This window comes from Thomasclavelia cocleata, from assembly GCF_900102365.1.
In the GTDB taxonomy this organism is placed as follows: domain Bacteria; phylum Bacillota_I; class Bacilli_A; order Erysipelotrichales; family Coprobacillaceae; genus Thomasclavelia; species Thomasclavelia cocleata.
Map to the genome: position 1 here is coordinate 1 of NZ_FOIN01000019.1, position 47,407 is coordinate 47,407.

Sequence of the window (47,407 nt, forward strand, 5' to 3'; positions counted from 1 at the left end):
ATAGAGGCTTCTAATTTTCTAACCATATGATCAGCTGGAACAAGCTCATCAATAGTACATAAAATAATGTGATCATGTTTAGTTTTATTTACTGTCATTGTCATATTAATTTCCTCCAAATGTGCACTTATATTATACCATATCATGACTTCTTTATCTTAAACAAAAAAGTCGTGGAGCCTCAAAGTTTGCACACTTGGAACGAAGTCATCCACGACCACTGATATATTATCACATAAACAACAAAATAAAAAGACTGCTGACAATTTTTTATTTGTCAACAGCCTGAGACGCATAGCGTCTTTTTTGTGCATGAGGATCATTCATTCTTGAATTGTTGATCATCTTATTTTGTTTTCTAAAATCGCGAGGTGAAAGACTGTGAGTATTTGAAAAAGCTTTAGAAAAAGATAACTGGTTAGCATAGCCACAAGAAAAAGCAATTTGATTAATAGTAAGATCACTATTAATCAATAGTTCTTCAGCCTGAATCATTCGATAACGTAATAAGAATTCTTGTGGTGAAAGATGTAAGTATTTTTTGAAGAGAGTTGATAAATAACTACGATTAATTGATAAATAATCAGCAATTTCATTTACTGTTACCATATATTGATAATTATTTTGAATATACTCAATTGCTTTATCAACATAAGGGTTATAGTTAATTTTATTTACTTTATAATTTACATTTGCACTTTTTGCTAAATAAGAAAAGAAAGTAAATAATTGTCCTTGAATAAATAATTCATTACTATAGCTGAGTTTATGATGAGCTAACATAGAAATAGTTAGTTCTCTTAATTCATCAAGATATTCACAATGAATAACTAAATTATTATCATTTAAATTACAACGATTTAGATATAAACGACTTTTATTGCCATCAAATCCAACCCATAAATATGTCCATGGATCATCATGGTCAGCTTGATAATATGTAACAACATTAGGCATAATCAAAAAAGCATCACCAGTTTTAATTGGATATACTTTATTATTAACGTGATACTCACCTTTGCCTTTAAGACAATAATGAATTAAATAATTTTGTCTTATTGCAGGGCCATATGAGTAATTAGGACTACATTCTTGCATACCACAGAATTTTAAATATAAATCTTCGAATGATTGATTTTCTATTTCTAATGAAGAATACATAGATTACCTCCTCTTTATAACTTATTATAACAAAATTATATTTAGATGTGTTCTAAAAATAGGCAGATTTCATATAAATAAGACGAAGAGAGGAGTTTACAATGGAAACGAAAAATATCTTACATGATATCGCTAAAAGATGTGATGGAGACATATATTTGGGGGTAGTAGGCCCAGTAAGAAGTGGAAAGTCTTCATTTATAAAACGTTTTATGGAAATGGCAGTTATTCCCTATATCGAAGATAAAGATGCACGATTAAGAGCGATTGATGAATTACCACAGTCAGGCAAGGGTAAAATGATAATGACAGTTGAACCTAAGTTTATACCTAATCAGGCTGTTGAAATGGTAATGGATGAAAGTTTTAAGGTTAATGTACGGTTGGTTGATTGTGTTGGTTATGTTATTGAAGGTGCAAAAGGATATAAAGATGATCAAGGAATTCGTTATGTTAAGACACCATGGTATTTAGAATCTATTCCTTTTGATCAAGCAGCTAAAGTAGGAACAAAGAAAGTTATTCAAGATCATTCAACGATTGGTATTGTAATTACTAGTGATGGTAGTATCTGTGATATTCCAGGTGATAATTATATTGAAGCTACAGATAGTATTATTGATGAATTACAAGAAATAGACAAACCTTTTATTGTGATTATTAATACAAAGGATGTTAATAGTAGTGAATGTAAAAGGGAGTATGAACGTTTAACTGAAAAATATGATGTACCAGTATTATCAATGGATGTTACAAATATGGAAGAACCAGAAATTGTTTCTTTATTAAAAGATGCATTATATGAATTTAAAATTAGTGAAGTACGTATTGAAGTGCCTAAATGGTTAGCAATGATGTCAAGTAATCATTGGTTAAAACAAACTTTAGATACATCATTAAAAGAATCATTGCAGTCGATAAAGAAATTTAAAGATGTTGAAAGAATCGGTGATGCAATTAGTGAGTATGACTTTGTTGATAAAGCTTATTTAACTGGAATTGATACAAGTACATCTAGTGCTACTTTGAAAATAGAAGAAAGAGATGGCTTGTATAATGAGATACTTGAAGAGATAATTGGAGATAAAGGATTTGATCAAGCAACATTCTTAACTTTTATTCAAGAGTTAGTTGATATAAAGAAAGAATATGAAGGTTTTTCTAATGCTATTAGAATGGTTAAACAAACAGGATATGGTTATGCTATTCCAAAACTAGATGAAATTGAGTTAAGTGAACCAGTGATTATTAAACAAGGACCTCGTTATGGAATGAAACTGGTATCAAAGGCTGGAACTACTTATATGATCAAGGTAGATATTGAAAGTACATTTGAGCCTATAATTGGTTCTAAAGAACAAGCAGAGGCATTTATTGAGTATTTAAATTCTAATGGTAATGATAAACAGGCTATTTTTGATTGTGATGTTTTTGGTCGTAAATTAGGTGATTTAATTGAAGAAGGAATGTATATTAAGTTAAATGCAATTCCAGAAAATGCTAGTTTAAGACTTCATGATATTTTATCAAAAATCGTAAATAAAGGGAAAAGTAATGTTATTGCAATTGTCCTTTAAAAAAGGCTAAGACATTAATTGTCTTAACCCTTTTTATTTAATATTTATACAATGAATATATAAATTTTAGTCAGTTGAGCATACGAAGTATGCGAAATAAAAAAACACACTATGCAGGTGGAGCGATAAAGGTGATTAAGTATAGCTCAAAAATCAAATTCATTGGCACATACGAAGTGGATGTGCAAATATCACATCGTCTTCACACCAAAGTATAGACTATAATTCAAGATCAATATTTCTTTTTTGTATGCAATATTACACTATAAATTAAATTCATAAGAATCATCAAGTAAAAAAATATAGATGATATATCTTTAAAAACTGTAAACATAACAATATCCTATTTTATAATAATTTAAGATATTTTATTCAGTTATATATTTTATAGATAAGAGTTTGTAATTGTAAAAACTTTAATAATTTACTCCTAAAAAACTCTAAGAAATAAATAAAGTTGTTATTTTTTGTAACTATTTTGTATATGTTTTATATCAAAATAATGACTTTTAAATATCCTATAAAAGTGCTTGAAATCAGTAATTTTTAATGTTATACTTTCGTGGTATTAGAATTATGGAGGTAGTTATGAATAAGAAAGAATTAGTTGAATCAGTATCTAAAGAAAGAAACTTGACTAAAAAAGATGCCGAAATTTTAGTAGATACAGTTTTTAATACAATTACACGTAGTGTTATTGAAGGAGATAAAGTATTAATCTCTGGATTTGGGACTTTCAAAGTAAACGATCGTAAAGCTCGTAAAGGAATTTCACCTAAAACACAAAAAGAAATGATTATTCCTGCTAGTAAGACAGTTACTTTTAAACCAAGTAATCGCTTAAAAGATGCAATGAATTAATATTGCATCTTTTATATTTTTAATTAAAAAATTTTTACGTCAATAAATAAGGTAATTATTATTTTTTTAATATTATTATTAAAAAGTTAATAATATAGTGTATAATAAATATAAAGGAGTTGAGAATATGCCGTTTTTTTATTATCCAATGTCGTCAACTTATATGATTGGTTATCTTTTGGTTGCCATTGGAACAATAATTATGATTTATGCTCAGATAAAAGTGAATAGTGCTTATAGTAAATTTGAGAAAATACCTAACAGTCGAGGGATGACTGGAGCAATGGTAGCTAGAGAAATTCTTGATCGAAATGGTCTACATGATGTTACAATAAATCAAGTGGGAGGAAAATTATCTGATCATTATAACCCTAGAAATCGCACAATTAATTTATCAAATGGAATTTATGATGGTACTTCAATTGCTGCTTTAGCAGTAGCAAGTCACGAATGTGGACATGCCATTCAACATTTAGTTGGTTATCGACCTTTAGTGTTTAGAAATGCAATTTTGCCATTATGTAATGTTGGGCAATATTTAGGGTGGATTGCTGTATTTATTGGATTGTTAATGGGAAATACTAGTGTAGCTTGGATTGGTGTTATCTTAATGTCAGGAATTTTACTTTTCCAAATTGTTACATTGCCAGTAGAATTTGATGCTTCATCAAGGGCTTTACAAATTTTAAAAACAAATTATCTTACAAGTGATGAATATAGTGGTGCTAAATCAATGTTATCTGCAGCTGCATTTACATATGTTGCTGCAATGTTGTCAACTGTTTTATCACTACTTAGAATAGTTTTAATAGTATTAGGCAATGATCGTGATTAATTTTATTTTTAGATTCAAAGTTCTTAAGCTTTGGATCTTTTTTCTTTATAAAAATAACAATTTGTAAATAGACCATTAAAAAACATAAATATATCTTACAATAATGATGATATTATTAATAAAAGGGAAACTATTAAAAAGAGATTAAGAAAGGGTATAATTATGGAGAAATGGAAAAAAAGTTTAATTGTTATTTTAGTGTTACTGATGTTTTTTTCGACATCAAATTTAAATGTTTTTGCTCATGATAGAACAAAGACTTCATTATCGACAGAAAGTGAGTATAAAATATATCCAATTCCACAATCAGCTATATATGATGGAGAGGAATTTACGATGAGTGAGTATGTAAACATTGTTTACGAAACACAAATCGACCAATATACAAAAAGTTTTTTGGAAGAATTACTTAGTAAGTATAATAGAAATTATGTAGTCAGTAATGAAATAAAAGAAGGAATGACAAATATTTTATTAGGAGTAAAAGATTCTAATCAGATTGCAGATAATTATTTAGATAATAATATTATCATTCAAGATAAACAATTGTATTCAAGAATCGATCCTTATGTTTTAGTAACAGATAATGATGTCATTACAATAGTTGGTAAAGATACTGATTGTACATTTTATGGTATAGCAACATTACAAATGATGTTTTCTTCTTTTAATGGGGATAAATTTTTAAATGTCCAAATTGAAGATTATGCAATGATGGAATATCGAGGATTCATTGAAGGTTTTTATGGTGGTTGGAATTATCAAGAACGTGAAAGTTTGATGCGTTTTGCTCGTGATATAAAAATGAATAATTATGTATATGCTTCAAAAACAGATTTATATCATACTGATAAATGGAATGAAAAATATCCACCTGAAGAGATTGAAAAAATAAAACATTTAGTAGAAGTAGGAAAAGAGACCAAATGTTATTATGCCTGGTCAGTCCATATTTCAGGTTTTTTTAGGGGATTGGATACATCAAATAATCAAGCATATGAAATGAGATATAATCAATTAATAGAGAAATTTTCTCAACTTTATGATTTAGGAGTTAGAAAATTTGATATTTTAAATGATGATTTTGGTGCTGGTACAAATGAAGATGTAGTAACATTATTAAACCGCTTAACTACAGAATTTATCAAACCAAAAGATTGTGAACCATTGACATATTGTCCTCAAGGATATAATAAAGCCTGGTCAGGAAACGGAAACGAGTTAGAGGCATTAAAATCATTAGATCAATCAATTATTATTTATTGGACAGGTGATGATGTTAATTCACCGATTACCCAAGAAACAGTTAATTATGTAAAAGAAAAAACAGGACATGATGCTTGTTTTTGGCTTAATTATCCAGTTAATGAACATGCTAAGTCTGGTATTTTCTTAGGAGATATTAGTCATTATGCAAGAAGTGATGTGATAGGATTAAAGGGAGCAGTTTCTAATCCTTCACGTTTTGCTCAAAGTAATAAAGCTGGATTATTTCAATTAGCTTCATTATTTTGGAATAGTACAGATTACCAAGATAAAGTCCAGACTATATGGCAAGATAGTTTTAGATATTTACAGCCAGAGGTTCAGGATGAATATTATTTGATTGCTAGCAATATTGCTAATTGCCCTGGTTCTTCAAGAGTACCAAATGGCTTTTTAGAATCAGAGTATCTTAAAACAGCTTTGGATAGTATTTTAAAGAAAGTAAATGCTGGTAATCTTTTGAAAAATGATGAGGAAGTTTATTATTTGATTAATGAATTTGAAGCGATTATTGAAGCTGTTAAAGGATTTAAAGAAAAATGTGAAAATCAAGATTTAATTAGAGAGCTGAATCCATGGCTTAATTCATTAAATGATATTGCTATAAGTGGAAAAGCTGTTTTAAATAGCATTTTAGCTATTCAAGATAATCAAATTGATGAAGCTTGGCAACAATTTTCTGTTGCTGGAAAGAAGCTTCAAACATGGGATGGTTATTCTACTATTGAAGGCGAAGTAAATAAAGCTAAAGCAGGAAGTAAACGAATTCAACCATTTGTTTATAAACTTGTTACTTATGCTAAAAATAATTTAACACCATTATTTGATAGCAATAATATAGATTTTATACCTTCGTTTTATTCTGTGTTAGGGGGAATAAGACAAGTCGATAATGATCAATCAGAAAAGATTTTTGATGGTGATCAAAGTACTTTTGGTCAATGGAATATTGTTCAAAAGGTGAATGATTATTATGGTATTGATATGGGAAAAGTTATTCCAATTGAAAATATAACTATTATTCAAGGTAAAAATGATAATGATCATGATTATTTTCATAAAGCTGTTTTAGAGTATTCGATTAATGGAGTAGATTTTACTCAATTAGGAGAACAATATGATGATACCATTAAAATAGAAAAAGACAGTTTAGATATAAAAGCAAGATATATTAGATTACGTTTAGTAGAAACTGGAACAGCTAATAAACCAGATTATTGGACACATATTCGTGAGTTTAGTGTGAATCAAAAAGAAGTTGTTAAAGAACGTATTTATACAAATATAGAATCTTTAAAACAAACTCCTTTAACAGTATCCAAAAAAGAATTTAGTATCAGAAATATTCAAGATTTAATATTCAAACCAAATGAATATGTTGGAATCAAAATGATAGGATTGTCAATAGGTTCAGATATTGAATTTATAAATATAGGATTTGATAATCTAACTTTGCAAGTATCTCGCAATGGAATTGAGTGGGAAAATGTTAATGATTTTACCGATTCAAAAGTATTTAAATATTTACGAGTTATAAATTTAACCAATAAAGATATCAGTGGACAAATCAATAAATTAGCAGCTACAATATCTAATTTACAGATAAATCCAACTATAAGTGATACTAATTTAAAAAATGATTTAAAAGAAGGTAAGTGGGAAAATCTTTTTGATGGTAATTATAGTAGTTATATTTGGACAAATGAAGCACAGAAAGAAAATGATTATATAATGATAGATCTAGGTGTTACAACTGCTTTATATGATGTTAAAATAGTTACTGAAGATGGGAATCCAAGATTATATAATGCGAAAATAGAGATGTCTGTTGATAAGCAAAATTGGACTACAATTGCAACAGTAGAAAATGATAATTCTATTTTTGAGGTACCTTATCGTTATGTTGAAGGAAATGGTAATGGTGAGGATGCTAGATATATAAGAATCTTAATTACAGGAAATTCTGGCTATTATTTAAAATTATGTGAAGTTGAGATTAATAAAAATGTATCACAAAATAATGATACTACTAATATAGTCAGTTCATTAGATGGTAATGTAAATAATTGTATTGATAATGATATATCTACAGTTTTCACTGTTGATAAGCCAACAGTGAATAATGATTATGTTGAATATCAATTGATTGAAAATACTAAATTAAAAAACTTTACAATTCTACAGGATGGACAAAATATTGTTCTTGCAAAAGTAAAAGTAAGAACGATTGATGGTTATAAAGAAGTAGGAATTTTTGATAAAGCGGCTAAGAAATTTGATGTATCAGATTTAAAACAAAATATTTTAGCGATTCGAATTGAGTGGCAAGCGGGTCAATTACCTGCTATTTATGAAATATTTACGGAAACAGATGGTAAGGATACAGATGATATAGGGGAATATGTTGAACATATTATTTTAGAAGATGTTGATGAATTAACTAATATTGCATATTTAAAAGAAGTAGTAGTTTCAGGGACTAGTGATGGGCAAAAAGAGAATGTCACAGATGGAAGTGATGCCAAATGGGATAGTAATTTTATTAAAGGACCTAATGCTAGTGAAAATGCATGGGTATATGTAGATTTAGGTGATAATGTAAATATTATTAATGAAATAACTATGAAATACTTTAATAAGGTTTATCCTACTAAATATCATATTCAGATATCTAATGATCATGAAAACTGGATAACAGTGGAAAGTCTTGAAAAGCCACATAATGGACCAACTTATCCAATTGATAATGTCAAGTTTCAAACACCAGTTACAGCTCGTTATGTCAGATTGCTTTTTGAAGAGTTGAATAGTGTTGCAGCTGGAAATGGTGTGGGATTAAAAGAATTAGAAATAATAGGAAAACATAATAATAATTATCAGATACATTCTGTAAAACAACTTGATGATTTAAAAGTGGAAATAAATACACCTGGTAATCAATTAGATTTACCTAAATTAATAAATATTTCTGTTTTTGATGCGATGCAAAATGAACAGTTTATTCAGGTACCAGTTATTTGGGATCTAACACGTTATAAAGATGATGTTGATGGAATATGTAATCTAAATGGAATACTCGATATTAATTCAAATATCAATAATCCTAATAATTATGGTGCAAGTATAAACATAATTGTGGGAAAAGGCGAAGATGAAGTAGATAAATCAGTTTTAGAAACTATTTTAGCTGATGTTAAAAATATCGACCTATCTATATATACAAATGATTCAGTAAAAATTTTAAAACAAGTATATGATAATGCTGATAAGGTTTATCATAAAGAAGAAGTTAAACAAAATGAAATTGATGAACAAATAGAATTATTACATGTTGCAATAAATAATTTATTATTAAAGGTCACAGTAAAAGTTGAAAATTTAGCTTTAAATAAAAATGTAACAGTTTCAGGGACTAGTGATGGTAAAGCTGATAATTTAGTTGATGGTGATATGCAGACAAAATGGGATAGTAATTTTATTAAAGGACCAAATGCTAGTGAAAATGCCTGGGTTATTATTGATCTTGATCAAGGGACCAGCTTGATTGAGCAAATAAAGATTTCTTATCATAATTTAGTTTATCCAACTAAATATGATATATTAGTATCTAATGATAAAGAAAATTGGACTTGTATAAATACAATAGAAAAAGAGCATAATGGTCCAACTTATCCTGTTGATACAATTTCATTTGATCAGTTAGTAGCCTGCAGATATTTAAAACTGAATTTTAAAGAGTTAAATAATGTGGCTATTGGTAATGGTGTAGGTATTAAAGAAATTGAAGTAATGGGTAGAAAGATTAATGAAGAAGCGATTGTTTGGAATATTCCTGAGGTTTTTGAAATTGTTGTAGATAAGGGAATAAATATTGAGGATTTGAAGACAATGCTACCAAAAGTTATTCTAGTTGAAGTAGCAGTTAAGGGAAGTTTATCATATCAAAGTGATAATTTATTTATGGTTTTAATGCCAGTTGAATGGGGTTTAGATGAGTTTAGTGATAGTGAAAAGGTTATTTTGATAGATGGAAATATTGAAGGAATGGGGTTGATTAATAATTATAATAATCTTAAAGCTTGTTTAAAAATCATTATAAATGATGACCATATTAATATTACTAATAAAGAGCAATTAAAAGAATTATTAGATAAGGCTGATAGAATAAAAGATTTAGACCAATATACAATTGAAAGTAAAGAAAGATTTTTAGAGGCTTTGATGCAGGCAAAGATTATCTACAATGATGAATCAAGTAGTCAAATAATGATAGATAAAGCTAGGGCAGTTTTAAATGAAGCAATTAATTCTTTAGAAAAAAAAGTAATTATAAAAGATAATTTAGGAAGATTAATTTCTGAGGTAGAAGGTTTAAATGGATTAGATTATACTGATGTTAGCTGGGAGTTTTTATCAGAGGTTTTAAAAAAGGCAAAGATTATATTTAATCAAATTGATTGTTCACAAGAAGAGATAGATAATTGCTGTATTGAATTAGAGGATGCAATTAATAGATTAGTAAAAAAGAAAGTAGATATAATTGTTTCAAAGAATCCTAATAGTGTAAATACTGGGGATAGTAATATAGAAAAAGAGTATTTTGCTTTATTAGCTATTAGTTGTTTAGGTATAATAATTAAAAAAAGAAAAGATTAAAAAGCAAGATATATGGAGTCGAAAGACTCCATATATTATTTCGATTTTTCTTTTATAATCAAGGAATTGATAGTATAATAGGCATAGAAAGTTGGTGGAGTTTTGAAATTTTTACGTAAACATAGATTTGATTTTCTAATGGCTTTTTTAGTGTTAGTTTTTATTATAGTAAGTTTTTATATGCTTTGGGTCCATGTTCCTTATTCTAAACATAAAAATGATTTAGCTAAGGTTCAACAGAAAATTATTGCAGAAAATAAATATGATAGTGCTGATTATTTTAATCGTTATGATGGTGAAAAAAGTTATTATATTATCCACGCTAAAAAGGAAGATAAAGAACAATATGCTGTATTTAATGATAAACATAAGTTTATTAAATCGTATAGTGGAGATATTGTTGATCAACAGGTGTGTATAGATGCTTTTAAGGAAAAATATAAGAAAGACCCCGATGTGGTTGAAATAGGATATGAGAATGAAATATTTGTTTATAGTTTATTATATCGTGGTAATAATTCATTGATTTATGCTTTTTATGGAATTGATAATGGAGAATTTATAAAGGCATATCGGATAGACAATAGTAGGTAATAATTATGTATAAAGAATTGATAAGAAATAAATGTATTGATATTAGTCGTTTGCTATTATTAAGGGCAAAGGAGTTACAAATAAATGATAATGAGTGTCATATTTTAATGCTTGTGTATACATTAAAGGATATTGGAATACAAACAGTAACCCCTCAAATGATACAGAATTATTCAATGTTATCAAATCAGGAGCTTAATAAAGTACTAGCGTCACTATTAAATAAAAATCTAATATATAATCGCTTGGGTTCAATTAGTTTGAATAATCTTGAACAAAAATTATTACAAGAAAATAATAAAACAGAAGAAGTGGAAACAGAAGTTAATCTTATTAGTATTTTTGAAGAACAGTTTGCAAGAGCTTTATCACCAATTGAACTTAACATTATTAAAGATTGGAAAAATTGTGAATATAGTGATGAAATGATTATAAAAGCTTTAAAGGAAGCTGTTAAAAGCCAAGTACTTAATTTTAGATATATTGAAGGGATACTTTCTAATTGGGCTAAAAACGGTATTAAACAGCGTTATATAGAGCAAGAAGAGCCAAAACGAACTGTACCGATTAGTGAGTATAAATGGTGGGAAAATGAATAAAGAAAAAACAAGTCGAGTATTAGATTATTTTGAAGAATTATTTCCAAATGCTTATTGTGAATTAAATCATGAAACAGATTTTCAATTATTGGTTGCAGTAATGCTATCAGCACAAACAACAGATAAAAAGGTTAATCAATTAACTGAAACGTTATTTAAGAAATATCCAACAGTTGAAGCAGTAAGTCAGGCATCAATATCTGAATTAGAACAAGATATAAAAACTATTGGATTATATCGAAATAAAGCAAAAAATCTTTTAGCTATGTCCAAAGTGTTAATTGAAGAATTTAATGGCAAAGTACCAAGTGTTCAAAAAGAATTAGAAAGTTTACCTGGAGTTGGTCGTAAAACTGCAAATGTTGTTCGATCGGTAGCTTTTGATATTCCAGCTTTTGCTGTAGATACTCATGTAGAAAGAATTTCTAAACGATTGGGATTTGCAAAAAAAGAAGATAGTGTCTTAACAGTTGAAAAAAAACTATGTCGCTCTATTGACCGTTCACGATGGAATAAATCACATCATCAATTTATTTTTTTTGGTAGATATTTTTGTAAAGCAACTAATCCTAATTGTCAAGAATGTAAGTTATCTGATATGTGTAAGGATCCAATAAAAAAGAAATATTTAGAAAAAGTAAAATGTTAGAATATAATAAAAAAGTTAGGACTTAATATATTCTAACTTTTTTATTATGTGCATAAAGTATGATATGTATTTAGTTGGTGAAAGTCCACATAGGTCAAGTGTAGTTAAGAACGAAAGAAGGGCAGTTTTGAGGTCTGCAAACAGAAACTTGATATAAGGCTGTAAATAAAGGTGGAAGTCTAAAAGATAAACATAAAACCAATGATTCTTAGGATTTCTCTACAGAAATAGGGGGATAAAAGTAGAATGAAATTATCTGGTAAATGTCGAGAGGAACTAATTTGAAAAATATGTGTAGTATAGACAAATGCCAAGATATAAGAATAAACCAGATTGCAAAAGGATGGATAAACTATTATTGAAAAAAATTTATCAATCAATTTGGGCAATGGATAAGACATAAAATAATAGTCATAATAATCAAACAATGGAAGAAACTATTAAAGATATATAGAAGTTTACAAGAGCTTAATAAGAAACTATCATGTTATTTTAAAGATGAAAAAATTTGTGTAGTGGTAAACCTAGGCTTGGCTAGTATAAATAAGCCAATGGTAATGTAGTAAATTACAGATATTCTAGCTATAAGAAAAGGGAAAAGACTAAATGTTTTGGTCAATTCCCTTGGATAGTTGATAAATGTAGCACTATATGAGACTCACACATACAGTGGGTTGAAATAAATTAATTTCTCTCTATTCTATTACTCTGTTGAGGTATCTGAATTACCAATAGTAAATGTTATTGTATCAGTAATTGTTTTAACATCATCAGATTCGCTGATTTTAATACGATATTGGACTCCAGGAGTCAAATTAAATTCTTTTGTTCCACTACCAGTAAAAATAGTTTCATCTCCAGCAGGAGTACCATCCATTGTAAATACTTGAATAATAATTTTATTTGAACTATTTTGAGCATTTACTTTAATATTTATTACATTTGATGAAGTAGTACTTCCATTTGTAACAGTGGTTCCATCAGAAGTAATTGTATAATTTACTTTGTTATCTGCTTTATTTGATCCAACTGATTTAGTAATTTTATTGGAAGTTTTATTAGGTGCTTTGTGGAAGCGATAATATCCAGTAACATCAACTTTACCACTAGGAGTAAAATCAATAGTTCCAGAAGATTGATTTAATGTTGCTGTATGTAAGATATCGTGACTATTAGGATCACTAATTTCAACAACATATTCTATTACACCATACATTTTTGTAGCCTCAGTAGCATTTTCATCAGTTGCTGCATTTGCAGGTTCATATTCACTAAAATCTACTGTAATTTTTCCATTGCTAGAAAGTGAAGCACTAAATGATGATAAATGATTAATATTGTATTCTATTGCTGTTTCATTTGGTCCTGTCCCTTTTTTAGCCCAACCAGTATAGATTTTATCAGATGGAGTACTAGAATTTGGACTAACGTAAGGATAAACACCAGCAAGAATCTTAATTTCTTCTACTGTATCAGGTTTATCAGGATATGATTTTTTATCTGAAGTGTTTTTTTCAAGATATTTTAATAATTCACCAACGACTTTTGCTGGATATGCTTTATATTTTGAGGTGTTTTTTCCAGCAGCTAAAGCTTTTTCTTCAAATCCCATCCAGACAGAACATGTATAGTCAGGAGTATATCCAGTCATCCATAAATCTTTGCTAGCACCACTATTGGTATTTGAGGTACCAGTTTTAGCACCAATATTTTCAATACCTTTTAAATATTTATAATTTCCACTATTACTATTTGAATAACTTAACATAGTTTCACGAATCATAAATGAAACATCATCACCAATACTTTGTTTTGCTTTTGCTTGAATATTTTTATCAATATTATATGTTTTGTCACTATCAGTAACTTCTACATAATTGACAGTATGAGATTCAATGTAGACACCATTGTTAGCAATTGTAGCATATGCACCAGCAAGTTCAATTGGACTGACACCATTTGCCCATCCTCCAATTGCATAAGGCAAAGTTAAATTCTCATCTTCGGTTGACATATCAATACCTAATGATTCCATATCAGCAATTACCTCTTTAGAAGAAGCTGCTTCTAAAACTTCCTCAAAAGTTGATACAGCAGGAATATTCCAAGATTGAAGTAGTGCTTCTTTGATTGGCATAGAACCATGGAAACTATTATCCCAGTTTTTAGGAGTATAACTTCCAAATGATTTTTGTTCATCAACAACTGTGTGAACAGTTGACCAATCTAGATATTTATATGCTAGACCATAATCAATAATTGGTTTCATTGAAGATCCAGGTTGTCTTTTTAAGGTTGCTTTATTTTTATCTCCTGCCTTATAATTTCGACCACCAATTACAGCAATAATTCGTCCATCTTGAGTAGATTGAATACTTCCAGCCATTTGCATATCTTCATCAGTATAGTCATATGTTTCACCATTAGCAAATTCAGTTGCCTTTTTTTGTATTTCTTGATTACAATAAGTATAGATATTCATTTGTGTTTCTGCAGGATCTAGACCAGTTTTTTCTTTTACTTCAGCAGTTACTAAATCAACATATGATGCTAAAGCATTATCTGAAGCCATATTTGATTGAGATAGCATATTTTCAATTTTAACTTGTTTTGCTAGATCACATTCTTCTTGAGTAATATATCCATGATTAACCATTAAATCTAAAATTACATTACGGCGTTTATTAGCTAAGTCAAGATTGTAGTATGGATCATATGCACTAGGTGAATTTAAAGTACCTGCTAATAGGGCTGCTTCAGGTAAAGTGAGTTGTGATACTTCTTTATTGAAATAATATTTACTAGCTGCAGCGATTCCAATTGAACTAGTACTGCGTCCAAAATAGATTTTATTTAAATATAAAGTAAGAATTTCTTCTTTACTTACTTCTTTAGTTGCTTGAATTGCTAAAAAGATTTCACTGATTTTACGAGTATAAGTTTGTTCTTCTTTAGGGAAATATGATTTTTTAATTACCTGTTGAGTAATTGTTGATCCCCCTCCACGAATACTAAAATGTGCTAAATTAGTTATTAACGTTTTAGCAATACGTGGTAAATCAAAACCATCATGTTCAAAGAAGCGTGAATCTTCAGCTGCTATTACAGCATCAATCAATACTTGTGGTAAATCTTCATAAGTAATGTTTTCACGTTTACCATTAACATCACTACCATATGTGTACATTAATTCACCATTAACATCATAGATTTTGCTTGCTTCACCAGAAAGTAGACGCTGAGTTGAAAAATCTTCAGTTTCTTTGTATACAGACCATGCAAAAAAACATCCACCTGAAAGGCAAACGACAATAATTATAATGATAAAACTTGTAAAAACTTTTTTCCAATTCAATCTTTTTTTCTTATTTTCTCTTGTAGTAGGGTTATTTGTCATTTTCGTGACCTCCTAAATAATACTGATCAATAATTTTTAAATAATTTAAACGTGGATTAAATCCTTGTTCAATCAAATGTCCTTTTTCTTTAATACTTTGATAAGATATTGATTTTTGACCAGTTTGATTATATGCTTCAATTATATATGAAGCATCAATTAAGTATACCTCATTTAGATGGGTAAAAGCAATAATAACAAATGCAATTCCATGATGATTAATAATACTTTTTAAATGCTCAATTTGATGAACACTAATATTAGTAAAAGGAAAATTTAATTTTTTAGTTTCTTTAGCTTCAAAATCTAAATATTTTCCTTTATATATCCCATTATAATCAGTTGTTGAAGGTGTTTTAAAATATGCTTCAACAATTCTAGCAGCAGATCTTTTGGGATAGTCGACTTTTACGATTTGAATAGGTGTTGGCTTTTTATGAATATTAGCGATACCATTAGCTAAATAATATTTATTTGTTAAATTCAAATCTTCCTCTAGATTCATTCCACGATGTCGAGTATTTAATTTTCCATCAATCAGTTTAGTTTGACGAATAGTCGTCTTTTTCATGTTGGGATAATTAACCATAATTGCTCCTTTTATTACTTTATGTAGGTATTATACCATAACTATGATAAAATATCATAATATCTTGTTAGTTTCCTAAAACATTGTAAATTTAGTTAAATTTAATAACAAATATATTAATCACTTGCATTTAATAAAGATTTTTGTTTCAATATATTATATAGATAGGAGTTGATTAACTTGGAACCAAAAATTTTGTTAAGTCCAAAAAAAATAGTTGCTAAAGAATTTAAAGTTGATTTTAAAGGTTATAATGCTGAAGAAGTAGATCATTTTTTAGATATTATTGTTAAAGATTATGAATCTTTTGCAGCTATGTTAAATGCTTCATATGATAAGATTGATCAATTAGAAGCTCGATTAAGTGAACAAAAGATTAAAATTGCTAAACTAGAACGTGAAAAAGCACTTCAAGATGATAATATCCATGCAATGGAAGAAAATCTTTCAACAAATGTTGATATTTTAAAGAGATTGTCTTTATTAGAAAAAGTAGTATTTAATCAAAATAAATAGTAAGACATACCGATAAGGTGTGTTTTATTTTACAAAAATTCAATCAAGTTATATTTTAGACTTGTTTTCTTCTTGAAAATAAGTAAAATATAGAAGACTCGTAGAAAGCGATTGCTACAAAAGTAGAGGAAAGTCCAGGCTTCCACAAGCTGCGATGCTTGTAGTGTTTGTACATGGCGAATTAATAAGTCATGGTAGCGTGAGCTAACGACAGGCCTAAGACCTAAACATAAGTATGGTTGATAAGCTATAAAGTGCCACAGAAACTATTCTAATCGAAAGATTAGCTGAAAAGAGGTAAACTCTGCAAGGAAGAAACCCAAATTTGGTAGGGGAATCATCTTGAAGGAATTGAACTGAAAGATGGATGCATATGCATAGATAAATAATCGTTTGAAAAACAGAACTTGGCTTACAAAGCGAGTCTATTAGCTGATATTACTCAGCTTTTTTTATTTGGGTCTGCTATTTTATTTATAAAAGGGGCAGTTATGGATAAATATGATTTAGTAAATTGGTATTTTGAAAAATTAGTTTTGAAATCATTTCGTCAAATCGGAAATGATTGTTCATTATGTGAAGTGTTATATTTAAAGTTTAAATTTATTAAGAGTGAACATTCATTTTTTAAAGAAGCTTTTAAATCTAATGATTATTATTGTATTTATGAATTTTATACAGAAATTATTGAAAATAATTTGAATCATCAAATAGACAAGGAGCTTGATTTTTTACTGAAAATGTATTGTAAAGGTTCAATTGATATGACAGTTGATTGGGTATTAAATGATATGTCAATAAACATTGATGATGTAGTTGCTTTATTGAGAGAAGCATTGCCAAAAAGATTAGAACCATTTATATTAAGTATCTAAAATCAAGAATCATAAATGTGATATTTGCTAATATCTGTAACTTGAATTTTTAAATATTAGTATGTTAATACTTTATCAAGAAATAAAGAAGATGTTTTAATATGGCAAACAAATTTATTTTAAATGAATTTAGTTATCATGGAAGTGGAGTGATTAATGAAATTATAATAGGAGCAAAAGCATGTGATTAAAAAAGCATTAGTATGCTTTAATACTGATCTAATTAAATTTGGAGTAATAAAAAAAGTTGAATTTGAACTTCTCTTATTATAAAAGGGAAGTTTTTTTATTGTGAAATTCAAACGAAGTATGAATTTATGACTTTAGTCAGTTGAGTATACGAAAAGTAGGCGAAACAAAAAAACACGTGCTATGCACATGGAGCAGTTAAGAAGTTATACAAAGATTTGAAATAAATAATATGTTTTTATTTTTGATTGTAAATTATTTATTGGGTATAATTTTTCAAGAGATTGGCTCTTTTATAGAATACAAATTATTTGCAAAAAAGTTTATATTATATTTTTATTTTGTGTATATCAATTTTATGAACTTGTTTATTTTATGATAGGTTTCTTTGGATGAGATATGTTTTTATGATAAGAAATACTTGCTGTTTAATATTGATAAATAAACAATGAATAATTCCTTAATAAAAGTAATATTTATTAATTTTGTTCTAATTATGATAAAATATAGTGTGTAAGGAGGGATGACAATGGAAATTCGTCCAGTATCAGATTTAAGAAATAAATTCTCTGAAATTGAGAAAAAAGTTAAAGAAGGAAAACCAGTATATCTTACTAAAAACGGATATGGAAGTATGGTTGTATTAAGCATTGAATAATATTCTTAGTTAACTGAAGATATAGAAATGAAATTAGACGAGGCTGATCGATTTGCAAAGTCTACAAAAGAACGCTTAACACATGATGAAGTTTTCAGCAATATCAGGGATTGGTTAAATGGATAAAAAGTACTATATAAAATATTTACAATTATTTAAACATGATTTAATGGAGATTACAAATTATATAAGCAATATCCTTCAAAATCCAGATGTTGCTATTTGTTTAGTAGATGAATTGGAAATGGCTATTTTAAATAGAGCTAAAAGCCCATCTGGTTATGAGCCTTATCAGAGTTTAAAACAAAGAGAACATCAATATTATCGAATTTATGTTAAGAATTACACTGTATTTTATATTTTAATTAATGATACAATGGAAATAAGACGTATTTTATACAATAGAAGAAATTTCTCACAATCATTATAAATTGTTTATGAATGATAATCTAATATGAAAAATGCAGAAAAAATGAATGAAATGCTTTATGTAAAAGTAGAAGATGAATATATTGCATTTATTGAACGTTTAAAGAAATTGTCACAAGATGTTGGAATACCAAAAGATTTAAAAGAAATTGTAAAAATTGAAGATTTGGATTTCTTATCTTAGTCAGCTTTTGATGATGTTTGTCGACCTAGTAATTCAAGAGAAATAAGTGTTGTTAAAATTAAAGAATTATATAAATCATTGTTATAATAATATAGAGTTGAACAATTTTATTATGTTGATTTGTTCAATTTTTTTATTTATGTGTATTTGTTAATGTATAGTTAATAAAAAAATAATAATATTAAATCGAAATATTAAAAAAAGAAGACGTATATTTTTTAAGAATCTTTCATAAAATAAATGTGATTAGGTTATTGTCAATAATAATAATTATGATATAATTTAGGTGTTTATAAGAGGTTTTCAATTAAATAGAAAAAGGAGGATAGCTCGTGGGAAATATTAGTGAACATGTAAAAAGAGAACGTGAGGCTAGGGGCATTACATTAGAGGAATTGGCCAAAGGGACATTTATTTCTGTAGCTGTCTTAAGAGATATAGAATCAGGGGCATTTGATAAGTATAAAGGTGATGAACTATACTTAAAAATGTATTTAAGAAAGATTGCTAAATATTTAGGATTAGAAGAAAAAGAGCTTGATGCAGAATTTGAAGCATTAACACAGGAGATACAATTAGAAGAAATAGGACGAGGTAAAAAGAATAAACGAGTTGTAGAGGAAAATAAAAAAAATGTGACTATTTCTGGAAAAGTAAGTGATACTTTTAAAGATTTAAAAAACACAAAACCCAAAAAGCCGATTTCTAATAAAAGGGTATATGAAGATCGATATTTAATGAGATATTTTAAATATGCTTTAGTTGTTTTAGTTTGTGTAGCAATTATTTTTGTAGTCTGGTATTCAATTGTTGCAAGTAAAACTCCTAGTGATGGAAAAGATTTTAATGACAACAAAACACCTACTGTTGAGGGTAATAATGATAAGGGTGTTCAAGATACAGATGACAATAATGATAAAAAAGATGATGATAAAGATAAGAAAGACAATGATAATGATAAGAAAGATGATGGGGAAACAAATAAAGCTGTTGAAATTACAAAAAATGGCAGTTTAAATTACAGTTTTAAATTAAAACCAGGACAAGAAACTTTTAAATTTAAAGTTGAATTTGTGGGACGTTCATGGTGTCGGTTAAATGTAAATGGAGCTGAATATGAGGGATTTAAGAGCGGTATTTATAATGATGCTAATAAAAGTAATTCGTTAGATGCAGCACCTGAGACAGTTGAATTAGAATTTAATGCTGGAGATTTTCAAAATCTAGAGTTAACATTTGGGTATTTTATGGGACATCGTTTTTATATTAATGATACTTTATTAGAAGTAGATCCAAGTGAATATAGTGGGGGAAGAAAGACCCTTGAAATAACGCAGGTGAAATAATGAATTTACCTAATAAATTAACAATTACTAGAGTATTATTAGTACCTTTATTGATTTTAATATATATGTTTCCTTATGATATGGCAGGAATTAATATTCCTGTCTATCATATCTTAAATACTGATATATCATTAATAAATATAGTTATTTTAGTCATTTTTATAATTGCTTCTATTACTGATTATTTTGATGGACAAATAGCAAGAAGAAAAAAGCTGATTACAACTTTTGGTAAATTTGCTGATCCAATTGCTGATAAATTACTTATTAATACGATTTTTTTATTGTTAGCAGGTGATGGAACAATTAATATTATAATTCCAATAATTATGATATCTCGTGATACAATAGTTGATGCAATTAAAATGTCAGCTGCTAGTAAACAAGTAGTAGTTGCTGCTAGCAACTTAGGAAAATTAAAGACAGTTAGTCAAATGATAGCTTTAGCATTTTTATTAGTCAATAATTTTCCTTTTTCAAGTTTGGGCATTGATGTAGCGACGATTTTGGCTTGGGTTGCAACGATAATATCTGTAGTTAGTGGAATTGATTATTTTATAAAAAATAGAGAAATGCTTATGGAGACAATGTAATGGATGAATTAGCAAAAGCATTAATACAATATAATATAAGTATATCTAGTGTAGAAAGTTTTACAGTAGGTAACTTTGCCGCAATGCTAGGAAGTATTCCTGGCATTTCTAAGGTTTACAGAGGAAGTTTAGTAACTTATCAGAGTGAAACAAAGGAAAGATTACTAGGAATATCACATGATATAATAAAAAAATATGGGGTTGTTAGTAAAGAGACTGCTTCTTTAATGTGCATTAATGGTAAACAAATCTTAAATAGTGATATATGTGTATCGTTTACTGGTAATGCAGGTCCCGAAGCAATGGAAGGAAAACCTGTAGGTCTTGTGTATATTGGTATTTTATATGAAGGTGTAAATATTTATGAATTAAATTTAAAGGGATCACGTACCGAAATTCAACAACAGGCAATTGATTTTGTAATTAAAAAATTAATTGAAAAAGTTAAAGTAAATTAGTTTTTTTTGAAGTATATAAAAATAGGAGGAAGTTATTATGGCTGAAGCAAAAACAAAAGAGAATAAAGAAGAAGCTAAAAGGGCTCAAGCATTGGATGATGCAATTAAACAAATAGAAAAGAAATATGGAAAAGGTTCAGTAATGAAATTAGGAGATCGTAGTGCGGTTAGTATTGATGTAATACCAACTGGTTCTTTAACGCTGGATTTAGCACTTGGGATTGGCGGATATCCTAAAGGACGAATTATTGAGATTTATGGACCTGAATCAAGTGGGAAAACAACGTTAACACTTCATGCCATAGCAGAATGTCAAAAACAAGGAGGTAGAGCGGCTTTTATTGATGCTGAACATGCAATTGATCCTGTCTATGCCCAAAGTTTAGGTGTAGATATAGATGAATTAATTTTATCGCAGCCAGATTCTGGGGAACAGGGATTGGAAATTGCAGAAACTTTAGTTCGTTCTGGAGCAATTGATTTAGTAGTGGTTGACTCTGTGGCAGCTTTAGTTCCTCAAGTTGAATTAGATGGTGAAATGGGTGATGCCCAAATGGGGCTGCAAGCTCGTTTAATGTCTAAAGCATTAAGGAAAATAGCTGCAGAACTAAATAAATCTGAGTGTACGATTATTTTTATTAATCAGTTAAGAGAAAAGATAGGTGTAATGTTTGGTAATCCTGAAACAACTACTGGTGGTAGAGCGTTAAAATTTTATTCTTCAATACGAATTGAGATTCGTCGTAGTGAAGCAATTAAACAAGGTAGCGATATTGTAGGAAATAAAACAAATATTAAGGTTGTAAAAAACAAAGTAGCCCCACCATTTAAAACAACACAGGTTGATATTATCTATGGAAAAGGTATTTCTCGTGATGGTGAGGTCCTTGATTTAGCTGTAGAAAAAGATATTGTAGAAAAAAGTGGAGCCTGGTACGCATATAAGGGTGAAAAGATTGGACAAGGACGTGAAAATGCTAAAACATTTTTAAATACTCATCCTGAGATAATGGATGAAATTACTCAAGCTATCATTAAATCTTTAGAAATAGAAGAAAAGTAGGTTTAAAATGGGATAATAAAAAAGATTTAAAGTTATTATTTATAATTTTAAATCTTTTTAAATATCGAAAATTTATTTTATGATGAAATTCAAGAGTCTAACAAGGGTAATTGGTATTGTTCGAGAATTAAATTGGTTTTTAAAACAGAATATTTATTTTTTAATGCTAAAAGAATCGCTGCATCAAATTTAACTTTTGGATATAGATAACCATTGTTAGATAATGATAATAGATTATTAGTTTCCCTAATATCTAACTGCATTGCTAGAGCTAGTTGGATAACTTTATTACGACTAGGAATCTTTGTGCCATTAAAAATTTGATATGCATAAGTTCGATGTAAATTAGCTTTATTGATTAGAATGCTTTTACTCATATTCTTTTTAGCTAAAAGAGCTTCTAAATAATCAACAAAATTAATTTCAGGAACTTGTTTTAAAAGTGTTTCAAGAGTTAAATGTTCGTTTTTATTAATAATATCTAATAATTGAGTTGTTGAAATCATTTTTATCACCTATACTTAGGATATAATATAAAAATCTATGTTGCAAGGAGAAATGTATGGATATTTGTGAACTTTATGATGAATTAGAAGTAATTAAAGAAAATAAATATAAAAAGCTTTCACTTGTACGTAACCAAATTGATCATCTTTTATATTTAAAAAGGGAAATTGCTGCTCATAATAAAGAAATATATTATCAATTAGCTAAAAATGATAGTAAGTATTGGCCTAAAATATATCAGGTACAGGAATCTGATAATAAAATAATTGTTATTGAAGAATATATTAATGCACCCACATTAGAAGATGTTTTATTAAATGAGTCATTGTCTAAAGAAAAAGTTATAAATATTTTCTCTCAAGTATGTTATGCTGTTTTAAAACTACATCAAATGAATCCTTCAATAATTCATCGAGATATTAAACCAGGTAATATATTTTATGTACATGGCAAAATTTATTTATTTGATTTTGATATTTCAAGAAATTATCAATTAGAAAAAAATAAAGATACACAGGTTTTGGGAAGTGTAGGATATGCAGCACCAGAACAATTTGGATTTGGGCAAAGTAATAGGCAAAGTGATATTTATGCACTTGGGGTACTTTTAAATGTATTATTGATTAATAAATTACCAAATGAGACAATTTATTCAGGTGAAGAAGGAAAAGTGATTAGAAAAGCAACTAGCATTGACCCGAATCAAAGATATACATCTGTTAAAGAATTATTAAATGATCTCAACATAAAAGAAGAATCTTCTGTAAAAGAGTCAACATATAGTTTACCAGGATTAAAAAGTGATAATAAGATTAAAAGAATTTTATCATTTATAAGTTATGTGATAATATTTTTATTTTGTTATAGTGCACCAGTTACATCAAATGGTGTTTTAGCAACAGGAATAATTGCTTTTTTATATCGAACATATATGTATATGATGATAATGACTATAATTTTAGTTATTGCTAATTATTGTGGTGTACATAATTATTGTTTTTTCTCAAAATCTAAATATTTTATATTTCGGTTACTTGGAATTGTTTTATATCTTATTTTAGCATTATTTATTGAATTAATGGCTATAAGTTTAATAATAGCTTTTTTTGAAATTAACTAATGTATGCTAAAAGCAGACCAATTGACTAATTAAAAAATATATAATTTTCTTGTGAAAAGGGAGGATTATATATGAAAATTTTACGTAAGTTTAAAGAATTATCACTAATGAAAAAAATACTATGTTTCATAGTAATTATTGGATTGATTGGAATAGTTGCTGGTGGCAGTTCTAATGGTGAAACAAAGAAAAAAGAGGATGAGCCTACTAATGAAGTAACAAATGAAAAGGAAGAATATAAAATAGGTGAAGTAGCTAAGGTTGGTGAAGTTGATTATTTGATTAATAATGTTGAGGTAACTAAACAAATTGGTAGTGAATATGTAAATACAAAAGCAAAAGATACTTTTTTAATTATTGATATTTCAATTACTAATAATGAAAAAGAATCTTTAACTGTAGCTGATAACTTTTTTAAATTATTAAATGGTGAAAATGAGTATTCAGCAGATAGTACAGGTGCCATCTATTTAAATGATAATTCAATTATTTTTAAAGAATTAAATCCTGGGGTTACATTGCAAGGAAAAATAGTATTTGATGTACCTGAATCAGTTGCAATGGCAAATGAAACAAAATTGCAGGTTCAAACAGGTATTTGGGGTAGTGAAAAAGATGTAATTTCATTGTCTAGATAAAATTTGTTATATAACGATATGGGGCTGTAACGAGTGAATAACTCATTTCAGTTTCAAAAAACATAGTCATCTGTGCAATGGCATGAATTTAAGAATAATTATATTTCGGTAATCTAAAATAACTTGGGGTTCTGGGGTTTTAGATACTAAAAAATCATGGTATTAATTACTAAATTAAAAGAATCAGCTGTATATTAGTCAAATTAGATTAATCAGTTGATTCTTTTTATATGAAATAATATGATAATTGTATAATCACATTATTCTAACCTTTATATCAAATTATTATGAAGGGGCAAATATTATATGGAGCAATCTAGAATTGATTTATCAAGATATAGATTAGAGCAGGCAGAGCAATGTATTATTTCTAAGTTCTATATAAGATTGGAGATTTTATAGAAGTTATTGATTTTGTCAAGCATTCAGGAGTAATATCGTATTTTAGAAAGACTTACATTAAAATAGGTATTTTTGACATAAAACTATTAAACATTATTTTAGAAGTAAAAGTTTGAAAATGTAATCCATTTGGAAGAATAAAAAGTATTTAAACTATCATATTATATATAAGCAAACTGTTTTTGTTGATTTTTTTATGATTATATGGTATATTCTATTTGTAAATTGGAGGACCAAAGCCTGAGTTGGAGCGACTAAATCGGAGAACCAAAGCCTTAGTTGGATTAAACAGTTTGTTAACAGAGATACAACTCAAGTTGTTATCTCTGTTTTGCTTTCTTATAGGAAGGAGTTGTTTACAATGAGATTATATAGACCTAAAAGTGATTATATTCAATATCTTTTTGATAGGGATAAAAGAATAATTAATTCAGAAAATACGATAGGGGTTCCTATAAGATTAAATGAGTTAATATATTTTTTACCTATTGATTCACCATCTGTTTCTGATTATGAAGATGGCGTTCTAAAGAAATCATCCCCAACTATAATGAGAATGTTCGATTTGAAAACCAAAATTTATTTAGGTAAATGTCTATTTTCAAACATGTTTTCAGTTCCTTATAAGGAGTTAGAAGTGGTTGATATAACTGATTTTGACGAAGAGAAATTTGTACTCATGGAAAAAAAGTTAGAATATATAAAAAGAAACCATGATAGAATTATGAAATCAGCTAAAATGCTTTTTAAACAAAAAAGTAGAAATTATAAGCAATCATATCTAAAATCTACTGTGGATTTTACTAAGATTGAAAATGCATCATTAGAATGGGAAATACAAAAGTATGGGAAACATTATAATAGATTTCCTGATCAGAATTTCTTTTTAATAAATCCAAATATTGATGGGTTATCTGAATACTATTTAATGAATAAAGAAGTTAAAATTGCAAAAATTGTTTTTGATAACTCATTACAGAAGATTGATAGTATTTTGGAAATTTATAATGCAGAGTATGCACCACTAGAATGTTTTAATAAAGATAAACTTGATAGTGAGAGAATGACTGCTTGGTTCAAAGGAAGAGGAATACCTTCATGGCGTGACGGATTAGATGATTTCTTAGAAAATCTAGGGATAGAAAATAAGGATTTTTTATTGAATAGAGCATATGGTTTATCTCTGTCGGATCAATATTGGATGAATCCAGTTGAGAGATTAATGGATTGGAAAGATATTAATTTTTTTGATCATGATTTTAATAGTCAAGATTTCATAGATGCTTCTTTTGAAGATAAATTTGTAGACAATAGAGCAGTTGATTTTTATTCACCTAATAACACATCTGATGGAATGCTGAAAAAAGTATGGATTGTAGGAGAAGATAATCAAAGGTATCTTTTGAAAGGATCGTTTAAAAGAAAAGGATTAGAACCATTTAATGAAGTTCTATCAGGAATGATAGCACAAGCAATCAATTTGGAATATATCCCTTATACTATTGAAGTGATGAACAAAACACTTTTTTCAAAATGCAAATGTTTCATTGGTAAAGATACAGAACTTATTTCAGCATATGCAATTCTGGCAAAAGAGAACATAGATATGAAAGAAAACTGTGTAAATGTTATGAACCACTATATTAGAATATTAAAAGAAAAAAGTGTTTTTGCGGTTGAAGAAAAGTTGGCTAAAATGTTTATCTTAGATTATTTAATGGTTAATCAAGATCGACATTTAGGAAACTTTGGTATTATAAGAAATGTTAATTCATTAAAATGGGAAGATATTGCTCCAAATTTTGATAGCGGACAAGCTATGTTTTCTCAAAAAGAAGTATATGAAATGAATTTTGTGAAAGCAGAAGGTTGTTTCTTTAATAATAAGAATTTAGATTTTGAAGAAATATTAAAACATGCTCAGACATTATTTCCATCAATTCAATTGAATTTTGAAAGTTTAGAAAGTATACCATACAAGTGGAAAAACGAGTTGAAAAAATATCAATATGTTTCATTAATTAGTGATGAAAAAATTGATGTGCTTATAGAGGGGCTTAAATTAAGAATTGCAAAATTAAAAGAAAATCTATTTAATAGATTATAAAGTACAATTGTAAGAAAAAGATGATATAACAAGGAAATGTTATACAAAGTGAAATTCTCATTTCAGCCAAAAAATATTGTTGTATCTATAAAGGGATATAATAAATCGAATACAAGTTGTTTTTAAGATGTTCAAATTTGAACATCTTTTTGTTGGGAATAAAGTCAGGAGGAAACTATTTATTATTATAAAGTGAGATTCACATAGGGCAAAAGCCTTTTTATTATGTTGATTAACACATTAAATTAAATATGATTTTGATCATTTAAAAGATGATGAAACAATAAAAAGTAGATTATGCTTAAAGACGCAAGTTAAAAAGCTTACTAATAACAATAGAATTTTAAGTGTTAATGTTGTAATATCTGTTTTTTTTGAATTTTCAAATTGTGAAGAAGTGTTGAATAGAGATTTTGATGATATATTAAAATATGATGGTATTGCAATATTATTTACTTATGTAAGAACATTGATTCAAAATATGACATCTTATGATTGTTCAAATTCAAGAATTTTATTACCTCCAATTAATATTAAAGCAATTGTTGATGAACTTGATAGTAAAGAGGAATAGTAGTAAAATCTAAAAAACAGCTTAAAAAAATAGTAATCCACAATAACCTGGGGTAAATAAGTTATTGTGGATTATTGTGTTTTCAAGCTGTTTTGAAACTGAAATGAGTTCTTTACTCGTTACAACCGTTTTTAGAAAAATATTTATTTAGCACTTATTTTAAATCATCTTTAAGTTTTAATAATGCTGCAAATGGAGAATCTTCAATCGATGTTTGCTGTTTTTTTTGTTGATTCATATATTTTTTAACATCACTTTTACGAGCTAACGAACTTTTATTTTCACGTTCTTTTTTAAATGCATTCATGTGTTGGCGGTAACCACATGTTTTACAAACAAACATTTGCTTATCACCTTTTCCTACAAGTTCTAATTTTTTATGACAATTAGGACATCTGGCGTTAGTGACAATTGAGATTGTTTCACGATGTTTACAATCTGGGTTTGAGCATACTAACATTTTTCCCTTTTTTCCATTTACTTCAAGCATAAGTTCACCGCAATCTGGACATTTTTTGGTAGTCAGGTTTTCGTGTTTAAATTTAGCTTGACTAGAACTAATTTCAGTAATTATATTTTGAGTATAATCTTTTATTTCATTAATAAAGTTATTTGATTTTTGTTGTTTTTTTGCAATTTTTGCTAATTCCATTTCCCATTTGGCAGTTAATTCAGGTTCTTTTAAGTCTTGAGGGACTAATTGTAAAAGCTGTTTACCTTTACTAGTAACCCTGATATCATTTCCATGTTTTTCAATTAAAAAAGTATTAAATAGTTTTTCGATAATATCTGCTCTTGTAGCAACGGTTCCTAAACCACCAGTATTTTTTAATGTTGTATTAATTTGTTTTGATGAGCTGTTTGTAAATTGAATAGGATTTTCCATTGCTGATAGTAATGTTGCTTCGTTGAAATAAGCTGGTGGAGTAGTTTGTCCAGTTGTTTTAATGATTTCATTAACTGTTATTGTTTCATGTTGTTTTAATAGTGGTAAAGACTGATCGTCATTGTCTTCATCTTCAATTTTTCCATAAACTTCTTTCCATCCAGTTTGTTTTTCGATTTTACCTTTAGCAGTAAATTTTTCTTTATTAATAACTGCTTTGATAACTGTCTGTTCATATAGATATGGTGGTAAAAGAACCGCTAAAAAGCGTTTTAAAACTAATTCATATATCTTCATTTCTTTATCACTAAATGATCCTAACATTGCTGGTTGTTCAGTTGGGATAATCGCATGATGATCACTTACTTTGCTGTTATTTACAAAATGAGCTTGTTTTTTAATTGGGACAGCTAAAATTTTATTAATTATATGATCATAATAACCTCCTTTACTAGCTTCAAGACGTTCTTTTAAAGTAGGAACGATATCATCTGTTAGATAACGAGAATCAGTACGTGGATATGTTAAAACTTTATGGTATTCATATAAATCCTGCATAATTGATAATGTTTCTTTTGCTGAAAAACCATACAGTTTATTAGCGTCTCTTTGAAGTTCAGTTAAATCATATAACTGTGGAGCATATTTCTTTTTAGTTGTCTTATTAATCTCAGTGATTTTTAGTGAATGATTTGAAATATTTGTAATTATGTCATCAATGTTTTCTTCATCAAAAAGATGAGATTCATTTTTATTTGATTGCCATGACCAGTTAATATCTTTAGTTATTACTTTAATGCCATAAAAAGTACGTGGGGTGAAGTTTTTAATTTCTTCTTCTCTTTTAGCAATCATTGCTAATGTTGGAGTTTGTACACGACCACATGCTAATTGGGCATTATATTTACATGTCAAAGCTCTAGTGGCATTAATACCTACTAGCCAATCAGCAATACTTCTGCTATAAGCACTATGATATAATGCATCGTAATCATGGGAATTTTTTAAATTTTTGAAACCTTCTTTTATTGCTTTATCAGTTACTGAAGAGATCCATAATCTTTGCATTGGTTTTTTAATATGTGCTTTATTAATGATCCAGCGAGCTACTAGTTCACCTTCACGTCCAGCATCGGTTGCAATAACAATATTATTTACATCATTGCGATTCATTAAATTTTTAACTGCATTATATTGTTTAGTTGTGTTTTTAATAACAACAAGCTGCATTTTATCAGGGATAATTGGAAGATCATTGATATCCCACTTTTGATATTGTTTATCATATTTCTCTGGATCGGCTAAAGTGACTAAGTGTCCTAAAGCCCAAGTTACAATATATTTATTTCCTTCTAAACCACCATTTATACTTTTAGTACAGTTGAAAACACGTGCGATGTCACGCCCTACAGATGGTTTTTCTGCTAAAATTAATGTTTTTGCCATTTTATTACCTCATTTCTAATTTATTTTACCACATTATCTATTAATGTGATATCAAAACTATAAAATGATACCGCTATCTTTTTTTACTGATAAAATCACAAGTATTTTTAGTTTTAATAAATTATAATTTTATAATATATTAAAAAATAGTGATAATAGAATAATAAAAACCACGAACAATAAATAGTTTTCATTGTAAATAAGATAAAAATATTATACAATACTATTGTGTTTTTTGCATAAAATGAATTTATATATTCATATAAATAAAACACATAGAAGAAAATGGGGGGCAAAAAATGTCAGAAATTAATGCCGTTTCTATTTTAACCTATGTTCTAGCTGTAGCTTTAGGATTTTTTATAAACTATTTAATAAATAAATTAAAAATATCTAAGGCTAACGTAAGTGCTGCAAAAATTATTGATGAAGCAACTGTTAAAGCAGATAATCTTATTAAAGAAGCAATTTTAGATGCAAAGACAGAAGCTTATGAGTTAAAACTTCAAGCTGAAAAGGAAGCTAAATTACAAAGACAAGAAATTACTGCACTTGAAAATAAACTTTTACAAAGAGAACAAACAATTGATCGAAGAGATATTGCGGTTCAGGGAAAAGAAGATGTTTTAGCACAAAAAGTAGTACAATTAGACGAAAGAGAAGCCGGACTAGGGAAACTAGAAGCTGAATTAAAAGAAAAGATTAATGCCAAAGTTGGCGAATTAGAAAAAATTGCTGCAATGTCAGCGAATGAAGCAAAACAAGAATTATTTAAACAGGTTGAACAACAAATTGCTACTGAAATGACAGCATATATCAAAGATCAAGAAGAGGAAGCTAAATCTAAAGCGAGTCTAATTTCTCGAGATATTATTGCTAATGCAATTAATCGTTACGCTCAAGAAGAAACAGTTGAAAGAACTGTTTCAGTAGTTGCTTTACCTAGTGAAGAAATGAAAGGGAGAATAATCGGTCGAGAAGGACGTAATATTAAAGCAATCGAACAAACTACAGGGGTAGATTTAATTATTGATGATACTCCTGAAGCAATCACGATTTCATGTTTTGATCCAGTACGCCGAGAGATTGCAAGATTATCATTAGAAACTTTAATTCGTGATGGTCGGATTCAACCAGGTAGAATTGAAGAAGTAGTTGAAAAAACTAAAAATGAATTAGATGAAGTAATAAGAAAAACAGGAGAAGATGCGATATTTGAATTAGGAATTTCAAGAATTGATAAAGATATTATCATGATGTTAGGGAAACTTAAATATCGTACTAGTTATGGACAAAATGCTTTACAACATTCTTTAGAAGTTGCACATTTAGCTGGAATCATGGCAGCTGAATTAGGTTTGAATCAACAATTAGCAAGACGGGCTGGATTGTTACATGATTTGGGAAAAGCAATTGATCATGAAATGCAAGGTAGTCACGTTGAATTAGGTGCTAAGTATGCTAAAAAGCATGGAGAACATCCAGTTGTTGTAAATGCAATTGAATCTCATCATGGTGATGTACCTGCAACTAGTGTGATTTCAATTTTGGTTGCTGCAGCTGATACTTTAAGTGCGGCACGACCTGGAAGTCGTAGTGAGACAATTGAAAACTATATCCAGCGTTTAGAAAAACTTGAAGAAATGGCAAAAAGTTTTGATGGTGTAGATCGTGTTTTTGCGATTCAAGCAGGACGTGAAGTACGTATTGTCGTTAAACCTGATAAAGTGGATGACTTGATGTCACATAAAATAGCTCGTGATATTAAGAATAAGATTGAAGAGGAACTTACATATCCTGGTCACATTAAAGTAACTGTAATTCGTGAAATTCGTGCTAGCGAAGTAGCAAAATAAAAAGGGGATAGGCCTAGCCTATCCTTTTATATGAAAGGAAAATAAAATGAAAATATTGTTTATTGGAGATATTTTTGGAGAAATTGGTCGTGAAATGATTGAAGACTATTTACATCGTTTGGTTAAGGATAATCAAATTGATTTTGTAATAGCTAATGTTGAAAATACAAGTCATGGAAAAGGTTTATTAAAGAGACATTATGATGAATTATCATTTCAAGGGATTCAAGCAATGACGATGGGAAATCATACTTTTGATAAAAAGGAATTATATGATTATATTGATGAAGCTGATAGATTAATTGTTCCTATTAATCAGCCTAAAGTATTACCTGGAATTAAGTCACGAGTATTTAATGTACTTAATAAAGAGGTACGAGTTACTAATGTTTTAGGTGCTGCATTTATGGATAGTAGAAATAGTAATCCATTTGAAATAATAGATGATTATCTAGATTTAAAACAAGATATTCACATAATTGATTTTCATGGGGAAACAACAAGTGAGAAAATAGCGTTTGCACATTATGTCAAAGAAAAAATTAGTGGTGCTGTTTTAGGTACTCATACTCATGTTCAAACTGCTGATGAGAAAATAATTGATGGTAAAGTTGCATTTATTAGTGATGTTGGGATGACTGGTCCATATATGAGTGCGATTGGTTGTGATTTAGATGCGATTGTAAGTAGATTAAGAGGTTTTAATGCGCCTTTTAGTGTAGCCAAAAGCAGCGGTCAATTATCAGGGGTGATTTTAACATTCGAAGATGATAAACCAATAAAAATAGAAAGAGTGTTAATTAATCAAGATCATCCATATTTTTAGGTATAATTTTTTAATGTTTTCATATAGTTGATTAGGAGGCTATAATATGGAAACAATCAAAGTATCATCATCGTCTAGTCCCAATAATGTAGCAGGGGCTATTGCAAGTATGATAAGAAATGAATCTAAACTACAGATTCAGGTTATTGGAGCGGCAGCTTTGAATCAAGCAATAAAGGCTATAGCTATTGCAAGAGGGTATATAATTCCTACTGGGAATGAAATTATTTGTATTCCTTCTTTTCATGATTTAATGGTTGATGATAAGGAGATAACTGCGCTTAGATTATTACTGGAATTACGATAAGTTTTCTTTTTAGATATATTATTTAGTGAAAGGCTATATCGTAAAATATAAAATTAATTATTTTAATGATTTAAAGTAAGTCTATTATTATTTGGAAAAGATAATAGAATGCTGTAAAATCAGGTTTAAATTTATACTTTTTAATTTAGTTAGATGAATTTTATGTAATAAGGACATATAGTCCTTATTTTTTTGTGGAAAAGTTTTGATTTTATGTATATAATAGGTTAGAAAAGTGGTGAATAAATGAAAGATTATAGTAATTATTTTAAAGGACCTTCATTAAGTGAGGCAAAAAGAAGAAGTTGTGATGAAGTAGGTCGCTATGACGATGCATATTATGTACCAGAGGAAATGATCAAAGCTGGTCTTGGTAAGAAATATTATATACAGACATATGGATGTCAAGCAAATGAACGTGATAGTGAAACTTTATCAGGAATTTTGGAAAGTATGTCATATCAGCCAGCTGAAAATATTAAACAAGCTGATGTGATTATTTTAAATACCTGTGCAATTCGTGAGAATGCTGAAGAGAAAGTTTTTGGAAAAGTTGGGTATGTAAAAAATTTAAAAAAGACTAATCCAGATTTAATATTTGCAATGTGTGGCTGTATGGCCCAAGAAGAGGTTGTAGTGAATCGAATTTTAGAAAAACATCCTCATGTTGATTTAATTTTTGGAACCCACAATATCCATCGTCTACCTGAATTATTAAAGGATGCACTTTATAACAAAGAAATGGTTGTTGAAGTATGGTCAAAAGAGGGAGATGTAATTGAAAATGCTCCAGTTAGACGTGATAACAAGTATAAAGCTTGGGTAAATATTATGTATGGATGCAATAAGTTTTGTACATACTGTATTGTTCCATATACTAGAGGAAAAGAACGCTCACGTTTAGCAAAAGATATTATTAAAGAAGTTGAAGAATTAGTAGCTGATGGTTATCAGGAAATAACTTTATTAGGTCAAAATGTTAATAGTTATGGCAAAGACCTTGGAGATGATTATAATTTCTCTAATTTACTTGAAGATGTTGCTAAAACCGATATTCCTAGAATTCGTTTTACAACGAGTCATCCTTGGGACTTTAGTGAAGATATGATTAAAGTTATTGCTAAGTATGATAATATCATGCCAGCGATTCATTTACCTGTACAATCAGGTAATAATGAAATATTGAAGTTAATGGGACGTCGTTATAGTCGTGAACAGTATTTAGCTTTATTTCATAAAATTAAAGAATATATTCCAGATTGTACAATTACAACAGATATTATTGTAGGATTTCCAAATGAGAGTCATGAACAATATTTAGATACTTTATCATTGTATCAGGAATGTGAATATGATTTAGCATATACGTTTGTTTATTCTCCTCGTGCTGGTACTCCTGCAGCTAAAATGGCAGATAACGTAACCAGAGAAGAAAAGGATCAGCGTTTATATAAATTAAATGAAATTGTTAATGAAAAGGCTCATAAGCAAAATCAACGGTTTTTAAATGAGGTTGTTGAAGTATTAGTAGAAGGAACTTCAAAAAAAGACGATACAATGTTAACTGGATATACACGACATCAAAAACTTGTTAATTTTAAAGGAAATCCATCTGATATTGGAAAGATTATTAAAGTAAAAATTACAGAAGCCAAAACATGGGCATTAAAAGGTGAAGCAATTGAATCATAGTTTAGATTATGCAAAGCAGTTAAATGACTATTTATTAAATCTTGAAGTAATTAAAGAGTATCAAAAATATGAACAGTTAATTAATCAAAATACTAAAATTAGAAAAATGGAAGCTAAGATAAAAGCTTATCAAAAAAAGATAGTTAATCAAAAAGCTAAACAGGATGAAACAGTTATTAAAACGATTAAAGAATATCAAAAAATTAAAGAGGAATTTGAAAATCATCCTTTGGTTGTTAACTATCTTTATCTAAAAAAAGAGGTAGATGAGATTATACAATCGATAAATAGTTACATAAATGGACAATTATTAAAATAAGGGTTGACTTAGTTATTGAACATAATTATAATATTATGAAATATTAGACATAGAGATGAAGAAAAGGAGAGATAGAATGGCATATTTTTTTGATGAACCATCGCATACATTTAATGAATATCTTTTAGTACCAGGATATTCATCGACTGAATGTCAAGCTAAAAATGTTGATTTAAAGACACCTTTAGTTAAATTTAAAAAAGGTGAGGAACCAGCGTTATCGTTAAATATTCCTCTAGTTTCAGCAGTTATGCAGGCTGTATCTGATGATAAGATGGCAGTTGCACTTGCAAGAGAGGGTGGTGTTTCATTTATTTATGGGTCACAATCAATTGAAGATCAAGCAGCTATGGTTAAACGAGCTAAAACTTATAAAGCAGGATTTGTACCAAGTGATTCAAATTTAAGTGCTAATGATACATTGGCCGATGTTATTGCTTTAAAAGAAAAAACGGGACATTCTACTATGGCAGTAACAGAAGATGGTAGTGCTAATGGTAAATTGTTAGGAATTGTAACTGGTAGGGATTATCGTGTTTCTAGAATGGATTTGGATACAAAAGTAACAGAATTTATGACACCATATGATAAGTTGGTTTGTGGACATATTGGAGTTACGTTAAAAGAAGCAAATGATCTTATTTGGGATAATAAACTTAACGCTTTACCTATTATTGATGATAATCAAAAGTTAGCATATTTTGTTTTTAGAAAAGATTATGAAACAAGAAAATCTAATCCAAATGAACTATTAGATGATTCAAAACGATATGTAGTTGGTGCGGGAATTAATACTCGTGATTTTGCAGATCGTGTTCCAGCATTAGTAAAAGCTGGTGTGGATGTATTATGTATTGATTCTTCTGAAGGTTTTACAGAATGGCAAAAAATTACAATTGATTGGATTAGAGAACATTATGGTGATAGTGTAAAAGTTGGTGCTGGGAATGTTGTTGATGCAGATGGATTTAGATTTTTAGCCGATGCTGGAGCAGATTTTGTTAAAGTTGGTATTGGTGGTGGTTCTATCTGTATCACTCGTGAACAAAAAGGAATTGGTCGTGGACAAGCAACAGCAACAATTGAAGTAGCGAAAGCTCGTGATGAATATTTTAAAGAAACAGGTATTTATGTACCAATTTGTTCAGATGGTGGAATTGTTCATGATTATCATATGACTTTGGCATTAGCTATGGGTTCTGATTTTATTATGTTAGGTAGATATTTCTCACGTTTTGATGAATCTCCTACAAATAAAGTAAGTATTAATGGTCAATATATGAAAGAATATTGGGGTGAAGGTTCAGCTCGTGCTCGTAACTGGCAACGTTATGATATGGGCGGTGATTCAAAACTTTCATTTGAAGAGGGTGTTGATTCATATGTTCCATATGCAGGAAGTTTAAAAGATAATGTTGGTTTAACTTTGAGTAAGATTAAATCAACAATGTGTAATTGTGGAGCTTTAACTATTCCTGAACTACAAGAGAAAGCAAAAATCACTTTAGTATCTTCAACAAGTATTGTTGAAGGTGGGGCTCATGATGTTGTTTTGAAAGATTCTACATCAGGAAATGGTCATAAAAACTAAATAAATAGATGAAGATGTAGTAAAATACATCTTCTTTTTTTATGTTATTAGGTTTTTTGTACATTTTTTGAAATATTTGCATATATTAAAATAGGTGAAGAACATGGCAAACAATATTCGTGAAATTATTACTCAGGCAGTTATTGCTAAAGGGAAAAAGAGAACCCTTAATAAATATCCTTTTGTTATTGAAAACTATGATAAGATTTTAGGATGTTGGATTACTAATCATCGTTATAATGCAACTTTTAAAAAAGGTCAGCCTATTGTTTTAGGAACTTTTGATGTTCATCTGTGGTATAATTATAATGATGATAGTAATATTTTGAAACAAACAGTTAGTTATATGAATGAATTAGATTTGGTTAAAAAGGAAAGTCGAAACTTTGATGAAAATGATGAATTAATGGTAGTATGTAATCGAGAACCTAAATGTATAAGTGTAAATAAAAGTGATGAAAATGTATTAATTGAAATTGAAAAGGAAATATCTTTAAGTGTAGTTGGGAAAACAACGATGAGAGTAGAGACTAAAAATGAAAAAGAATCATGGGATGAATTGGATAATATCACAGTAGATGAAAATTTTATCAAATGAAGGCGTAAGCCTTTTTTCTTTTGTTAATAGTTGTGCTATAATGGGATAGTAATTTTTTAGAAGTGGAGTTAAGATATGAAACCTAAATATAGTCCAATGATGATGCAGTATTTATCAATAAAAGAAGAAAACCAGGATTCTATTGTAATGTTTAGATTAGGGGATTTTTATGAAATGTTTTTTGATGATGCAATTTTAGTATCAAAAGAATTAGAAATTGCATTGACTGGAAAAAATGCTGGTGCAGTAGAAAGGGTGCCAATGTGTGGTGTTCCTTTTCATTCAGCAAGTGGATATATTCAAAAGTTAGTTGATAATGGTCATAGAGTAGCAATTGTTGAACAATTGAGTGAACCAGGAAAAAAAGGAATTGTTGAGCGTGGAGTAGTTCAAATCATTACACCAGGTACTATTTTTGATGAATCACTAACAAATAATAAAAATAATTATATTGCAGCTTTAGAAGAGTTTGATTTTAATTATACTTTAGCTTTTTGTGATATTTCTACAGGTGAATTTTGTGTTACTAATATTGATAAAAATGAGAAGCTTTTATTAAACCAGCTACAAATGATGGCTGTAAAGGAGGTTGTTTGTTTATCGAAGCATATTTTTAAATTTGATGATATTTTATCTTCACCTTTTGATAATGATAAATATAATGATAAATATGCGAAGATTTTTAGTAATATTAATGATTTAAAACAAATAAAAACAGCTTCATTATTATTAAATTATTTATTAGATACACAAAAAAGAGAATTAGAACATCTTCAAATAATTGAAGAAATAAATAATGATGATTATTTAACAATGGATCTATATACTAAAAAAGCATTAGAATTAACTACAAATACTAAAAACAATGAAAAATATGGTAGTTTATATTGGCTGTTAGATCAAACTAAAACAGCAATGGGATCAAGATTATTAAAACAATGGATCGAACGTCCTTTAATAAATCAGGCTCAAATCGAAGACCGATTAGATATAGTAGAGATTTTTACTAATTATTTTATTCAAAGAGAAAGTGTTAAAGAGATTTTAAAAGATATTTATGATCTTGAAAGATTATCATCACGAATTGCGTTTGGAAATATTAATGCTCGGGATTTAAAGTGGATAAGTTCTTCTTTAAAAGTGCTACCCGAATTAAAAGCGCAGTTAATATCATTAGATGAACCTTTGATTAATGAATTAGCTAATAAATTAGTTGATTTAAGTCATATAACAGAACTCATTGATCAAGCAATCGTTGATAATCCACCACTGACAGTAAAAGAGGGTGGAATCATAAAAGATAGTTTTAATGAAGAATTAGATGAACTTAGATATATTCGTAATCATGGAAAACAGTGGTTAGCTAAATTTGAACAAAAAGAACGTGATAAAACAGGAATTAAAGGATTAAAAGTTGGTTATAATCGAGTTTTTGGATATTATATTGAAATCACTAAGGCAAATTTATCTTTAGTTAAAGATGAATTTAATTATACACGTAAACAAAGTTTATCAAATGCAGAGAGATTTGTTACACCAGAATTAAAAGAAATGGAATCAAAATTATTAAGTGCGCAAGATAAAATGGTGAAATTGGAGTATGTTTTATTTACTCAAATTAGAGATTATATAAAAAAAGATGTTCATACTCTTCAAGATGTTGCTAAAGTGATTGCTCGAATTGATGTTTATCAATCTTTAGCAATGATTTCAAGTGAGAACAGTTATGTACGACCAGTATTTAATCAGAGTAAAACTTTTAATGTTGTAGATGGAAGACATGGTGTAATTGAACAAGTAATGGCACAAGGATCATATGTTTCTAATGATGTAATGATTGATAATAATTATCCAGTATTATTGATTACAGGACCAAATATGGGTGGTAAATCAACATATATGCGCCAAATTGCTTTAATTGCTTTAATGGGCCAAATTGGATGTTTTGTACCATGTAGTGAGGCTAATATACCTATTTTTGATCAGATATTTACTCGAATTGGTGCTAGTGATGATTTGATTTCAGGACAATCTACATTTATGGTAGAAATGTTAGAGGCAAATAATGCTTTACGTTATGCAACAGAAAATTCTTTAATTATTTTTGATGAAATTGGTCGTGGTACAGCGACATTTGATGGGATGGCAATAGCTCAGGCGATGATTGAATATATTGCAACCTCAATTAAATGTATTACTTTATTTTCGACTCATTACCATGAATTAACATTTTTAGAAGAAAAAGATTTGGGAATTAAAAATGTTCATGCTAGTGCTTCAATTGAAAATGATGATCTAGTATTTTTATATCGAATCAAGTCAGGTCGTTCAAATAAATCTTATGGAGTTAATGTTGCAAAGCTTGCAAAATTGCCTGATGCAGTTTTAAATCGTGCTAATGTTTTATTAGAGGCATTAGAGGAAAATAATATTGAACATCATTTAAGTAATGATACTTTAAAACAAGCTCCTGCAACTTCAATGAGTGTTGTTGAAAAATATCTTGATAATATAGATCCAATGGCATTATCGCCAATTGATGCTTTATCAACATTGATAGAATTAAAGAAATTAAATGAAAGTAGGTGATAAAATTGCAAAAAATAAGACAACTAGATGATGTTTTAGCTAATAAAATTGCAGCTGGAGAAGTAATTGAGCGACCAGCTAATGTTGTAAAAGAATTAGTTGAAAATAGTATAGATGCTAATAGTAGTAAAATAGATGTAATTGTAGAAGAGGGAGGATTGGATTTAATTCAAATTATAGATAATGGTGATGGGATGGTAAAAGAGGATGCTTTACTATGTTTTAGTCGCCATGCTACGAGTAAAATAAAAGATGATCAAGATTTATTTTGCATTCAGACGTTAGGATTTCGTGGTGAAGCAATTCCTTCGATTGCATCAATTAGTAATTTTGAATTAAAAACAAGTACTGGTGAAAAGGGAACGATTGTAAGTTATCAATATGGTAAATTTATTAAGTGTGAAGATAGTGATTGTAAAAAAGGAACTAATATTAAAGTAAAAAAGTTATTTCAAAATGTTCCTGCACGTTTAAAGTATATTAAATCAACTAATGCAGAGTTTGCAAATATTCAAACTTATATAGAACGTTTGTCGTTATCTCATCCACATATTGCATTTTCACTGGTACATAATCAAAGGACAATATATAAAACTAATGGAAATGGTAATTTGTTAGAAGTAATTTCTAATGTTTATGGCTTAAATGTCGCTAAAAATATGATTGCAGTTGATTTTGAAGATGATGAGTTCCATGTATCAGGATTTATTTCAAAAATTGATGTTAATCGTGCTAGTAAAAATCATATTGTAACAATGGTGAATTCGAGAGTTGTTAAAAATAAAATAACGGTTGATAGTATTAATAATGCTTATCGTCGTTATTTAGCTGATAAGCGTTTTCCAATTGTAATTGTAAATATTGAAATAGATCCATTTTTAGTAGATGTTAATGTTCATCCCTCTAAATTAGAAGTACGATTTTCTAAAGAAACGAAATTAAAAGAATTAGTTTCTCAAGGAATTAGTGAAGCTTTAGCTAAAATTAATTTAACTTATGAAGCAGTAACATACAATAATAAGCCTAAGTTTATACCTGATTTACAACAACCTAGTCTTGATTTGAGCTACGAAAAAGAGTTAATTAATCCAACTAAAAAACCTGTGGATGAAACAACTAAAGAAATAATTTATCAGGATATAAGAGATGATGAAAAAATAGTTGCTGAATCAAAAAAGGATTATATCATTCCTGATAAACAGATTATTGAAACAAAAGTTGAATTACGTGAAAAACTAATGAAGAAAAAGCTGTTTGTAAAAGGACAAGTCCATGGAACATATATTATTTGTGAAGATGAAACAGGAATGTATATTGTTGATCAGCATGCAGGTCAGGAAAGAATAAATTATGAATATTATTTAGAAAAATATAAAAATCTTGATTTGTCAATGAGAGATTTGTTGATACCAATTACTTTAGAATATCCTTTGAGTGAATTTTTAATTATTGAAGAAAGAAAGGATTTATTAACTCAAGTAGGAATAAATCTTGAAGTATTTGGAGATAGTGGCTATGTGATTAAACAATTACCATTATGGATGCAAAATATTGATGAGCAATTATTTATTGAAGATATGATGACACAGTTATTAAATGATAATAAAATAGATGTAGTTAGATTACAAAATCATGCAATTGCAACATTAAGTTGTAAAGCTTCGTTAAAAGCAAATACATATTTATCTAATGAAGGAATGCAAAATATTATTGATAATTTAATGCGTTGTGATAATCCATATGTTTGTCCACATGGACGACCAACAATTATCTATTATTCTGTTTATGAGATTGAAAAACTATTTAAGAGGGTCGTATAATGGAAAAAGTTATTGTGGTAGTAGGACCAACTGGAGTTGGTAAAACACAGATGGGAGTAGCTCTTGCTAAATATTTTAATGGAGAAGTAATTAGTGGGGATTCCATGCAAATATATAAGACTATGGATATTGGTACTGCAAAAGTAACAAGTGAAGAAATGAAGGGAATTGTTCATCATCTAATTGATATTAAAGATCCAACAGAAAATTATAGTGTTAAAGATTTTCAAGACGAAGTAAGATTAAAAATAAAAGAAATTACTAGTCAAGGTAAATTACCGATTATTGTTGGTGGGACAGGTCTATATATTAAAGCAGCACTTTATGATTATGAATTTGGTGAAAGTCAGATGGATCATCAAGAATATATTGATAAATATCAAGCTTATTCAAATAAGGGGTTATATGATCTTTTAAACAAAATTGATGAAACAAGTGCAAAAGAACTTCATCCTAATAATCGTCAACGAGTATTAAGAGCAATTGCTATTTATGAAAGTACAGGTATTAAAAAGAGTGAGACTCTAGCAAAACAAAATCATGAATTAGTATATGATGCTAAATTTATTGGATTGACTTTAGAACGTGAGGCTTTATATGAACGAATTAATCAACGTGTTGATTTAATGATGGAACAAGGCTTGCTTCAAGAAATAGATGGTTTAATGAAGAAAAATTATTCAAAAAATCTTCAAAGTATGAAAGCTATTGGTTATAAAGAATGGTTTGATTATTATCATGGAACTCAAACCCTTGAAGAAACTTTGGAATTAATCAAAAAGAATTCTCGTAATTATGCTAAACGTCAATATACTTGGTTTAATAATCAAATTCCAGTTAAATGGTTTAATGTTAATCTTGAGAATTTTGATCAAACAATTAAAACAGTTATTAATGATTTAGAAAGATAATTATGTCAATTTATTACTCATGCAACTATTAATTGACAGATTGATTAGTCATAGTTTATTGTGAAAAAATTATAATCAAGGTTGGCAGGAGAAAAAATAAAAAAGGTTATCACAAGAGGAATTATCATATCATCTTGGGGTATCAAGATAATTAGTAAGTAAATGGGAGTCTGAAGTTTTCTCGAACTAAAGGATAACTTACCTGTTTGTAGAAAAGAAATGATTATATTGAAATAATATGTATAAAAAAAATTTAGAATTTGCAGAGGTATTTTTGGGAATATGAAAAGATATGTTGCTTTATTAAGAGGTATTAATATAAGCTAAAAAAATAAAGTGCCAATGGCAGAATTAAAGAAAGGCTTTGAAAAACTTGCATTTGAGGAAGTTAAGACATATCTGAATAGTGGCAATGTAATTTTCTCTAATGATGAAGATGATACAAAGAAGTTTACAAATCAGATTGAGGTAATGATTAAAGAACAGTTTGAGCTTGACATTTCTGTTTTTGTCATACCAAGTAAAGCCCTTGAGGATATCTTGCAAAATGCACCTGACCAGTGGGGCAATGACAACAAAGAAATCTATGATAATCTGATTTTTATTATATCATCAGCAAAATTTTCTGATGTATATAACGAAATTGGGGAACCTAAAAAAAGAATTAGAAAAGATAGAGAATTATAAAGAAGTAATATTCTGGTCTTTTAGCCGTAAAGATTATCAAAAAACAAATTGGTGGTCTAGGGACAGCAAGTGCAAATATCAACACTCAGCTAACAATAAGAACAGTTAATACTATTAGAAAAATAGTTAATATGTAATCGCTTTTCAAATTTTTGTTTTTGATTATGATTTAAAGAAAAGACAAGTTTTATTTATGGATTGGGGGGATATATGTATTATCCAAAACAAATACCATATATTTTAGATAGAGAATTTCAAGAGCATATTGAGTATAAAGAATATCTATTTAAAGAATTAAACGATTATTGTATGTGTATTTGGCAAATGCATTCAAAAAGAATTTTAAATAAAACTATATATAATTATATATTACCAGATGCCTGTATTGATATAGTAATTGATTTTTCAAATAAGACTATTCGTTTTGCTGGTTTTAGTAAAGAAACAATTCCGTTTGAATTAAATAAAAAAATAGATTATATGGGTGTAAGATTAAAACCTGGCTCTTTTTATCTTCTTTTTAAAATAGGTGCAGATCAGATAATGGACCATCCCCTTCCGTTTTCAAAAATAGATAATTCAGATAGTTTGTATGAAATATTTACTTTAACAGATGTAAATGAAAGATTGAATATTTTTAAAAATTATTTATTAGATAAAATAAAAAATAAGCCAAATACAAAATATATAGAAGTTGTTGAACAATTATATCAAACACCTAAAGAACAAACAGTGATAACTATTGCAGAAAGCTTTAATTGCAACAAACGACATTTATATAGAATATTTAAAATGAATTATGGATTATCTCCAAAAGTATTGTTAAATATACTGAGATTACATTTATGTTTAACTTTAATGATAGAAAATGATATTGATTTCATTGAAGTTGCGAACATCTGTGGTTTTTATGATCAGGCTCATTTCATAAAAGAAATAAAGAAATACACAGGATTTTCGCCTTTGAGATTATTAGATAATTATAAATAATGTCCTTTTTTTACAATACATATATGTGTGCCAATCCTATAATTATATATGGAGGTAGAAATATATGTATGAAACAATAACAACAAATATTATGGTTGAAAATGTAAAAGAAACAATAGAATTTTATCAAAGTAAATTAGGATTTCAAAAAGTATTAAGTGTTCCAGAAGAAGGCAGTATCCTAGATTTTGCTATTATAAAAAAAGATAATATTTCTATTATGTTTCAAGAAAGAAAAAATTTACTAGATGAATATCCTACTTTACAAAAAAATGAAATAATACCAACATTTACTTTATTTATTACTGTTAAAGATGTAGAAAAATTATATGAAGAACTAAAGGATAAAGTTAAAATTGCTAAAGAACTTCATAAAACATTTTATGATAAAAGTGAATTTGCTATTTTTGATAATAATGGAAATGTTCTAACAATAGCATGTTAAGTATGACTTTTCAAAATTTAAGTAGAATTATATAAAAGGGTTAAAAAGTTATAAAATTTTAGCCCTTTTATTTTTATAATGATTATGATTTATTAGTCAATTAAAAGAGTAAATTTTAGTTTATAGATAACTAGCATACACATCACACAGACGAAAAATAATTGTATTTACAAGGAAAAATCGCATTTTACAAGGGAAAGTAAAATGCGATCATTTGACATATGAAAACTGGATAGAGAAATGAAAAAGATAGTTGATTTTAATTAAGAAGTTGACTGTATTTTTTTACAGAAATTTAAGCCTAAGCAATTATCAATACATGGTATTTATTTTTTTAGTCTCTGTTCTTTGATGTATGGAAAAAAGTTTAAATCAAAATAAGTTCAAACCGCAAATAATCGTTAGATTCCTAGTTTAGTATTATCTAAATTATATTATCTACTGTTTTTTTGATTTAGTTTTTTAATATTGCTAGTTCTACCGTGTTTTAAAATGCGACGATAATTTTCTGCTAAAGCTCGTTCATAATTACTAGTCATCCATGGTATATAAAATTGAGTATTTTCAAGTTCTTTTGGGAGATATTGAATATATTCCCATAATTCAGGACGATTATAATCATATTTTTCATCATCCTGTAAACCGATAGGGGTAAAACGTAAGTATGAAGGAGTTTTTAAAGAACGTTCATTTAATGAAGTTATTGCTGCATTGATAGCATTTTCACTGGATTTTGATTTTGGTGATAAGCATAAATCAATAATTGCACTTGCAATTGGGATTCGAGCTTCAGGGAAACCAATTGTTTTAGCTGCTTGTAAAGCTATTACTGTACGCATACAAGCATTAGGATTAGCTAAACCAATATCTTCATATGCAGTAGTTATCAGACGACGTTCTAAAGATTCTATATCATTTGCTTCAATTAATTTAGCGAAATAATACATTGCTCCATTTGGATCACTACCACGAATTGATTTTTGTAATCCACTTAAGGTATCATAGTAATTATCCTCATCTTTATCATAAACAACATTTGTTTTAATAGCAGCAGTTTTTAAATCATTTTGTGTAATATGATTATTTTCACAGACAATTGTACATATTTCTAAACAATTATATCCATAACGAATGTCGCCACTACATATTTTAGCAATGCTTTGTAAAGCGTCTTTGTCTATTTTATATTTGTTATCTAGACCAGCTGGTGAAGTTAATGCTTTAGATAATCCGTCAATAATCTCATTAGTAGTTAGTGGTTTTACTTCAAGAATGTGACAACGTGATCTAATTGCTGGATTGATTGAATGATATGGGTTTGCAGTTGTACATCCAGCGACAATTAGTAAACCACTTTCCATGTGAGAAAGAAGATCATCTTGTCGAGCTTTATTTAAGCGATGAACTTCATCAATGATAACAAATAAACCATTACTCAATTTAGCTTCTTCAATAATAGCATCCATTTCTTTTTTATTGCCAGTAGAGGCATTAAAGATACGATAGGGTATATCCAAATCATTTGCTAAAGCTATTGCAATAGTAGTTTTGCCACAACCAGGGCTACCATATAATATAATTGAAAAAGGATGTTTCTTTTCTACAAATTTAGTTAGAATAGCATTTGATCCAACAAGGTGTTTTTGACCAATAATTTCATTTAAATTTTTAGGACGCATTCTATTTGCAAGGGTTGATGACATATTATCTTCCTTTCTTTTTTGAAATTAGTTATAATGATTATAACATTTTTAAATATTGAAAGATAGGTGGATTATTATGAGATTAATTGTACAAAAAGTAAGTAAAAGCAGTGTTAAGATTGATGGAGAAGTGGTAGGGAAAATTAATAAGGGATATATGGTTTTAGTCGGAATTACTGATGGGGATGATGAAATTTTAGTTGGAAAGATGGTGGATAAATTAGTTAATTTACGAATTTTTGAAGATGAAAATGATAAATTAAATTTATCTTTATTAGATGTTCAAGGAAGTATATTATCAATATCACAGTTCACTTTATATGCAAATTGTAAAAAAGGTAGAAGACCAAGTTTTGTTGATGCAGCTAAACCAGATGTATCAAAACCGTTATATGATTTATTTAATAAAAAATTGGAAGAAAAAGGAGTTAAGGTAGAACGTGGTGTATTTGGAGCAATGATGGAAGTTTCGTTGATTAATGATGGACCAGTGACAATCATTTTAGATAGTAAAGAAATTTTTTAGTATAGATTAGATAAAATTTGTGGTGAAATATATCTTGAAAATTAGTCAAGATATATTTTTTTACAAAATAAATAAAAAAAAGACTTTACAAAAGAGAAGTGATATGGTAAATTAAATAGGCACTCAGGGAAAGGGAGAGAGGCCGGAGAAAAAGGCATGAAAAAAGTCAAAAAAAAGATTGACTAAAGAAGGAAAAGAGTGTAAGATAAACAAGTCGGCAAAAGAAGCCGAGGAGATCATTGAAAACTAAACAGAATTAAGAAACACACGTCAATATCCGGAAGGATAGAAAAGAAAAAGAAGAGCTAAACAAACGAAGAGTTGTTTGAAAGATAAAACAATGGAGAGTTTGATCCTGGCTCAGGATGAACG

At 28.3% G+C, this 47,407-nt stretch carries 40 protein-coding genes, 1 other RNA gene and 1 pseudogene; 36 read left to right on the top strand and 6 right to left on the bottom strand.

From position 1 onward, the window contains the following. Positions 1-270: 270 nt before the first annotated feature. On the bottom strand, positions 271-1,161 hold the full coding sequence (locus BMW96_RS07970; protein ID WP_092354256.1) for an AraC family transcriptional regulator: 891 nt from the start codon (positions 1,159-1,161) through the stop codon (positions 271-273). 101 nt (positions 1,162-1,262) lie between these two features. Here BMW96_RS07970 and spoIVA point away from each other — a divergent pair, with 101 nt between their 5' ends. From spoIVA to nth, 8 genes and pseudogenes are all read left to right on the top strand, one after another. Further along, a complete protein-coding gene (gene spoIVA / locus BMW96_RS07975; RefSeq protein ID WP_092354258.1) occupies positions 1,263-2,738 on the top strand; it encodes a stage IV sporulation protein A in 1,476 nt (491 codons plus the stop codon). Between the two features lie 141 nt (positions 2,739-2,879). Beyond that, positions 2,880-2,957 (top strand): annotated as a pseudogene (locus BMW96_RS14135) (IS200/IS605 family transposase); the annotation flags it as partial. Positions 2,958-3,326: 369 nt separating this feature from the next. After that, positions 3,327-3,599, top strand: coding sequence for an HU family DNA-binding protein (locus BMW96_RS07980; RefSeq protein WP_092354260.1), 273 nt, complete (start codon positions 3,327-3,329; stop codon positions 3,597-3,599). 127 nt (positions 3,600-3,726) lie between these two features. Next, complete coding sequence (locus BMW96_RS07985) at positions 3,727-4,434, top strand: zinc metallopeptidase (protein WP_092354262.1); 708 nt, start codon at positions 3,727-3,729, stop codon at positions 4,432-4,434. A 162-nt stretch (positions 4,435-4,596) separates the two neighbouring features. Beyond that, the gene (locus BMW96_RS07990; protein ID WP_092354264.1) at positions 4,597-10,356 is read left to right on the top strand and encodes a beta-N-acetylglucosaminidase domain-containing protein; all 5,760 of its coding nucleotides are present in this window, start codon (positions 4,597-4,599) and stop codon (positions 10,354-10,356) included. A gap of 102 nt (positions 10,357-10,458) precedes the next feature. Beyond that, positions 10,459-10,950: a hypothetical protein gene (locus tag BMW96_RS07995; protein WP_092354267.1), complete on the top strand. Its 492-nt coding sequence runs from the start codon at positions 10,459-10,461 to the stop codon at positions 10,948-10,950. Between the two features lie 5 nt (positions 10,951-10,955). After that, positions 10,956-11,549 (top strand): DnaD domain-containing protein, encoded by a 594-nt coding sequence (locus BMW96_RS08000; RefSeq protein ID WP_092354269.1) that lies wholly within the window; start codon positions 10,956-10,958, stop codon positions 11,547-11,549. Next, positions 11,542-12,198, top strand: coding sequence for an endonuclease III (nth, locus tag BMW96_RS08005; protein ID WP_092354271.1), 657 nt, complete (start codon positions 11,542-11,544; stop codon positions 12,196-12,198). The genes BMW96_RS08000 and nth overlap by 8 nt, the downstream gene beginning before the upstream one ends. Positions 12,199-12,901: 703 nt before the next feature. Here the strand turns inward: nth and BMW96_RS08010 are convergent. Together BMW96_RS08010 and recU are read right to left on the bottom strand one after the other, a co-directional pair. Further along, positions 12,902-15,595 (bottom strand): transglycosylase domain-containing protein, encoded by a 2,694-nt coding sequence (locus BMW96_RS08010; protein ID WP_092354273.1) that lies wholly within the window; start codon positions 15,593-15,595, stop codon positions 12,902-12,904. Next, positions 15,585-16,184 (bottom strand): Holliday junction resolvase RecU, encoded by a 600-nt coding sequence (recU, locus tag BMW96_RS08015; protein WP_092354276.1) that lies wholly within the window; start codon positions 16,182-16,184, stop codon positions 15,585-15,587. Before recU ends, BMW96_RS08010 begins: the two co-directional genes overlap by 11 nt. A 180-nt stretch (positions 16,185-16,364) precedes the next feature. Here recU and BMW96_RS08020 point away from each other — a divergent pair, with 180 nt between their 5' ends. From BMW96_RS08020 to recA, 10 genes are all read left to right on the top strand, one after another. Beyond that, the gene (locus BMW96_RS08020; protein WP_228762306.1) at positions 16,365-16,700 is read left to right on the top strand and encodes a DivIVA domain-containing protein; all 336 of its coding nucleotides are present in this window, start codon (positions 16,365-16,367) and stop codon (positions 16,698-16,700) included. Positions 16,701-16,804: 104 nt separating this feature from the next. Next, positions 16,805-17,116: RNase P RNA component class B (gene rnpB / locus BMW96_RS08025), an RNA gene on the top strand. A gap of 75 nt (positions 17,117-17,191) precedes the next feature. Then, entirely contained in the window at positions 17,192-17,575 is a 384-nt protein-coding gene (locus BMW96_RS08030; protein ID WP_162207481.1) for a TetR-like C-terminal domain-containing protein, read from the top strand. A gap of 718 nt (positions 17,576-18,293) precedes the next feature. Continuing rightward, a complete protein-coding gene (locus BMW96_RS08035) occupies positions 18,294-18,422 on the top strand; it encodes a type II toxin-antitoxin system Phd/YefM family antitoxin (protein WP_092354279.1) in 129 nt (42 codons plus the stop codon). 118 nt (positions 18,423-18,540) lie between these two features. Next, the gene (locus BMW96_RS08040; protein WP_092354281.1) at positions 18,541-18,852 is read left to right on the top strand and encodes a type II toxin-antitoxin system RelE/ParE family toxin; all 312 of its coding nucleotides are present in this window, start codon (positions 18,541-18,543) and stop codon (positions 18,850-18,852) included. Positions 18,853-18,876: 24 nt separating this feature from the next. After that, on the top strand, positions 18,877-19,035 hold the full coding sequence (locus tag BMW96_RS14140) for a hypothetical protein (RefSeq protein WP_177165831.1): 159 nt from the start codon (positions 18,877-18,879) through the stop codon (positions 19,033-19,035). A 332-nt stretch (positions 19,036-19,367) separates the two neighbouring features. Next, a complete protein-coding gene (locus BMW96_RS08050; protein WP_092354283.1) occupies positions 19,368-20,381 on the top strand; it encodes a helix-turn-helix domain-containing protein in 1,014 nt (337 codons plus the stop codon). Beyond that, complete coding sequence (gene pgsA / locus BMW96_RS08055; protein ID WP_092354285.1) at positions 20,381-20,974, top strand: CDP-diacylglycerol--glycerol-3-phosphate 3-phosphatidyltransferase; 594 nt, start codon at positions 20,381-20,383, stop codon at positions 20,972-20,974. Before BMW96_RS08050 ends, pgsA begins: the two co-directional genes overlap by 1 nt. Next, positions 20,974-21,432: a CinA family protein gene (locus BMW96_RS08060; protein ID WP_092354287.1), complete on the top strand. Its 459-nt coding sequence runs from the start codon at positions 20,974-20,976 to the stop codon at positions 21,430-21,432. Before pgsA ends, BMW96_RS08060 begins: the two co-directional genes overlap by 1 nt. 37 nt (positions 21,433-21,469) lie before the next feature. After that, complete coding sequence (gene recA / locus BMW96_RS08065; RefSeq protein ID WP_092354289.1) at positions 21,470-22,495, top strand: recombinase RecA; 1,026 nt, start codon at positions 21,470-21,472, stop codon at positions 22,493-22,495. An 89-nt stretch (positions 22,496-22,584) separates the two neighbouring features. On the opposite strand, the gene BMW96_RS08070 is transcribed toward recA, so the two are convergent. Then, the gene (locus BMW96_RS08070; protein ID WP_092354291.1) at positions 22,585-23,001 is read right to left on the bottom strand and encodes a helix-turn-helix domain-containing protein; all 417 of its coding nucleotides are present in this window, start codon (positions 22,999-23,001) and stop codon (positions 22,585-22,587) included. A 56-nt stretch (positions 23,002-23,057) separates the two neighbouring features. Here BMW96_RS08070 and BMW96_RS08075 point away from each other — a divergent pair, with 56 nt between their 5' ends. The 4 genes from BMW96_RS08075 (at position 23,058) to BMW96_RS14730 (ending at position 27,843) form a co-directional block, all read left to right on the top strand. Next, complete coding sequence (locus tag BMW96_RS08075) at positions 23,058-24,122, top strand: protein kinase domain-containing protein (RefSeq protein WP_092354293.1); 1,065 nt, start codon at positions 23,058-23,060, stop codon at positions 24,120-24,122. Between the two features lie 71 nt (positions 24,123-24,193). Then, positions 24,194-24,760 carry a DUF4352 domain-containing protein gene (locus BMW96_RS08080; RefSeq protein WP_092354295.1) on the top strand — a complete coding sequence of 189 codons (567 nt, stop codon included), beginning with the start codon at positions 24,194-24,196 and terminating at the stop codon, positions 24,758-24,760. A 763-nt stretch (positions 24,761-25,523) separates the two neighbouring features. After that, entirely contained in the window at positions 25,524-27,269 is a 1,746-nt protein-coding gene (locus BMW96_RS08085; RefSeq protein ID WP_092354297.1) for a type III toxin-antitoxin system ToxN/AbiQ family toxin, read from the top strand. A 400-nt stretch (positions 27,270-27,669) separates the two neighbouring features. Next, a complete protein-coding gene (locus tag BMW96_RS14730) occupies positions 27,670-27,843 on the top strand; it encodes a hypothetical protein (protein ID WP_279014167.1) in 174 nt (57 codons plus the stop codon). 154 nt (positions 27,844-27,997) lie between these two features. On the opposite strand, the gene BMW96_RS08095 is transcribed toward BMW96_RS14730, so the two are convergent. Beyond that, entirely contained in the window at positions 27,998-30,175 is a 2,178-nt protein-coding gene (locus BMW96_RS08095) for a DNA topoisomerase III (protein ID WP_092354301.1), read from the bottom strand. 299 nt (positions 30,176-30,474) lie between these two features. Here BMW96_RS08095 and rny point away from each other — a divergent pair, with 299 nt between their 5' ends. The 13 genes from rny to BMW96_RS08160 all read left to right on the top strand — a co-directional run bounded on the left by rny (position 30,475) and on the right by BMW96_RS08160 (position 44,806). After that, on the top strand, positions 30,475-32,031 hold the full coding sequence (gene rny, locus BMW96_RS08100; RefSeq protein WP_092354303.1) for a ribonuclease Y: 1,557 nt from the start codon (positions 30,475-30,477) through the stop codon (positions 32,029-32,031). A 46-nt stretch (positions 32,032-32,077) separates the two neighbouring features. Then, entirely contained in the window at positions 32,078-32,857 is a 780-nt protein-coding gene (locus BMW96_RS08105) for a TIGR00282 family metallophosphoesterase (protein ID WP_092354305.1), read from the top strand. A gap of 46 nt (positions 32,858-32,903) precedes the next feature. Next, complete coding sequence (locus BMW96_RS08110; RefSeq protein WP_092354307.1) at positions 32,904-33,164, top strand: stage V sporulation protein S; 261 nt, start codon at positions 32,904-32,906, stop codon at positions 33,162-33,164. Between the two features lie 246 nt (positions 33,165-33,410). Continuing rightward, a complete protein-coding gene (miaB, locus tag BMW96_RS08115; protein WP_092354309.1) occupies positions 33,411-34,856 on the top strand; it encodes a tRNA (N6-isopentenyl adenosine(37)-C2)-methylthiotransferase MiaB in 1,446 nt (481 codons plus the stop codon). Then, a complete protein-coding gene (locus BMW96_RS08120) occupies positions 34,837-35,175 on the top strand; it encodes a YlbF/YmcA family competence regulator (RefSeq protein ID WP_172471743.1) in 339 nt (112 codons plus the stop codon). Before miaB ends, BMW96_RS08120 begins: the two co-directional genes overlap by 20 nt. A gap of 76 nt (positions 35,176-35,251) precedes the next feature. Next, on the top strand, positions 35,252-36,766 hold the full coding sequence (locus BMW96_RS08125; RefSeq protein WP_092354313.1) for an IMP dehydrogenase: 1,515 nt from the start codon (positions 35,252-35,254) through the stop codon (positions 36,764-36,766). 103 nt (positions 36,767-36,869) lie between these two features. Further along, positions 36,870-37,364, top strand: coding sequence for an outer spore coat protein CotE (cotE, locus tag BMW96_RS08130; protein ID WP_092354315.1), 495 nt, complete (start codon positions 36,870-36,872; stop codon positions 37,362-37,364). Positions 37,365-37,439: 75 nt separating this feature from the next. Beyond that, positions 37,440-39,953: a DNA mismatch repair protein MutS gene (gene mutS / locus BMW96_RS08135; RefSeq protein WP_092354317.1), complete on the top strand. Its 2,514-nt coding sequence runs from the start codon at positions 37,440-37,442 to the stop codon at positions 39,951-39,953. A gap of 5 nt (positions 39,954-39,958) precedes the next feature. After that, positions 39,959-41,773 (top strand): DNA mismatch repair endonuclease MutL, encoded by a 1,815-nt coding sequence (gene mutL, locus BMW96_RS08140; RefSeq protein ID WP_092354319.1) that lies wholly within the window; start codon positions 39,959-39,961, stop codon positions 41,771-41,773. Further along, complete coding sequence (gene miaA, locus BMW96_RS08145; RefSeq protein ID WP_092354321.1) at positions 41,773-42,684, top strand: tRNA (adenosine(37)-N6)-dimethylallyltransferase MiaA; 912 nt, start codon at positions 41,773-41,775, stop codon at positions 42,682-42,684. The genes mutL and miaA overlap by 1 nt, the downstream gene beginning before the upstream one ends. Positions 42,685-43,020: 336 nt before the next feature. Continuing rightward, on the top strand, positions 43,021-43,371 hold the full coding sequence (locus tag BMW96_RS14340; protein WP_472573228.1) for a DUF1697 domain-containing protein: 351 nt from the start codon (positions 43,021-43,023) through the stop codon (positions 43,369-43,371). A 210-nt stretch (positions 43,372-43,581) separates the two neighbouring features. Next, a complete protein-coding gene (locus BMW96_RS08155; RefSeq protein WP_092354323.1) occupies positions 43,582-44,361 on the top strand; it encodes a helix-turn-helix domain-containing protein in 780 nt (259 codons plus the stop codon). A gap of 64 nt (positions 44,362-44,425) precedes the next feature. Beyond that, positions 44,426-44,806 carry a VOC family protein gene (locus tag BMW96_RS08160; protein ID WP_092354325.1) on the top strand — a complete coding sequence of 127 codons (381 nt, stop codon included), beginning with the start codon at positions 44,426-44,428 and terminating at the stop codon, positions 44,804-44,806. 434 nt (positions 44,807-45,240) lie between these two features. Here the strand turns inward: BMW96_RS08160 and BMW96_RS08165 are convergent, their stop codons facing one another. Continuing rightward, complete coding sequence (locus BMW96_RS08165; protein WP_092354327.1) at positions 45,241-46,509, bottom strand: replication-associated recombination protein A; 1,269 nt, start codon at positions 46,507-46,509, stop codon at positions 45,241-45,243. 76 nt (positions 46,510-46,585) lie between these two features. Between BMW96_RS08165 and dtd the strand changes: the two genes are divergently transcribed. Next, positions 46,586-47,035 carry a D-aminoacyl-tRNA deacylase gene (dtd, locus tag BMW96_RS08170; protein WP_092354329.1) on the top strand — a complete coding sequence of 150 codons (450 nt, stop codon included), beginning with the start codon at positions 46,586-46,588 and terminating at the stop codon, positions 47,033-47,035. The last annotated feature ends 372 nt before the right edge of the window (positions 47,036-47,407 follow it).

Bases quoted from the DNA above. Each gene is read 5' to 3' on its own strand.
- BMW96_RS07970 (WP_092354256.1), bottom strand. From the start codon at position 1,161: ATGTATTCTTCATTAGAAATAGAAAATCAATCATTCGAAGATTTATAT.
- spoIVA (WP_092354258.1), top strand. From the start codon at position 1,263: ATGGAAACGAAAAATATCTTACATGATATCGCTAAAAGATGTGATGGA.
- BMW96_RS07980 (WP_092354260.1), top strand. From the start codon at position 3,327: ATGAATAAGAAAGAATTAGTTGAATCAGTATCTAAAGAAAGAAACTTG.
- BMW96_RS07985 (WP_092354262.1), top strand. From the start codon at position 3,727: ATGCCGTTTTTTTATTATCCAATGTCGTCAACTTATATGATTGGTTAT.
- BMW96_RS07990 (WP_092354264.1), top strand. From the start codon at position 4,597: ATGGAGAAATGGAAAAAAAGTTTAATTGTTATTTTAGTGTTACTGATG.
- BMW96_RS08000 (WP_092354269.1), top strand. From the start codon at position 10,956: ATGTATAAAGAATTGATAAGAAATAAATGTATTGATATTAGTCGTTTG.
- nth (WP_092354271.1), top strand. From the start codon at position 11,542: ATGAATAAAGAAAAAACAAGTCGAGTATTAGATTATTTTGAAGAATTA.
- BMW96_RS08010 (WP_092354273.1), bottom strand. From the start codon at position 15,595: ATGACAAATAACCCTACTACAAGAGAAAATAAGAAAAAAAGATTGAAT.
- recU (WP_092354276.1), bottom strand. From the start codon at position 16,184: ATGGTTAATTATCCCAACATGAAAAAGACGACTATTCGTCAAACTAAA.
- BMW96_RS08030 (WP_162207481.1), top strand. From the start codon at position 17,192: ATGGATAAATATGATTTAGTAAATTGGTATTTTGAAAAATTAGTTTTG.
- BMW96_RS08035 (WP_092354279.1), top strand. From the start codon at position 18,294: ATGGAAATTCGTCCAGTATCAGATTTAAGAAATAAATTCTCTGAAATT.
- BMW96_RS08040 (WP_092354281.1), top strand. From the start codon at position 18,541: ATGGATAAAAAGTACTATATAAAATATTTACAATTATTTAAACATGAT.
- BMW96_RS14140 (WP_177165831.1), top strand. From the start codon at position 18,877: ATGAAAAATGCAGAAAAAATGAATGAAATGCTTTATGTAAAAGTAGAA.
- pgsA (WP_092354285.1), top strand. From the start codon at position 20,381: ATGAATTTACCTAATAAATTAACAATTACTAGAGTATTATTAGTACCT.
- BMW96_RS08060 (WP_092354287.1), top strand. From the start codon at position 20,974: ATGGATGAATTAGCAAAAGCATTAATACAATATAATATAAGTATATCT.
- recA (WP_092354289.1), top strand. From the start codon at position 21,470: ATGGCTGAAGCAAAAACAAAAGAGAATAAAGAAGAAGCTAAAAGGGCT.
- BMW96_RS08070 (WP_092354291.1), bottom strand. From the start codon at position 23,001: ATGATTTCAACAACTCAATTATTAGATATTATTAATAAAAACGAACAT.
- BMW96_RS08075 (WP_092354293.1), top strand. From the start codon at position 23,058: ATGGATATTTGTGAACTTTATGATGAATTAGAAGTAATTAAAGAAAAT.
- BMW96_RS08080 (WP_092354295.1), top strand. From the start codon at position 24,194: ATGAAAATTTTACGTAAGTTTAAAGAATTATCACTAATGAAAAAAATA.
- BMW96_RS08085 (WP_092354297.1), top strand. From the start codon at position 25,524: ATGAGATTATATAGACCTAAAAGTGATTATATTCAATATCTTTTTGAT.
- BMW96_RS08095 (WP_092354301.1), bottom strand. From the start codon at position 30,175: ATGGCAAAAACATTAATTTTAGCAGAAAAACCATCTGTAGGGCGTGAC.
- rny (WP_092354303.1), top strand. From the start codon at position 30,475: ATGTCAGAAATTAATGCCGTTTCTATTTTAACCTATGTTCTAGCTGTA.
- BMW96_RS08105 (WP_092354305.1), top strand. From the start codon at position 32,078: ATGAAAATATTGTTTATTGGAGATATTTTTGGAGAAATTGGTCGTGAA.
- BMW96_RS08110 (WP_092354307.1), top strand. From the start codon at position 32,904: ATGGAAACAATCAAAGTATCATCATCGTCTAGTCCCAATAATGTAGCA.
- miaB (WP_092354309.1), top strand. From the start codon at position 33,411: ATGAAAGATTATAGTAATTATTTTAAAGGACCTTCATTAAGTGAGGCA.
- BMW96_RS08125 (WP_092354313.1), top strand. From the start codon at position 35,252: ATGGCATATTTTTTTGATGAACCATCGCATACATTTAATGAATATCTT.
- cotE (WP_092354315.1), top strand. From the start codon at position 36,870: ATGGCAAACAATATTCGTGAAATTATTACTCAGGCAGTTATTGCTAAA.
- mutS (WP_092354317.1), top strand. From the start codon at position 37,440: ATGAAACCTAAATATAGTCCAATGATGATGCAGTATTTATCAATAAAA.
- miaA (WP_092354321.1), top strand. From the start codon at position 41,773: ATGGAAAAAGTTATTGTGGTAGTAGGACCAACTGGAGTTGGTAAAACA.
- BMW96_RS08155 (WP_092354323.1), top strand. From the start codon at position 43,582: ATGTATTATCCAAAACAAATACCATATATTTTAGATAGAGAATTTCAA.
- BMW96_RS08160 (WP_092354325.1), top strand. From the start codon at position 44,426: ATGTATGAAACAATAACAACAAATATTATGGTTGAAAATGTAAAAGAA.
- BMW96_RS08165 (WP_092354327.1), bottom strand. From the start codon at position 46,509: ATGTCATCAACCCTTGCAAATAGAATGCGTCCTAAAAATTTAAATGAA.
- dtd (WP_092354329.1), top strand. From the start codon at position 46,586: ATGAGATTAATTGTACAAAAAGTAAGTAAAAGCAGTGTTAAGATTGAT.